The sequence below is a fragment of the Anaeromassilibacillus sp. SJQ-1 genome, from assembly GCF_046693725.1.
Classification (GTDB): Bacteria; Bacillota; Clostridia; order Oscillospirales; family Acutalibacteraceae; genus Anaeromassilibacillus.
On sequence record NZ_JBKEIV010000009.1, the window covers coordinates 105,172 to 162,842 of the forward strand.

The 57,671-nt window shown below is 49.1% G+C and carries 52 protein-coding genes and 5 pseudogenes (2 of these 57 only partly in view); 15 read left to right on the forward strand and 42 right to left on the reverse strand.

Annotated features, from left to right (window positions below; genetic code table 11):
* The 9 genes and pseudogenes from ACGCCZ_RS02250 to ACGCCZ_RS02290 all read right to left on the reverse strand — a co-directional run.
* A protein-coding gene (locus tag ACGCCZ_RS02250; protein ID WP_411655177.1) for an MGMT family protein crosses the window boundary here: on the reverse strand, nt 1-5 show its start. Its footprint begins 175 nt before the window's first position; the window shows 5 of its 180 coding nt (coding positions 1-5); its start codon is at nt 3-5; its stop codon lies beyond the left edge, outside the window.
* A gap of 53 nt (nt 6-58) precedes the next feature.
* A pseudogene (locus tag ACGCCZ_RS02255) lies at nt 59-148 on the reverse strand (MGMT family protein); the annotation flags it as partial.
* Between the two features lie 20 nt (nt 149-168).
* A complete protein-coding gene (gene argB / locus ACGCCZ_RS02260) occupies nt 169-1,029 on the reverse strand; it encodes an acetylglutamate kinase (protein ID WP_085534649.1) in 861 nt (286 codons plus the stop codon).
* Between the two features lie 87 nt (nt 1,030-1,116).
* On the reverse strand, nt 1,117-2,337 hold the full coding sequence (gene argJ, locus ACGCCZ_RS02265) for a bifunctional glutamate N-acetyltransferase/amino-acid acetyltransferase ArgJ (protein ID WP_085533971.1): 1,221 nt from the start codon (nt 2,335-2,337) through the stop codon (nt 1,117-1,119).
* 33 nt (nt 2,338-2,370) lie between these two features.
* Nucleotides 2,371-3,410: pseudogene (argC, locus tag ACGCCZ_RS02270) on the reverse strand (N-acetyl-gamma-glutamyl-phosphate reductase).
* Between the two features lie 35 nt (nt 3,411-3,445).
* A complete protein-coding gene (locus ACGCCZ_RS02275; protein ID WP_054323198.1) occupies nt 3,446-3,709 on the reverse strand; it encodes a hypothetical protein in 264 nt (87 codons plus the stop codon).
* Nucleotides 3,706-5,115, reverse strand: a pseudogene (gene argH, locus ACGCCZ_RS02280) (argininosuccinate lyase). The gene ACGCCZ_RS02275 and the pseudogene argH overlap by 4 nt, the downstream one beginning before the upstream one ends.
* Before the next feature lie 250 nt (nt 5,116-5,365).
* Nucleotides 5,366-6,616, reverse strand: a complete 1,251-nt coding sequence (locus ACGCCZ_RS02285) for an argininosuccinate synthase (RefSeq protein WP_411655178.1) — start codon at nt 6,614-6,616, stop codon at nt 5,366-5,368.
* A gap of 170 nt (nt 6,617-6,786) precedes the next feature.
* Complete coding sequence (locus ACGCCZ_RS02290) at nt 6,787-7,398, reverse strand: hypothetical protein (protein ID WP_411655179.1); 612 nt, start codon at nt 7,396-7,398, stop codon at nt 6,787-6,789.
* 170 nt (nt 7,399-7,568) lie between these two features.
* On the opposite strand from ACGCCZ_RS02290, the gene ACGCCZ_RS02295 reads away from it, so the two are divergent.
* A complete protein-coding gene (locus ACGCCZ_RS02295) occupies nt 7,569-8,078 on the forward strand; it encodes a flavin reductase family protein (protein ID WP_054323201.1) in 510 nt (169 codons plus the stop codon).
* 190 nt (nt 8,079-8,268) lie between these two features.
* Here the strand turns inward: ACGCCZ_RS02295 and hflX are convergent, their stop codons facing one another.
* From hflX to ACGCCZ_RS02375, 16 genes are all read right to left on the reverse strand, one after another.
* On the reverse strand, nt 8,269-9,528 hold the full coding sequence (gene hflX / locus ACGCCZ_RS02300) for a GTPase HflX (protein ID WP_411655180.1): 1,260 nt from the start codon (nt 9,526-9,528) through the stop codon (nt 8,269-8,271).
* A 62-nt stretch (nt 9,529-9,590) separates the two neighbouring features.
* Nucleotides 9,591-10,055, reverse strand: a complete 465-nt coding sequence (locus ACGCCZ_RS02305) for a hypothetical protein (protein WP_411655181.1) — start codon at nt 10,053-10,055, stop codon at nt 9,591-9,593.
* A gap of 9 nt (nt 10,056-10,064) precedes the next feature.
* Nucleotides 10,065-10,643 (reverse strand): DUF2313 domain-containing protein, encoded by a 579-nt coding sequence (locus ACGCCZ_RS02310; protein ID WP_054323204.1) that lies wholly within the window; start codon nt 10,641-10,643, stop codon nt 10,065-10,067.
* Nucleotides 10,640-11,707: a baseplate J/gp47 family protein gene (locus ACGCCZ_RS02315; RefSeq protein ID WP_054323205.1), complete on the reverse strand. Its 1,068-nt coding sequence runs from the start codon at nt 11,705-11,707 to the stop codon at nt 10,640-10,642. The genes ACGCCZ_RS02310 and ACGCCZ_RS02315 overlap by 4 nt, the downstream gene beginning before the upstream one ends.
* A complete protein-coding gene (locus tag ACGCCZ_RS02320; RefSeq protein WP_054323206.1) occupies nt 11,694-12,044 on the reverse strand; it encodes a hypothetical protein in 351 nt (116 codons plus the stop codon). The genes ACGCCZ_RS02315 and ACGCCZ_RS02320 overlap by 14 nt, the downstream gene beginning before the upstream one ends.
* Nucleotides 12,045-12,320 carry a hypothetical protein gene (locus ACGCCZ_RS02325; protein WP_161803644.1) on the reverse strand — a complete coding sequence of 92 codons (276 nt, stop codon included), beginning with the start codon at nt 12,318-12,320 and terminating at the stop codon, nt 12,045-12,047. It abuts the gene before it with no gap.
* Nucleotides 12,317-13,285 (reverse strand): hypothetical protein, encoded by a 969-nt coding sequence (locus tag ACGCCZ_RS02330; RefSeq protein WP_054323208.1) that lies wholly within the window; start codon nt 13,283-13,285, stop codon nt 12,317-12,319. The genes ACGCCZ_RS02325 and ACGCCZ_RS02330 overlap by 4 nt, the downstream gene beginning before the upstream one ends.
* Nucleotides 13,282-13,812, reverse strand: coding sequence for a LysM peptidoglycan-binding domain-containing protein (locus tag ACGCCZ_RS02335; protein WP_054323209.1), 531 nt, complete (start codon nt 13,810-13,812; stop codon nt 13,282-13,284). Before ACGCCZ_RS02335 ends, ACGCCZ_RS02330 begins: the two co-directional genes overlap by 4 nt.
* A gap of 94 nt (nt 13,813-13,906) precedes the next feature.
* Entirely contained in the window at nt 13,907-14,212 is a 306-nt protein-coding gene (locus ACGCCZ_RS02340) for a hypothetical protein (RefSeq protein WP_411655182.1), read from the reverse strand.
* 12 nt (nt 14,213-14,224) lie between these two features.
* Nucleotides 14,225-14,584: a hypothetical protein gene (locus ACGCCZ_RS02345; RefSeq protein WP_242967321.1), complete on the reverse strand. Its 360-nt coding sequence runs from the start codon at nt 14,582-14,584 to the stop codon at nt 14,225-14,227.
* Nucleotides 14,581-15,600, reverse strand: a complete 1,020-nt coding sequence (locus tag ACGCCZ_RS02350; RefSeq protein WP_411655183.1) for a phage major capsid protein — start codon at nt 15,598-15,600, stop codon at nt 14,581-14,583. Before ACGCCZ_RS02350 ends, ACGCCZ_RS02345 begins: the two co-directional genes overlap by 4 nt.
* A 25-nt stretch (nt 15,601-15,625) precedes the next feature.
* The gene (locus ACGCCZ_RS02355; protein ID WP_054323212.1) at nt 15,626-15,970 is read right to left on the reverse strand and encodes a hypothetical protein; all 345 of its coding nucleotides are present in this window, start codon (nt 15,968-15,970) and stop codon (nt 15,626-15,628) included.
* Between the two features lie 12 nt (nt 15,971-15,982).
* Nucleotides 15,983-16,951, reverse strand: coding sequence for a hypothetical protein (locus ACGCCZ_RS02360; RefSeq protein ID WP_411655184.1), 969 nt, complete (start codon nt 16,949-16,951; stop codon nt 15,983-15,985).
* Nucleotides 16,951-17,517 (reverse strand): hypothetical protein, encoded by a 567-nt coding sequence (locus ACGCCZ_RS02365; RefSeq protein ID WP_411655185.1) that lies wholly within the window; start codon nt 17,515-17,517, stop codon nt 16,951-16,953. Before ACGCCZ_RS02365 ends, ACGCCZ_RS02360 begins: the two co-directional genes overlap by 1 nt.
* Nucleotides 17,447-19,357, reverse strand: coding sequence for a PBSX family phage terminase large subunit (locus tag ACGCCZ_RS02370; protein WP_411655186.1), 1,911 nt, complete (start codon nt 19,355-19,357; stop codon nt 17,447-17,449). The genes ACGCCZ_RS02365 and ACGCCZ_RS02370 overlap by 71 nt, the downstream gene beginning before the upstream one ends.
* Nucleotides 19,347-19,673, reverse strand: a complete 327-nt coding sequence (locus ACGCCZ_RS02375; protein ID WP_054323215.1) for a hypothetical protein — start codon at nt 19,671-19,673, stop codon at nt 19,347-19,349. The genes ACGCCZ_RS02370 and ACGCCZ_RS02375 overlap by 11 nt, the downstream gene beginning before the upstream one ends.
* Before the next feature lie 288 nt (nt 19,674-19,961).
* On the opposite strand from ACGCCZ_RS02375, the gene ACGCCZ_RS02380 reads away from it, so the two are divergent.
* The gene (locus ACGCCZ_RS02380; protein WP_054323216.1) at nt 19,962-20,837 is read left to right on the forward strand and encodes a DegV family protein; all 876 of its coding nucleotides are present in this window, start codon (nt 19,962-19,964) and stop codon (nt 20,835-20,837) included.
* 368 nt (nt 20,838-21,205) lie between these two features.
* Here the strand turns inward: ACGCCZ_RS02380 and ACGCCZ_RS02385 are convergent, their stop codons facing one another.
* Complete coding sequence (locus ACGCCZ_RS02385; RefSeq protein WP_054323217.1) at nt 21,206-22,555, reverse strand: MATE family efflux transporter; 1,350 nt, start codon at nt 22,553-22,555, stop codon at nt 21,206-21,208.
* Nucleotides 22,556-22,709: 154 nt separating this feature from the next.
* Between ACGCCZ_RS02385 and ACGCCZ_RS02390 the strand changes: the two genes are divergently transcribed.
* The 12 genes from ACGCCZ_RS02390 to ACGCCZ_RS02445 all read left to right on the forward strand — a co-directional run bounded on the left by ACGCCZ_RS02390 (nt 22,710) and on the right by ACGCCZ_RS02445 (nt 35,101).
* Nucleotides 22,710-23,168, forward strand: coding sequence for an Lrp/AsnC family transcriptional regulator (locus ACGCCZ_RS02390; RefSeq protein WP_054323218.1), 459 nt, complete (start codon nt 22,710-22,712; stop codon nt 23,166-23,168).
* 461 nt (nt 23,169-23,629) lie between these two features.
* A complete protein-coding gene (locus ACGCCZ_RS02395; RefSeq protein ID WP_054323219.1) occupies nt 23,630-24,331 on the forward strand; it encodes a sugar transferase in 702 nt (233 codons plus the stop codon).
* A gap of 422 nt (nt 24,332-24,753) precedes the next feature.
* Complete coding sequence (locus ACGCCZ_RS02400; RefSeq protein ID WP_161803645.1) at nt 24,754-25,938, forward strand: CDP-glycerol glycerophosphotransferase family protein; 1,185 nt, start codon at nt 24,754-24,756, stop codon at nt 25,936-25,938.
* Nucleotides 25,939-25,991: 53 nt separating this feature from the next.
* Entirely contained in the window at nt 25,992-27,011 is a 1,020-nt protein-coding gene (locus ACGCCZ_RS02405; protein ID WP_411655187.1) for a glycosyltransferase family 2 protein, read from the forward strand.
* 99 nt (nt 27,012-27,110) lie between these two features.
* Nucleotides 27,111-28,121 (forward strand): glycosyltransferase family 2 protein, encoded by a 1,011-nt coding sequence (locus ACGCCZ_RS02410; RefSeq protein ID WP_411655188.1) that lies wholly within the window; start codon nt 27,111-27,113, stop codon nt 28,119-28,121.
* A 16-nt stretch (nt 28,122-28,137) separates the two neighbouring features.
* The gene (locus ACGCCZ_RS02415) at nt 28,138-28,668 is read left to right on the forward strand and encodes a hypothetical protein (RefSeq protein WP_411655189.1); all 531 of its coding nucleotides are present in this window, start codon (nt 28,138-28,140) and stop codon (nt 28,666-28,668) included.
* A gap of 137 nt (nt 28,669-28,805) precedes the next feature.
* Nucleotides 28,806-29,696, forward strand: a complete 891-nt coding sequence (locus ACGCCZ_RS02420) for a lipopolysaccharide biosynthesis protein (protein WP_411655190.1) — start codon at nt 28,806-28,808, stop codon at nt 29,694-29,696.
* 64 nt (nt 29,697-29,760) lie between these two features.
* Nucleotides 29,761-30,996, forward strand: coding sequence for an O-antigen ligase family protein (locus ACGCCZ_RS02425; RefSeq protein ID WP_411655191.1), 1,236 nt, complete (start codon nt 29,761-29,763; stop codon nt 30,994-30,996).
* On the forward strand, nt 30,962-31,777 hold the full coding sequence (locus tag ACGCCZ_RS02430) for a glycosyltransferase family 2 protein (RefSeq protein ID WP_411655192.1): 816 nt from the start codon (nt 30,962-30,964) through the stop codon (nt 31,775-31,777). The genes ACGCCZ_RS02425 and ACGCCZ_RS02430 overlap by 35 nt, the downstream gene beginning before the upstream one ends.
* A 13-nt stretch (nt 31,778-31,790) precedes the next feature.
* The gene (locus tag ACGCCZ_RS02435; RefSeq protein ID WP_085534026.1) at nt 31,791-32,624 is read left to right on the forward strand and encodes a glycosyltransferase family A protein; all 834 of its coding nucleotides are present in this window, start codon (nt 31,791-31,793) and stop codon (nt 32,622-32,624) included.
* Nucleotides 32,593-33,777 carry a glycosyltransferase gene (locus tag ACGCCZ_RS02440; RefSeq protein ID WP_411655193.1) on the forward strand — a complete coding sequence of 395 codons (1,185 nt, stop codon included), beginning with the start codon at nt 32,593-32,595 and terminating at the stop codon, nt 33,775-33,777. The genes ACGCCZ_RS02435 and ACGCCZ_RS02440 overlap by 32 nt, the downstream gene beginning before the upstream one ends.
* A 13-nt stretch (nt 33,778-33,790) precedes the next feature.
* Nucleotides 33,791-35,101, forward strand: coding sequence for a UDP-glucose dehydrogenase family protein (locus tag ACGCCZ_RS02445; protein ID WP_085534030.1), 1,311 nt, complete (start codon nt 33,791-33,793; stop codon nt 35,099-35,101).
* A 704-nt stretch (nt 35,102-35,805) separates the two neighbouring features.
* On the opposite strand, the gene ACGCCZ_RS02450 is transcribed toward ACGCCZ_RS02445, so the two are convergent.
* The 5 genes from ACGCCZ_RS02450 to ACGCCZ_RS02470 form a co-directional block, all read right to left on the reverse strand.
* Nucleotides 35,806-38,007 (reverse strand): S1C family serine protease, encoded by a 2,202-nt coding sequence (locus ACGCCZ_RS02450; protein WP_411655194.1) that lies wholly within the window; start codon nt 38,005-38,007, stop codon nt 35,806-35,808.
* On the reverse strand, nt 38,004-39,515 hold the full coding sequence (locus tag ACGCCZ_RS02455) for a sensor histidine kinase (RefSeq protein ID WP_054323232.1): 1,512 nt from the start codon (nt 39,513-39,515) through the stop codon (nt 38,004-38,006). The genes ACGCCZ_RS02450 and ACGCCZ_RS02455 overlap by 4 nt, the downstream gene beginning before the upstream one ends.
* A gap of 36 nt (nt 39,516-39,551) precedes the next feature.
* Nucleotides 39,552-40,247, reverse strand: a complete 696-nt coding sequence (locus tag ACGCCZ_RS02460; protein WP_085534035.1) for a response regulator transcription factor — start codon at nt 40,245-40,247, stop codon at nt 39,552-39,554.
* Nucleotides 40,248-40,580: 333 nt separating this feature from the next.
* Complete coding sequence (locus ACGCCZ_RS02465; RefSeq protein WP_411655258.1) at nt 40,581-41,636, reverse strand: condensation domain-containing protein; 1,056 nt, start codon at nt 41,634-41,636, stop codon at nt 40,581-40,583.
* Nucleotides 41,621-41,965 (reverse strand): hypothetical protein, encoded by a 345-nt coding sequence (locus ACGCCZ_RS02470; protein WP_411655195.1) that lies wholly within the window; start codon nt 41,963-41,965, stop codon nt 41,621-41,623. The genes ACGCCZ_RS02465 and ACGCCZ_RS02470 overlap by 16 nt, the downstream gene beginning before the upstream one ends.
* A 1,343-nt stretch (nt 41,966-43,308) precedes the next feature.
* Between ACGCCZ_RS02470 and ACGCCZ_RS02475 the strand changes: the two genes are divergently transcribed.
* Entirely contained in the window at nt 43,309-45,066 is a 1,758-nt protein-coding gene (locus ACGCCZ_RS02475) for a site-specific DNA-methyltransferase (RefSeq protein ID WP_411655196.1), read from the forward strand.
* Nucleotides 45,067-45,358: 292 nt separating this feature from the next.
* Here the strand turns inward: ACGCCZ_RS02475 and leuD are convergent, their stop codons facing one another.
* The 11 genes and pseudogenes from leuD to ACGCCZ_RS02530 all read right to left on the reverse strand — a co-directional run.
* Entirely contained in the window at nt 45,359-45,844 is a 486-nt protein-coding gene (leuD, locus tag ACGCCZ_RS02480) for a 3-isopropylmalate dehydratase small subunit (protein WP_054323235.1), read from the reverse strand.
* Between the two features lie 13 nt (nt 45,845-45,857).
* Nucleotides 45,858-47,126, reverse strand: coding sequence for a 3-isopropylmalate dehydratase large subunit (leuC, locus tag ACGCCZ_RS02485; protein ID WP_054323236.1), 1,269 nt, complete (start codon nt 47,124-47,126; stop codon nt 45,858-45,860).
* Between the two features lie 431 nt (nt 47,127-47,557).
* Nucleotides 47,558-47,782 (reverse strand): hypothetical protein, encoded by a 225-nt coding sequence (locus ACGCCZ_RS02490; RefSeq protein WP_411655197.1) that lies wholly within the window; start codon nt 47,780-47,782, stop codon nt 47,558-47,560.
* A gap of 179 nt (nt 47,783-47,961) precedes the next feature.
* Nucleotides 47,962-48,741: a Cof-type HAD-IIB family hydrolase gene (locus ACGCCZ_RS02495; RefSeq protein ID WP_411655198.1), complete on the reverse strand. Its 780-nt coding sequence runs from the start codon at nt 48,739-48,741 to the stop codon at nt 47,962-47,964.
* An 880-nt stretch (nt 48,742-49,621) separates the two neighbouring features.
* A pseudogene (ilvD, locus tag ACGCCZ_RS02500) lies at nt 49,622-51,276 on the reverse strand (dihydroxy-acid dehydratase).
* Nucleotides 51,277-51,360: 84 nt separating this feature from the next.
* On the reverse strand, nt 51,361-52,869 hold the full coding sequence (gene lysS, locus ACGCCZ_RS02505) for a lysine--tRNA ligase (protein WP_411655199.1): 1,509 nt from the start codon (nt 52,867-52,869) through the stop codon (nt 51,361-51,363).
* Nucleotides 52,870-52,983: 114 nt separating this feature from the next.
* On the reverse strand, nt 52,984-53,472 hold the full coding sequence (gene greA / locus ACGCCZ_RS02510; protein ID WP_085534049.1) for a transcription elongation factor GreA: 489 nt from the start codon (nt 53,470-53,472) through the stop codon (nt 52,984-52,986).
* 270 nt (nt 53,473-53,742) lie between these two features.
* Nucleotides 53,743-54,891, reverse strand: coding sequence for an FRG domain-containing protein (locus tag ACGCCZ_RS02515; protein WP_411655200.1), 1,149 nt, complete (start codon nt 54,889-54,891; stop codon nt 53,743-53,745).
* Nucleotides 54,892-55,490: 599 nt separating this feature from the next.
* Complete coding sequence (locus tag ACGCCZ_RS02520; protein ID WP_054323299.1) at nt 55,491-56,156, reverse strand: manganese catalase family protein; 666 nt, start codon at nt 56,154-56,156, stop codon at nt 55,491-55,493.
* A 301-nt stretch (nt 56,157-56,457) separates the two neighbouring features.
* Nucleotides 56,458-56,916 (reverse strand): annotated as a pseudogene (gene tnpA, locus ACGCCZ_RS02525) (IS200/IS605 family transposase).
* Between the two features lie 371 nt (nt 56,917-57,287).
* A protein-coding gene (locus ACGCCZ_RS02530; RefSeq protein WP_411655201.1) for a hypothetical protein crosses the window boundary here: on the reverse strand, nt 57,288-57,671 show its 3' portion. It continues 42 nt past the right edge of the window; only the last 384 of its 426 coding nucleotides appear in the window; the start codon falls outside the window, past its right edge; the stop codon is at nt 57,288-57,290.

A 57,671-nucleotide genomic window follows, 5' to 3' on the forward strand; every position in this document is an offset into this window, starting at 1 on the left:
CCCACGGATATGGATTGCGGTGCAACGCCCAACCGACCGCCCGGGCGCCTCTGGGGCTGCCGGCCAAAAAGGCCACCTGCCCATAAGAGATCACCTTGCCCTTCGGCACGCGCCGCACAATATCATAAACTCGATCGTTAAAATTCATTGCGGTTCCTTCAAATATTTTCAATACAACATCGTTCCGATGCCTTCATCGGAAAACAGCTCAATCAGAATCGAATGTGGAATACGTCCATCCAAGATATGCGCACGATTCACGCCGCGCCGGACTGCCTCCACACAGCAATCAATTTTCGGGATCATCCCCCCGCTGATGATGCCTTGGTTTTTGAGGCTGGGTACCTCGCTTACATTGATAACCGGGATCAACGTATTTTCATCGTCCTTATCACGCAGTAAGCCGCGTATATCCGTCATCAAAATCAATTTGATCGCATCCAACTTTGCCGCAATGCGGGCCGCTGCTACATCGGCGTTTATGTTGAACACTTCCCCGTTCGCGCCGCCCGCCACCGTGGATATGATCGGTACATAGCCATTGCGCGCAGCGTCCATAATGATGCCTGTGTTTACGTCCACAATCCGCCCCACATACCCGAGATCCCCCTCGTTGGAGCGCAACTTCTCCGCCGTCAACATACCGCCGTCCAATCCACACAGCCCAACTGCCCGGCCACCGTGGTGCTCCAAAAGCTGCACCAAATCTTTGTTGACCTTTCCAGCGAGGACCATCTGCACAATGTCGATCGTCTCCTCATCCGTGACGCGCATCCCGCCGACAAATTGACTTTCCTTGCCGATTTTTTTCAGCATGGAACTGATCTCCGGCCCGCCGCCGTGCACCAACACCACATTGATGCCCACGAGCTGCATCAAAACGATGTCGCTCATCACGGCGTCCTTCAAGTCGTCGTTTATCATCGCGTTCCCACCATATTTGACGACCACGGTCTTTCCCGCGTATTTTTGGATATAAGGCAATGCCTGCACGAGCACCTTTGCCCGCTCGGCGGTCGATATTCTCATAGTCGATGTCTCCTCCATACTGGTATGCATCCGGTTAAAAACCATGCAATACCGGGGTTCTGTCTGACCTAGTTTTCCTCCTCAGGGTCAGGTGCGGTAATCTCCGTTGATCTTCACGTAATCATACGTCAGATCACAGCCAAAAGCCGAAGCGCCTGCATCTCCGTCGTGCAGCGTAACAAGGATGTCAATTTCATCCTCGCTCAGGACCTTCTTTGCCATCTCCTCGTCAAAGGGAATGCCCGCGCCATTTACGCATACATCGATTCTCCCCGCCTTGGAAGCAAAACCGACGTCCACCCGGTGAATGTCCACCGGCGCGCCGGAATAGCCGATAGCGCAGAGAACACGCCCCCAATTGGCATCCGCACCAAACATGGCCGCCTTCAACAGACTGGAACAGATCACGCCCTTGGCCACTGTACGTGCATCTGCATCCGAAGCGGCGCCAGTCACATTGCAGACCAGGAGCTTCGTTGCGCCTTCGCCGTCCTTTGCCACCATGCGCGCTAAACGGACGCACATCTCGCGCAATGTCTCTGTAAAGACTGCAAACGCTTCCGTATCCTCTTCAATCGGGTCGTTCCCCGCCAGGCCATTGGCCAAAATCGCTGTCATGTCATTGGTCGAGGTATCCCCATCAATACTGACCATGTTGAAACTATCCTTCACCGCCAAACGCAGTGCCTGATCCAAAACGGCCGGAGCGATGTTTGCGTCCGTCGTCAGGAAGCACAGCATGGTCGCCATATTGGGATGAATCATACCGGACCCTTTCGCAATCCCGCCCATACGGATTTTCTTACCATGGATGACAACCTCTGCCGCCACCTCTTTGACCACCGTATCCGTCGTCATAATTGCCTTGGCCGCTGCTGCGGAGCCATCCTCCGAGAGCATTTCTGCCAGCTTTGGCGCGGCTTCCAAGATCGGTTCGATCGGCAGCACTTGGCCGATCACGCCCGTGGATGCGACCACCACATCCTCGGGCTGTAAATGCAACACCTTTGCAGCAGCCTCACACATCATCTGCGCCTTCTGCTCGCCGTCCGCATTGCAGGTATTGGCGTTTCCGGAGTTGCAGATCACCGCCTGGGCGATGCCGTCCGCAATGTTGCGGCGCGTCACTTGAATCGGCGCCCCTTTGACCAGATTCTGCGTGTATACTGCAGCAGCAGCACATGGAACCTTGGAATAGATCAACGCCAGATCGGGCTTACTTTTATTTTTACGGATTCCACAGTACATGCCGGATGCCAGGAACCCCTGTGCGGCGGTCACACCGCCTTCAATGGAAATCGCTTGCATGATTCATTCGCTCCTAAAAATGGATTGCCGCCCTTAAAATGCCGGCGGTATCAGCATCAGGCCGCTGGTTTCATCCAGTCCAAACGCCAGATTCATATTCTGGATAGCCTGTCCCGCAGCGCCCTTCACCATATTATCGATGGCTGAAATGGCAATAAAGGTGTTGGTACGCTGATCCAAGTGCAGGGAGATGTCGCAGTAATTGGAATAGCGCACATTTTTAATATCTGCCACACGCCCCTCAGGCAACAAACGGATAAATGTTTCCCCGCTGTATTGTTCCTCGTACGCCTCCCGGATCTCTTTTAAAGAACTCTCTGTTTGAAGCTTTGCATAACAGGTGGCCAGGATTCCACGGTTGACGGGGAGCAAGTGCGGCACAAACGTCAACTTGACCGGCGTCCCGCCCGCCACATGGGATAGGCTCTGCTCCATCTCCGGCGTATGCCGGTGTGCCGCCACCTTATAAGCGGAGAAGCCCTCGTTCAGCTCTGGATAATGCGTATTCTGGGTCAACTTACGCCCGGCGCCCGTAACGCCGGATTTACGATCCGCAAGGATTCCCTCCGTAGAAATGTACCCTTTGCGCAGAGCCGGCGCCAGCGCCAACGGAACCGCCGTCGTATAACAACCGGGATTTGCGATAATCTTTTTCCCTCGGATTTGGTCGCGAAAGAGTTCTGGCAGTGCATACACTGCCTGTTCGTGCAATTCCGGGTAGAGATAATCCCCCCATACCACTCTTTATAGTCCTTTTCGTTTTCCAGGCGAAAATCCGCCCCCAGATCGATAAAGACCTTTCCCGAATCATAACATACTTTTGCCAATTCCTGAGAAAGTCCGTGCGGAAGCGCGGCAAAGACCACATCGCTCTTCTCTACGACTTCCTCCTGCGTACCACATACCTGATCGCAAATATGGTAATACGCCGGATAAATTTCACTGAGCGCCTGCCCCGTAAAACTCACAGAGCTAATCGCCGCCAGCTCTGCCTGCGGGTGCCCGGTCAATAGCCGGACCAGTTCCGCACCGGCATAGCCGGTTGCCCCCACAACGCCTGCTTTGATCCTCATTGTTGTCACCTTCTATTGAATGTCCAAAACGGACCTTACTTTTTTTCTTTACCGGCACCGGTTTCCTCCTTTGGTTTTGAAGGAACGCCGCCTTTTTTTACAAATCGGGCCATGCGGATCTTATAGACCGCTTCGTCTATGATCACACCCACACAGAGGCCTCCCACCGGCCCCATCACATATTGCTGTATGTATGCGCCCACAACAAACCCCAAGAAAATGCAGACGATCATCCAGAAATAACCCTTTTTCGGTTCGACCGGCTGTAAGCGCTTGGCTGCTTTCTCCACTTTGCTCACACTGTTTCGCCCCCTCCATCATAGGGCCATACCGCCTTCTGCATCAGGGCTAACACCCTCTGGGCCTCTCTTTCCACATTCTCCGGCGCCGGTCCACCCGGCACTTTACGGCCATTCACACAGGTGCTCCAGGGAGATCGCCTGGTAAACATCCTCTCCAAATCGTTCGTGGAACTGCTGGTAGTCCTCCAAGGGCAGGGTCTCCAAGGTCAAGTCGCAATCGATACAGTGCGCCACAATCGCACCGGTCGCCTTGTAGGCATCGCGGAACGGCAGTCCCTTGCCCACCAAATAGTCCGCGCAATCGGTTGCGTTGATAAATCCTTTCGCCGCTGCCTTGCGCATATTTTCGGGAAGCACCTTCATTGTATCCACCATCGGTACAAAAGCCGTCAGGCACATATGCAGGGTATCGACTGCATCAAATACAGCCTCCTTATCCTCCTGCATATCCTTATTGTATGCCAAAGGCAAACTCTTCATCATGCTCAACAACGTGGTCAGATCGCCGATGGCGCGCCCCGCCTTCCCGCGGACCAACTCCGCAATATCCGGATTCTTTTTCTGAGGCATGATGCTGGACCCAGTGGAAAAAGCGTCATCCAGCTCAATAAACTTAAATTCCCAAGAACACCACAGAATAATCTCCTCCGAAAAGCGGGAGAGGTGTACCATTGCAATGGCGATGGCCGCCGCAATCTCCATGCAGAAATCGCGGTCAGACACGCCGTCGAGACTGTTGTGAGAATAGCCGTCGAATCCGAGAAGACGCGCACTCATCGCACGATCGAGCGGATAAGTGGTGCCAGCCAACGCGCCCGAGCCGAGAGGACAGATGTTCATCCGCTGGACTGCATCCTTAAGCCGCCCCAGGTCGCGCTGGAACATCTCCGCGTATGCCATCAGATGATGTCCAAAGGTGATGGGCTGTGCACGCTGCAAATGGGTATACCCTGGCATCACTGCCCCTTTATATTGCAATGCCTTATTACACAATACTTCGATCAATTCCTTCATCTGTGCATCAGAGCACCCCACACTGTTTGCGCAAATAGAGCCGGTCGTCCAGCGCCACCTGGTCGTTCCGGCTGCGGGCAGTGTGCAGCCGCTTCCCGGCGTCCCCCAACCGCGCCGTCAGTTCCGCTTCCACAAAGGTGTGGATGTCCTCTGCCTCCGGATCGATCTCCAACGTTCCAGATTCCAGATCCGCCAATATCCCCTCAAGGCCCGCACAAATCCGCTCCGATTCCTTTTGGTCAATGACGCCACACGCCCCCAACATGGTTGCATGGGCAATGCTTCCTTCGATGTCTTCCTTTGCCATACGGCTGTCAAACCGAATGGAAGAGTTAAAGTCGTTTGTTTTTATCGAGTTCCTTGTGGAACCGTCCTGTCCAAAGTTTCATATTCTGCACTCCCAACTGATTGATGGGCGCATCGCGCCACAGTATATTCTATTATAGCGCGCCCGATCCCGACAGAACAGCCGCTCCCCCGCCAAACCGGCCATGTCAACCGCCGCCCTCTGGCGCTTTGAAACGGAACACATCGAAATCCGCATCAAATGTAGGAGGCCAGAATTTCTGTCCCATTTTCTGGCAGAAATTCTGGCGCTCTCTTCTGAATTCTACGCGACGAATCGCTAAAATCCGCCGCTTATTTTTCCACAGGCCAGTTTTTCTTCGCCATGGCGCGCACTTTGATCGGCAGCCCGAACAAATTGATGAATCCTGCGGAATCGGCCTGATCGTAAACCTCGTCCTCATCAAAGGTTGCCATATCCGAATTGTACAGGCTGTATGGAGAGGTTACGCCTGCGTCGATAATGTTGCCCTTGTAGAGCTTGAGCTTTACTTCACCAGTCACGGTTTGCTGGGTGCTGTCTACAAAAGCGGAGAGCGCTTCCCGCAATGGGGTGAACCACTCGCCATCATACACCAGCTCTGCAAACTTATTGGCGACGCTCTGCTTGTAATGATAGGTCGCCTTATCCAGGCAGATTTCTTCCAACTTATTGTGCGCATGATACAGGATTGCTCCGCCGGGGGTTTCATACACACCGCGGGACTTCATACCCACAAGACGGTTCTCCACGATGTCTGCGATGCCGATGCCGTTCGCACCGCCTACCTCATTGAGTTTTGCAACAAGGTCAACCGCACAGAGCTTCTGGCCATCGAGTGCGACCGGAATCCCCTTTTCAAAGGTCAGAGTGACGTACGTCGGCTTATCGGGCGCTTGTTCCGGGGAAACCCCCAGCTCCAAGAACCCTTCCTTATTGTACTGCGGCTCATTTGCCGGGTCCTCCAGATCGAGGCCCTCATGGGAAAGATGCCACAGATTTTTATCCTTCGAATAATTGGTCTCACGGGTGATCTTCAGCGGGATGTTGTGCGCTTCCGCATATTCGATCTCATCCTCGCGGGACTTCAAATCCCAAATTCTCCACGGCGCAATGATCTTCATCTCCGGCGCAAATGCCTTAATCGCCAGTTCAAAACGCACCTGGTCATTGCCTTTGCCCGTACAGCCATGGCAAATGGCATCTGCGCCCTCTGCCTGTGCAATCTCCACAAGGCGTTTGGCAATGATGGGACGCGCAAAGGAAGTCCCCAGAAGATATTTATTTTCATACACCGCTCCCGCCTTGACTGTCGGGAAAATATAGTCTTCGACAAACTGTTTTTTCAAGTCTGCAATATACAACTTGGAAGCCCCTGTCTTCTTGGCTTTTTCCTCCAATCCTTCCAACTCACTGCCCTGGCCCACGTCGGCAGAAACAGCAATTACCTCGCAGTTATTGTAGTTTTCCTTCAACCACGGGATGATGATCGAAGTATCCAAGCCGCCGGAATACGCCAGAACGACCTTTTTAATATTGGTATTATCTATCGCTTGCTTTGCCATTTTCATAGCCCCCATTTCTTCGTTGTGTTTTATTATACACCGTTTATGCAAAAAATCAAGCGTTTAATGTATAAATATTCACGTTATCTGTATTTCATAAATTCCAATTACCAAGCTTTCATTCTCTTGTGAAAGTGCACAAGGTCGTCGCCGGATTCCAATTTATCTTCCTATACAGAAATAGAGAAAGCCGAAGGCCCCTCTGTAATCTCTGGAACGGGTTCCAGTTCATCCGTCCCTTCGTTAAAACAATCGGGTCTATCCACAGCCCATCGCACTTCTCCTGCTTCCGCACCGTCGCAAACCAATAGAAGGCGATTTCTTCCTTTGGGAAATGTCCAAACCACTTCGTCCCGTGCGTCTTCTGCATCCACTTCAGCCAATGGAAATACAGAACCCTCCTCCGACACGAAAACGAGTTTCATGCGCCCTTTTTGTAACTTTAATTCATAGGTGATGCGGCACAATTCTTCATCTTCTGTATTCACAACAAAACATTGTTGTTTTCCATGGAACTTTGCAAAACGAATCTCCACCGCACTTTTCTTGGAATCGGAACAATTTTGTACCATGAACTCCTCAGCGTAGAGATTTTCCGACTCATCTGCAATCTTTTCGTCGTCATCATACACGCCTTTTCCGGCATCGCCACTCTGATACAAACCGGCATACGAGCCGGAAAAGCCCCGAGGCAGATCCGAAAATCCGCCGGTAAGCGGCACAAGTCCGCATCCTGTACACAAAATACACAGCAATAGGGCGACAGCGATCCATCGTTTCATCCTCAAACACTTCCTTTCTGGCCTATTATAGCACTATTTTCCCGAAAAGCAATTGTACGAACCACTCGGCTTTCCTCTGGAAAGGGCAATTCCTTCCACAATTCGCCGCCTGCCTCTTGCATGTTATGGTATAATAAGGATAATTTGAAAATGATGTGGAGGCGTTTACAATGAACGGTTTCAAACAAGTAGAAATTCAGGACCTACAGTTCAATCCTTTTACCTTGATTGATAAAGAATGGATGCTGATTACTGCGGGAAACGAACAGAAATGTAATACCATGACCGCCAGTTGGGGAGGCTTGGGGGAACTTTGGAAGCACTATGTGTCCTTTATCTTCGTACGTCCACAGCGTTACACCTTGGAATTCATTGAGAAAGAAGACTATTACTCTCTTTGTTTCTTTGATGAATCCTATCGTAAAGCGCTGTCCTTCTGCGGCAGCCATTCCGGCCGTGACTACGACAAATGTAAGGAGACCGGCCTGACCCCGCTATTCGATGAAGCCGCCCCCTATTTTGCAGAGGCGAAGATGGTTTTGATCTGCAGGAAGCTTCATAAGCAGCCAATCGACCCAGCCGGCTTTATCGATGCAACCGTCGATGCAACGTGTTATCCAGAAAAAGATTATCATGAAATGTTTGTAGGCAGCATCGAGAAGGTCTTGGTCAAAGCATAATCTCCTATAAAAGCGTCACCTCCTATAACAATAAACGCCCTGCATCGCAGCTAGCAGCCGGATGCAGGGCGTTTTATTCGACTTTTATGTGGCGCTTGCCAATATACGCTGGACCCTCTCTTAAGCAATACCTTTTTACCAATCCCCTTTGCCAGTCTGCCGCATGCTAGGCTGGCAAAGGGGATTTTTATTATACCTCAGGAAAAATAACATATTCCTGAACCAAGTGGAGCAACGTTGGGTCAACCTGTGCCGTAAGTTTTAATCCGTTCTCTGTATACTCCTCCTCCAGCACACTCCCATCTTTCCGCAGCCTTGCCGCAAGCCCGCTCTGTGCAAAAGGAAGCAACAATTCCACCCTTGTGGTTTTCACTGGAAGATTCTCTTCAATGCTTTCCAAAAGAGCGTCCAATCCTCGGCCTGTCTCGGCGCTGATCCGTACAGCATTGCCGATCATCGGAAGCTCATGCAGCGTCGGAACCAAATCGCACTTGTTCAAAACAGGGATGATTGGCCTTCCTCCACAGCCCAGTTCCGCCAACAAAGAACGCGTTACTTCCAAATGAATCTGCGCTTCACTACTGGAAGCATCACACACGTTTAGGATAATATCCGCTGTAGCCGCCTGTTCCAATGTCGAATGGAAGGCCTCGATCAGGTGATGAGGAAGCCTCCGAACCAATCCAACGGTGTCAATCAGCATGACAGTCTTTCCACAGGGCAGCTTTAACGCGCGGGCGGTCGGATCAAGCGTAGCAAACAGCATGTCCTTTGCTAGCACTCCTGCCTGCGTTAAGGCATTCATTAAGGTACTTTTCCCTGCATTTGTATACCCAACCAACGCCACTGTGATTACGCCATCTTTCTGACGGCGGCGATGCATTTGCCCACGGCGTTTCTCTACCTCTTCCAACTGCTCCTTGAGTTTGGAAATCCGCCTGCGGATATGGCGGCGGTCCGTCTCCAATTTTGTTTCGCCCGGGCCACGCGTACCGATGCCGCCGCCCAATCGGGAAAGCGTGGTTCCTTTTCCTCCCAAGCGTGGTAGCATGTATTTCAACTGTGCAAGCTCCACTTGCAGCTTTCCCTCGCTGCTTTTCGCCCGCGAAGCAAAAATATCGAGAATCAACATAGTACGGTCAATTGTCCGCACGCCGCTGATGGATTCAATATTCCGTATCTGGGTTGGAGATAGCTCGCAATCGAACACCAGCAGATCGATCTCGTACGTTTTGCAAAACGATGCGATCTCCTCCATCATCCCGGAACCAACGCAAGTGGCCGTGTCGGGGGAGGGCCTTTTTTGTGTCATTGCCCCGCATGGTTCCGCTCCAGCACTGCGCACCAACTCATACAATTCCGCCAAAGATGCCTCTACATCGTATTCCCCCGTATCAACCGCTGCCAAAAGTGCGCGTTCCGGCTGCTTGACATTTTCAATCCGCTCCAAAGGTACCTCCCCCTTTCTTGTCTTATCTTACAATATTGGATAAAAGCTTGTCAAATCAGCGCTTATCGAAACAGAAAATATCCATAGCCGCCGCCTGCCTGATTCAGATTGTTCGCCATGCTATTCGCTGCAGGCGATCCTTGCGCTTGTTGTACGGTCAGTGTTGTCCCAGACAGCGCAGCCCCCTGTGAACCTCCTTCTTCTGTCACAAAGGCAAAGTTTACCCGATAATACCCTGAACGATACTCGGTAGGCGGTATATCCATCTGAAAAACCAGTGCCGCTTTTGGAGCAAACGGCAGTGTGATGTTACGGCTTGCCGCTCCATTTCCGTTGTAGCTTCCCACTTCTGTCCCATTTCCAAGCAACAGGCGATCTTCTGCGGACAAATGCGCCTGTGTATCTCCAAAATGTTCTGTCAGTAGGGCATCCAGCGTCTCATTATCCGCAACAAAATCACTGCGCGCCGGTTTATCTGTTCCCTGCCACCGATTTAACCCAAGGCTTGTCTTTTGTTCCGTCGGCATAAATCCTCCTTATATCTCAAACAGCGCTTCCCCAATGAGATCCAACTGATCCCATGTACAACCTTTTGCATCCCATTCGTCAAAGGTCTGCGCCGCACGGTCAATAGTATTCCAGGAAAGCTCCCGGAAATCCAACAGCACCTTCAAATGTGCGGGTAAAAAACGTTGGATATAGGCCACCGCATCGGCTCGTTCTTCCGGATCATCCAATCCAGTGCAGGAAAAACAGAGCTCTTGTCCCACTGGGTCCTCTAGAATCGTGGCTTCCACCCCGATGGATTGGAACAGCTCTAAGAAAGCGCTTCGAGTGTTCGAAGTATTTTGTACCGCGCCACATTGCAGCAATACCTCCCGCCGCTCTTCTAAGGACCCATGCGCTTTCAACCCGAAGAGCGCTTCCCAACGCAAGAGTCCTGTTTCGCTAGCCGTACCGATAAAACTGTCCTGTTTACAAACCTCGAGCCGTTCATACAAAGTATCCAGCGCCGCACAGTAGGCCAACAGTTCCTGGTCTACCAATGTTTTCCCATTTAGAGTATACAGGCCTGTAGAACGCAGAGCGGAGGCCATCGTGTCCCGCGCCGTCATGAATCTGTCTCCTGAACTTGAATGCTCTGTAAGACCGCCAGTTGGTTTGCCTTCACCGGGCGGTCAACCGCCGCGCTTCCTGTTAAAACGCAATTCTCCACAGTGCCTGTGGCAAATATCTCGGCATATAGCGCGGCTGTGCGAACAGGCTCGCCCACGCCCAGTCCTGCAAAATATTTTTGTACAGCGCTTTCCACCTGACTGGAGACCATTTCAAAGGAAAAGCCTGCCCGTGGCGCTACGTTTACTGTCACCGGACAGGCCACTGCTTCCGCCGCGGCCACCGTGACCAACACGTTGATCTCCCGCAATGCTTGAAGTGATTGCTGTACCCGCTGAACCGTATCGCTGTCTGCCGGAGCCCCATTTGCCCCCAAATAAATGCCAACGGTCCCCAAACCCTTTTCCTTCGGAATTACATTTGCGGAAAAGACTCCCTCATCCTTGAGGGCCTGCTCCCGATAGAACGCCGCGTTTGTTCCATTGGAAAGGGCCGTATAGCTTTGCGTCAGGCGAGATCGCAGGGACTCGTCGCCCTCCTCATCCATTCCACCTGTAAACGCTTTTGGATTGGTCACCTGTTCAATGCCAGGAGGAACCGTAACCAATGTTGTGACCGCGCCCACCGCCGCATTTCCGTGTTTTCCCGGTTTCTCCGCCTTTGCTGGAACGGTCACCGATGTGTCGCCGACCGCCAGTATCGCCTCTTCTGTGGTTACGTAGCGTTCTCCATCCTCCCCCGGTACTGCGCACACGGTCCCTTTGTCGATCACGGCTCGATACCAGAGCGGTTTTGCACGGGAAAACAGCAAGACTCCCGAGGCCGCCTGTGCTGCACGGCGTTTGATTCCACGCTCCTGCGCGCGCAGATCCAGCAATTCCCCCTGTGCGGTCTGAGCAAAAAGTTGTTGTTCCAGCCAGTTCATGGAAGCCGTCAGAGAATAAATTTCCCCCGCTAACACTCGCAAGCGGATACCGATGTCGGATGCCTCATCCGCCGGGTATCCTGCCAATTCTGCAAACTTCTCCTGCATACGGCTTAAGATCTCTTCATATGTCTCCATCACAGATCACCTCGACTTCCGCTCCGCCATCCTCCCAGACGAGTTGTATCTGCACCACCATGGGTACAGTACCACTGCATGAAACCCCTTTCACCTGCACCTGCGGCATCTCCCGCAGGGCTTCCTGCGCCATGGCAAGTGCGTTGGCTTCCTTGTCCACGGTATCCGGCCGCAGGGTATGTATTCGGCTTCCCAGCTCCGGTTGATAGGCAAACACTCCCTGGGGGACTCGTAAACGAATGGTTGCACGCTGCAAAAGTTCCTCTTGTCCGGAAACCCTCCTTGGAAATCCCGTAGGTCCCAATAAAAAATCTCCATTTGCAAGGGCCGTATCCATTCATTCTCCCCCCTCAGCAGCGAATACTTGGCCGTTGATGACCACCTCTCCGGTATTTTTCAGGTAGATTCTCGCCCCTCCTTGGGAGAACAGCAAGAGCTCTCCCGGTTCCAAATCCATCCCCTCCATCATAGCGCCTGTGCAGACCATGCCCTCCGTGCTGTTTACCAGTACCGCCTTTGCGGCAGCTGGCGGCTGATAGGCGATCCCCCACGGTGCTACAAAAGCAAAATCCCGATATTCCCCGCTTCCCTGTGCGGTAGAACTCCCCGTCATTTGAGCCACCTCAACCGTTGGAGCCGGCTTTGTACGTCCGCCCATTTTTTCTGAAAGCCACATCCGTTCCCCTCCCTTCTCCGCAATGTGATATAACAACGTTCTCCGCTGCTGTCGAGCTGATAATCCCATGCCGCAATGTAGAGATTTTCCCCATAAGGCGTCTGCGCCGGACTGCCCAATGGGGGACACATCTCCCCCGGGTAGCAAACCTGTATGGAAAATGCGTTTCGACGCGCTTTCTGCAACAATTCTTGTGCGTGCTCGGCATCCGAACCGTTTAAATAGCGTTTGCGCTGTACACCGCGAGCCACCGCCTCCGATTCCCGCAACACTGCATCGTATTGGGCTGTATCTCCCGTGCGCATCTGCAACTCCGAAATCCGGTTCACATCTTTCCAGGTTACCTTCCATTCCATTGCCTCCCGATGAGCCAAAAAATCCACTTCCTCCTGCAGGCTTTGGCCAGAAGCATCCAGAACAGTCCCCCGAACGACTAACTCCGTTTTTAAAAAGTTCTTACAGAATCCTGCCAATACCTGCCATTCGCTCATTCCCTTTTCCACAGTGAGAGCGCCTCCAAACACCTCATCCCGTCCAATATACCCGGTAAAGCCGTACGGGACGGCATGACGCTCAAACAGCAGTTTTAGAGATGGCATGTAATAGATCTGTGGCTGTGCTTCATTATCGAGCAGCAATCCGGCGCGGCTTCTGGCAGAAAGTTCCGCTGTCGCCCCGGAACGGTTCTCCAAAAGTACCTGCTCATCCACCATTCCCTCAAAAATGACCCGGCCGTTTTCACTAGTACATTGGATGCCACAGAGATCCCCAATGTCTTCCCACGCGGGAAACCGTGCTTCCAAACTGTCTGCGGGAGCATCTTCATCGCTGCGCAGCCGTAACCGTACCGGCCTGGGAAGGCGAAGGAGTGTGCCATCCGGTTTCCATCCCACACAATTCATGGCAGCTGTACCTCCATCCCCTCCGGCAGGCGGTTTGGCCATTGTATTTGCGGATTGCATTGCCGCAATCGATCTACTGTGGTTGAAAATCGGTTGGCCACATGCCACAAGGTGTCCCCCTCGACACAAAGGTAGCTTTCCGGCCTTAAAATCCCATCATCCTCTACCGCCTCTTCGTCCTCCAAGAAGAGGAACCGGTATACAACCGCATTGGGACGCGCTTCACCAAGCATTTGCAGGGACACAAAAACGGCCCGGAATGGCGCCACTTCCGGTATACACAGAACCTGGCTTGCCCCCTCACGAAATACTGCCGCCAGCCGCTCAAAGGTGGCGGCGGCCCCCTTTCCCAGGAAGCTTCCCTTGCCACTGACAGTGCGTCTTTGGCAGCCAATGTCCTGCAGAGCCTCGCCCACATGTGGAAGGGTCAAACGCTTGACGTTCCGTTCGTATGTAACTTGTAGTGTCTCTGGATTCCTATCCCATACGAATTCGCCAAAACGCATCGCCCGCCCTTCCAGACTCATGACTGGCCCTCCTTAAATTCCTGGGGATAACGCCGCACGTCACGTTCCAATTGTTCGGATAGTTTGTCCAACAGTTCGTGGTTTTCCTCCGGATTCATACATCCACCTCCGTACAAAACGCCGTTTCCTTTTCCCTGCATAACACAGCCCATACATAGAGGCTTTCGCCTGCAAAGGATTCCAACCCTGTGCGAGTCGCCCGGAAGACTTCCGTGTCCGTTTGGATAAGATCGCCTATTAGGAGTTTCCAATCCAGTGTTCCCGTGTAAAGATAACACTGTGGCGCCTCGCCGCTCTGTTTCCGCAGGGGACGGATGACTGCCCAGGCCTCCTGTCCACCCACGGTGACCTTCTGTCCATATGTTGTTAGCAGGTATTGTACCAATTTTTTTCTAGTCATCGTTCAGGCCCCCTATACCTGCTGGAACAGAAATGCTGTGTCGCATAGATATGGTGCCGCAGCGGCCTCCGATTCCCTCCAGAGTTTCCGAGCTGTCTCCACATCCATTGCGCTCTTGTCCACTCGAACATCTCCGACTGTGAAGGCATTCTCTGCCCCTGCCGCAGCCCGCAATAGTACCCAACGGTAAAAAGCCAATGCCGCCGCAGCGCTGCACAGCGCCATATCACCTGTCATTCCGACGTTTGGCTTTGCAATGCCCAACACCTGTGCCCTAGCATTTTCACACAAAGGGCGGTACTGCCCGGCCTGCCGTTCGTCAAGCCCTGTCAACATGGCGAATTGCTCCAAAATTGCCTGTGTCTCCATCATTCCTGTTCCTGGTAGCAGAGCGTTTTCACCGCTCCATCGAAAATTTTGGCGAACCCTGCGATCGTACTGATCGCCGCACGCTCCAACTGGCGGTCGATCAGCTTGTCATAATCGGTTGTCACACCGCCTGCTTGGACCATTTCCAGTGCGCAGGTCTTGTCCAGACCAATCACGCCTTTTGCTGTCAAAGATGGTACATGTAGAAGCGTCGCCCCCAACGGCGTGACCATCTTACCCGTTCCTTGAAAGTTCAATCCGGCCTGTGCATCGCACATTTCGCTGAGGGCCAAAATCTGTTGCATGGTCGCAGTGGAGGCCATCATGGTGTTGAGTTGATACGGTGCCAGGCCACCCCAGAGGGATACCAGCCCCGTATAGTCCACTTCATCCCCCGCCGTTCCAATATTTGTTGCAGAACCGCTGTCTTCATCGCCATTCACCAACACATCGATGGCGTCGTTCAGTTGTGCCCGCGCAATATAAGCCCCAATCTGCCGAAGCGTTACGGTAAACAGATCCAACTTTTGAAACCGGAGTGCCTCATAGGACGCCACCAACATTCTTCCCCGCTTATGGAGGTGCACCAAATGGTCCTTCGTCGTAACCGTCGTTTGTGGAATCGCCGCTCCTTCCGCCACCGGCTTCAAGGCTTTATCCTCATCCGATGGCTCGGAGGTCAAGGTTCGGTAATCCATGCCGGTGATATTTGTCACAGTAGCCACCACATTTGGCAATACGTCTGCCTGTTCCATCCCCTGACGTACTGCGCGGGTGACATATTCCGGAAAAAGCGCCGCAGAGTCACTCGTCTGAAAAAATTTTTCTACCGGATCAGAGCCGGGCCCGCTAACGTGGATCTGGAAGCGCTTTAGCTGTCTCTGATAGGCATCCAGCCCTTCTAAAGGCGTCCCACGATAATTTTCCGAGGAGTCCAGTTCCTCTAGAGTCTGTGTGAAACTCTTTCCCGGAGCGCTGTACATACCCTTTTCCAATTTCAGCGTTTCATAAAAAGCCATCAATACAATCCTCCTTTTCTCCGGCTTACGCCAGTACCAAGCCGCAGGTTCCTTCCGGCTCATCCACATCTGTAATTAACAGCAGGCGCCCAGTGGTTTCTACCTGTACCTTTCCTGTCCCATCCGCGTTGACCGTCTGGTATCCCACCGTGGGTTTTGTACCGGCATAGGAAACCTTTATGTATCCCGTCATCTGTACTGCTGCATAGCCGTTGTGCACAGACAGTACCAGGCCGCAGAATTTGTCCTTGGCCGCACATGGTGCCACCGTGCCATTGGCGCTGATTTTCACCGGCATCCCAGATTTTACTTCACCAGAAACGGCAAACGTTGCCACATTTTCCCCAAATCCATTCAAAGAAATATCCATACAAATTCCTCCTTAAATCTGAAAGTCGCGGTATTCCTCCACATCACGCTTTTCCATGGGAGCCAGTTGAGGCGTTAATGGGAGCACCTGTTCGGCGCGCTTGTGAAACGCCTTCTCAAATTCCCGCAGGTCCTCCAAACCCATCGTCCGTGCTGTGCGTTCCATCACCTCCATCGGAACTTCCGGCGATACAATCCCGCACAACCGCACCAAGCTTTTTTCAAGCTCCTTGCGGTACTGCCGGCCACACGCCGCTTGTTCCCGCAAATCGGCAAACTCTTTGGCAAGCTGCCGGCGTTCTTCCGGGTTCAGCAATAGTTCCCCCTCGCCCGAAAGACTTTTCCAGACTTCCTCCATATTCCAATCCTCCTTCTCTGAAAAATTTTTGATAACCCCTGCTTCCCGCTGAGCAGGAACCGCTACAAACGACCACTCATAGGCGTCGGTCGGTTCTTCCAAAACCGTGCAGCACAGTACGCCATGGTAGGTACGTCCTTTTACATGGTCGCAGCCGCCCGTCCGGCGATCTGCCCCACAGATAGAACAGCTTCTCTTCGCAACGGAACAACCGACACTGACTTCTTTTTTAATCCCGCTGTCCAGTTCCAGAATGAATGTCTCATTTTTTTGAGAACGCGGTAAATATGCGCGTGCAACCAGACGATGGTACGCCTCCCCTGTTTTGGTAACACGTCCGGGCAATTGCTCCACTTGGCAGGCATAGATGCGTGCGGCCTGGTTTTGTACCTGTGGATTGTGGTCAAAAATTCCGGTCTTTCCCAAAAAGAGCTCTCCCAGCCGATGCAATGCCTCAATGGTGAAGCGTTCTCCATCGCGATCAACCTCATTGTCACATAGGACAACTGAAAACGTGTAGAGTTCCCCTTCCTGGAAAGGGCGCCGCGTGTATTGGTTGATCTGTTCCAACTCTTCGGTCGTCAATGATGCCTTTTTTCGGAGAATATAACCAGCTCCCTTCATTAGACAGCCTCCTTCTGTTTGCAGGTTTCTTCGATCTGAGCCGCCTGGGCATTCATCAGGCGGGCGTCCGCCAAATCCACCGCATCCTGTAATGTAATCGTATCCCATTCAATGGTAAATTTGGGTTCCAACCCATGTAGCCGCATCCAAAGCGTACAGATCTTCTCAATCACCGGATTCAGTAACCGTCGGTAGGCCTCCAACTCACTGGTGAGAATGTCGGCCTGTTGACTGGACATTCTCTCCGTAGATGACCACGATAATCCCAGTAAAAACGGCGGGATTCCCATCTTGGCCACAATTTCCTCCAACATTTGGCGCACCGGAACATTGCTATCCAAAATTTGGTTGTCCGCACCGATGGCTTTAATCGTTACATCTCCCACCGCAACAAAGTCACTCACACAATCTTTGCGCATGGCGCGACTCCATTCCTGTGCAATTTGTTTCGCCCGGTCCTTGGCAAACGCGCGGTCCGTCGCGTCATTCGACGGCTTATAGGTTACTGCAAAGCGCACATCCCCCAATCGTTCCCAATTGGTTCCAATGGTCCGGTAAATCTGCATCAGGTACGCCACTCACAAATGGCAGCCCATGCAGCAAGGAAACGCCTTTGGCACAGCCGGGCGGGGGATTTAAGGCGGAGGCAACGACCAGCTCTGGATACCGCACCGGTACGCTTTGACCCGCCTCCCGGCGGCAAACGGTCAGGGACAGTGGCGCACACTCCCTCAGTTCCACATCATCCAAAGATGCGTTATAAAGCGCGCCAATCTCCCCGGAAGTGGTCAATACAATCTCTCCGATTGCATTTCCAAAGGTCAACAATTGGGAAAGGTAACTGTTTAAAAAACTTTGAATTCCACATTCCAATGCATTTACTTTTACATTTTGTAGAAACTGATTGATTTGATACGAATTATTTTTATCCTTACAAAGGATTTCAAAACTTCCAACTAAACGGAGAATCTTGTCGATTGCCGCATCAATGATGGGAATATTTTCCCGCAACGCCGCGTATAACCGCCGTTCTCCCGTCCCTGCTGGTGCACAGCTGGAAAAGTGGGCAAAAGGTTCCTCCCACGCTGTCTGTACCGCCAGGACTTCCGGTTTTTGGGCCTGTTTTTCGCCTTTTTTTCTCCACTTCATGGCTTTTACTCCTCCCGGCGCTCTACACTGACGGCGCAAAAATCGTCCGTATCTCGACATAGAGATGACACAAAATAGCGGATATCGTCCATCGCACTGGTCGTTTTCCTTGAGTGGTATATCCTTACCCACCGTATCCGCCCAACGATAGAGTCCGAACTCTCGAATGGTGTCCGCACAATTCATACAAATTTTGATGTCCCCCTGTTTGAGCGCCACACTGACGCGCCGTATTCCATCCAAGACCTCATTTTCTGCGGGAATGATCCGGTACTTTCCGTGCCTTCGAACGGTTTCCATAAAACTGGCTGCTGAAGGATCAACCACCACGCTTTCAATTCGCCGTTCCCCACATAGTTTTGTGAGCGCTATGTAATGCTCTTCATCTGTGCGCTGTAAACCTTCTCGGCGGGAATCGTAATAATACTCGTCAATGCGATACCACACGCCGTGGGATCTCCCCCATAATCCAAAAGAGGCTGGATTTACAGTCCCATAGTCGCAGGAAACCCGGAATTCTTCTAGTTCTGCCGGTACATCACAGAGCATTGCTCTGGTCAAAAATGGATACACCAGTCCTTGTGCCGCCACCCATCGTCCTTGGATAAACCGTTCATAAAACGCTCCAGAGTAGAGCTGTTCATACCGTGCGATGATCTCCGGTTGAAGTGCCGGATTATCCGACATGGTGAAGTGCAGATACAGGGCGTTCTTCTGTTTCGCCTTGAGAATCCATTCCAAATAGAACCAATGCTGCGGATTCTCCGGGTTGCAGTTAAACCAAAACTTCGAGCCTTTCGTTGAGCAGCGGGCCAACGCCTGTTCCACAAAGGAGCGCGGCATCAATGCCACTTCATCCAATAGGACTCCGGCAAGTGTCATTCCTTGGATCAACGCCGCAGAGCTCTCATCCTTTCCACCAAAAAAGTAAAATCGGTTCTTATGACCGGCATAGGAGAGTTCCATCCAATTTTCGCTTCGGCAGACTGAACAGCCAAAACCGGCCTGTTGTAAAGCGGGCAATAGTGTAGCAAGCAGATTCCTCTTGAGAGAGCGGATGGTTCTGCCGCAAAAGGCAAAGGCCTGTCCATGAAAAGACCGGCTCGCCCAAGCCGCAAAGCCGATTCCCAAACAGAGGGTCTTTCCGCTGCGCACTGCTCCATCGCAAATGATGGCATCCCGTCCCGCATCCGGGCTTCCAGGGTACCACCAGCACATTGCATGCAACTGTTTTGGCGAAAATGGCTCAAGTTTCATCGGATTCCTCCTTTTTGAGCGCCCGCGCACCGGCTTCTAACGCTTCAAATAGGCTTGGTTGGCCTGTTTCTGCTTCCAAGCGCTCCAGGCACTCCAAAGCTTTGATACGGTCGAAAAACTTGATCTCCATTCCGCCGCCTCTCGGCCTGCGGATTTCCGCCACATTGTAGAGGTCGAGCCCTTCCAGATCTTCGGGTTTGGGGTCTTCCGAGAAAAGGAGCCGCACGGCGTCTTCTATTCCACCAAACGCCAATGTTTCATAACCTTTTTTGACCCGTCGGGTCCGATTCCGTCGGGTTTTCGTTTTATGTTCCAAGGCAAACCTCCTTTCATATATCCTGGAAAGTCTCCTTTGATTTTGCCTGAAGAAGCAAATTAATCCGAAAAATAGTTCGAACAAACAAGCAGGACAAATCTTTTCACGGATTTGTCCTGCTTGTTACGTCTCATATTTTCATCTAAATGGATCTCATATAGTTTTAAATATTATTATATGTCATATTTAATACAAAATCTCTTTTTATTTCTTAAGAATATTTTTATATTTTATTTTCTATGGTAAACTAAAAAAGACGATTGCCAACCCACATAAGGAGGCTCTTCAATGAACACATTTGCCATTGTAACCGATTCTTCCTGCGATCTTCCCGAGTCGCTCGCTCGAGAGATCGATCTCACGGTTCTTCCCCTCGCTTTTGTGATGAATGGAAGAGAATATTACAACTATCTGGATGAACGAGAAATTTTGCTGCATGATTTCTATGAGGCACTACGTGCTGGGCAGCCCTGTACCACCTCCGCGGTCAATGTGGATGCCTTTGTTTCCGCAATGGAGCCACTCCTCAAGCAGGGAAGAGATGTCCTTTGTATCGCCTTCTCTTCCGGCCTCAGTAACACTTATAACGCTGCTGCACTAGCCGTAGAAGAACTGGCGCAAAAGTATCCGGAACGTAAGATCTACGCAGTGGATTCGCTTTGTGCCTCGCTGGGCCAGGGACTATTGATCTATCTGGCAGCGCAGGAGCGCTCCAAAGGAAAACCCATTGAAGAGGTGCGCGATTGGGTAGAAAAGGAAAAATATCATCTCTGTCATTGGTTCACCGTAGAAGACTTGCAATTTCTAAAGCGAGGCGGCCGGGTATCCGCCGCTACCGCATTGGTCGGCACCATGCTGAGTATCAAGCCTGTGATGCATATGGATAACGCCGGCCATCTCATAAACATCAGTAAAGCGCGCGGAAGGAAGGCTTCTTTGCGTGCACTCGTCGATCGCATGGAACAACTGGCAATTCAGCCAGAGGAACAGACCGTCTTTATCAGCCATGGCGATTCTTTGGAAGACGCTCAGTTTGTGGCGAACGAGGTTCAAAGCCGCTTAGGTGTCCAAAAACCTATCACAATCAACTATGTCGGCCCTGTCATCGGTGCACATTCTGGTCCGGGGACAATTGCACTGTTTTTCCTCGGCAAAGAGCGCTGACCGGGCATCCCACTGCCGTCGTTTTTGAACAGGATTCTCCCTTCATCCATCTATTAAAAAGCCGCCTGCAAATTTAGCAGGCGGCTTTTTAAATCTCTCAGGATCTATCCTCTATGACAATTCATTCCCGTTTTAATTCTCCTGGTCATTTCGCTTTTGATTTGTCTCTTTTTGCGTATCGGTCTGCACAACGCAGCAGATTCCATATGAACCCCTCAAAAATAACCTCATGCCATAACAAAGCGTTTACGATTCTTTGAGGCCCACCGGAATAAAAACAACGTTTTCTTCCATTCAGTCAGGCAACAAGAAAACATCGTTTTGATGCGATTCCATGGGATGGGACGGCCGCACTGGTTCGCTTCTTCTTACAGACATTGTGGGGTTCTCAGCGGCAGATTGCGCATCTTTCGATAAACCGCAATTCCTACGAGATCCGCCAACAGCCAGCCGATAGGCACAGAAATCCAAATCCCTGTCACGCCGATCCACGGAATACTGGACAACCAGTATGCCAGTGCCACCCTCGTCCCAAGCGAAATCACGGTCAGGATGACCGACATCCCCGGCCGATTCATGGCACGATAAAATCCATACAGTAGGAAGAGCAAACCGATGCCAAAATAAAAAGAGGCCTCAATACGCAGGTATTCAACACCCACCCGGATGATCTCTGTCTCCGATGGATGGATAAACAACTCCATCAACGGGCGGGCAAAAACACATACCAATGTACTTACAAGTACGCAAAAAGCAAAGGCAGAAAACACCGCGCTCTTGATTCCCTTGCGGATACGTTCCTGTTGGTTTGCACCATAATTTTGTGCAACAAAGGTAGAAAATGCGTTGCCAAAATCTTGGACCGGCATATACGCAAAGGAGTCAATTTTGACTGCTGCTGCAAATGCAGCCATCACCACTGTTCCAAAACGGTTAATCAATCCCTGAACCATCAGGATTCCAAAATTCATGATGGATTGTTGGATACAGGTCAGCAGAGAAAGGCTGGTAATTTCCTTTAGAATCCCAGCATCCCACCGCATGTGCCGTCTTGCAATCCGCAGACTCGGAAAACGTTTCCATGTATAAATCAAAATCCCTATTCCTGAGACAAATTGGGAAAAAACGGTGGCAATGGCTGCCCCACGTACACCCCAGTGGAAAAACAGGACAAATGCCAAATCCAGGACAATATTCAAAATCGCTGAAATTCCCAAAAAGACCAACGGCACTACGGAGTTTCCAACCGCACGAAGAAGGTTCGCAAAATAATTGTAGAGAAAGGTTGCCGCAATCCCCCAGAAGATCACCCACAGGTACTCTTTCATCAGGCCCGTGATTTCTCGAGGAACCTGAAGAATCCAAACAATCCCGTCCAATCCCCAAAATACAGCGATATTTAAAATCAACGTAATCCCCGCGATTAGTCCAAAGGATAAAAACATACTGCATTTTAAGTGTTCAAAATCTTTTTTCCCATATTGGATGGAAAAAGCTGCGCCACTTCCCATACAAAGTCCCAATAGGATGGAAGTGAGAAAAACCATCAAAGTATAGGAAGACCCAACAGCAGCTAATGCGTCCGCTCCCAGGAATTGTCCGACAATCCAGGTGTCCGCCACATTGTAAAACTGCTGTAAAAGGTTGCCGACCATCAGTGGAAATGCAAACTTTAATAGGTTTCCCGTGATGTTTCCCGTTGTCAAATCCCGCTGCATGTTTCTCTCCCCTGTTACGTTACGAAATATAAACACATCTTTTTGTAATATATATTAACAAAATAATTTCTATTCGTCAACGAACACTTTCTATTTGATGTGCAAAAAAAGTGTGTTATAATCTCTTTAATCACATAGCAAAGGGATGAATGATATGTTTCTCGACGGTTTAGATCTCTTGGACCAAAAGATACTGGCTTTGCTCATTCAAAATGCGCGTTACTCCTATTCTGAACTTGGCGAAAAAGTGGGTCTTTCCCGTGTGGCTGTGAGAACGCGCATAGAAGCGCTTGAAAAGCGTGGCGTGATCGAAGAATACACTACGATTATCAACCCGCAAAAAATCAACGGTGCAGTTTCTTGCTATTTTGAGATTGAAACAGAGCCATCGCACCTTCCGGAAGTGGTCAACCGGCTTTATCAAAGCGATACCGTGACGCAAATTTACCGCATGACCGGCAACAGCAGCCTACACGTCCATGCGGTTGCCCCTTCCCAAGAGGCCTTGGAAACCTTTATTCGGGAGGAGCTTGACTGTCTTCCCGGCATTCGACAGATCAACAGCCATGTCATCCTCTCCCGCATCAAGGATGTAAAAGGCCTTCGTCTATGACCCCGGCCAAAAAGTCCGGTAGAAAGGGCGGCTCTGCCGCCATTCTTTTCAATAGGATCGAATCCCACGGCGGGATTGTTATTTCGAAAAAGGACACGACCCAATGGTTTTAAAAGCCATGGAACGTGTCCTTTTGATATAACCATCAACAAAGTGAATTTCGTAATCTCTCTTGATATAGAGGCAATAAAGCCGGACCACCAATGAAAACGAAAAATCCTCCCCGTTCCAATATTTATAAGACCATCCTCATTCAGTCATATGAAAAGGGGAACCGCTTCAAAAATCTCAAAATAGCAGGTGAAAGATTCTGAATTTTTTTTATTTTTTATCTGTAGCTACAGTAAAATAAAGGTAATCGACAAATAATTTTCCTTTTCGATTCCGTTGTTTCGATGGAATCCAAGTCATGGGAAATCTATAAAAGGATACCATAATGGATACGGGGAGGCCCACATGCGATGGTAAGTGTGAACAAGACAGCACCTCATTCCATGCGTACAAAAACAGATCGGCGGGCAGACTGTTTTCCCATCGAAGAGCCTCCATCCCTTCATACCCTCACCTCAATATGGTTGGATACGTTTTCTCCATCCCGCTGGACCATGTTTGTTAAACGCTCTGCGGACATCTTCTTTTCCCTGTTTGGATTGATCCTCTGTGCACCCGTGTTATTGCTTTGTGCGGTCGTCATTCGTTTGGACTCCCCTGGGCCGGTTTTTTACCGTCAAGAGCGGTTGACACGCAATGAACAACCCTTTCAGATCTATAAATTTCGGACAATGATCCATGAGGCGGAAAAGGATACCGGTTGCATTTTGGCATCTGTAGACGACCCTCGTATCACCCATGCGGGGAAACTTCTGCGTGCAGTACATTTGGACGAGCTTCCACAGTTGTTCAATGTTTTAAAGGGGGAGATGTCCCTTGTAGGCCCCCGTCCGGAAAGGCCCCATTTTGTAAAGGAATACAAAAAAACTGTGAATCAATATCAGAGGCGGTTTTCCGTGCGAGCTGGAATGACCGGTGTTGCCCAGGTATATGGCCATTACTACACAAACGCGGCCGATAAGACCTTTTACGATTTATGGTACTTGAATCATTTCTCCATATGGCAGGACATTGCACTGATTGGGATGACGGCCAAACATTTATTGGGATAGCATGGATCATTCCACCCATTTTAAAAATTGCCGCGCGTGTGTTCTCTTTCTTTGGAGGGACACAAGACGGCATCTATTCTCGTCTTTAAAAACATCGATGCCGTCGCAGGTTGTTCGCATCCCTCGTATGAAAAAAGTCCGCAACCAAGCCTCATCTTTTTCGCTACTGATGGAATCGATTGGGCAACATAAGCTCTCCGCCCTCTGGTAGGGGGCTCAACTTGTCAAAATCAAATGCTGCAACGAGGGATGAGAGCACGACGGACCGTCTTCCTGGCGAATCTATAAGCCCAAAGGAATAAAGGCCAAGCAGTGCCATTCTGATGATCGTTTCGTCTTGCCATGAAGAGAAAACCGGACTGGCTGCCGTTTTTCTGTCCAAATTTTTTGTGAGATGGCCCGCTGGGAAGGATGGTTTTTATTTGTTGAGACGTTTGTTCCGATGGCTCGGCTATGCCGGCTATCTCCTCTGCTGTATTCTGGCGTTCTGCCTCTATCCGCTTGTGCGCCATTTGCCCCCTTACAAGGGGCTCTGGCTCTTCGCAGAGCGCGGAAACGACGCGCAAGACAATGCCTTCCATCTTTTTCAATTTGTCCGAAAAACTGCGCCTTATTTATCAGCCGCCTATCTCATAGATCGAAAGTCCCCTGACTTTGTACGTGTAGCCAGGCTGGGGCGAACCATTCAACCGGGGAGCTTCTCCCATTATCTCGCATTTGTCTGTGCAGACGTAAAAATAAGTACCCATATTATGGGCTATTCCCCCAATCCTTACTTGTTCACAAAGCTCAAATTTGACCGTATGTTGCCTGGCAAAAAAGTGTTTTTGCAACACGGAATCCTTTATAATTCCATTTCATCTCTAAGCGCAGAACGTATCCACGTAGATCTGTTTGTTTGCAGCGTTCCAAAGGAATATCATGAACTCTTAACGCTCTATCATCACCCGAAAAGAGTTGTTCAACCACTCGGCCTGTGCCGCTATGACCGGTTATTTCAAGCGCATTCCGAAAAGAGACAGATTCTAGTCATGCCGACTTGGCGCCTTTTCTTGCGCAATTGTTCCAACCGTACCTTCCAAGATAGCGGCTATTTTCAAAGTTTCCATTGTTTGCTCTGTCATCGAAAACTTCATGCGCTGTTAGAACAATACGATTATGAACTCGTATTCCAATTGCATCCGGAGATGCAGCATTTCACACCCTGTTTTACAAACAGTCACCCGCGAATACATATCTCGACTGCCCCACCGGATACGCAGTCTCTCCTAATGGAATCAAAACTTCTGATTACCGATTATTCCAGTGTGTTTTTTGACTTCTCGTATCTGAAAAAGCCACTGATCTACTTTCAATTTGATTCGGAGGATTTTTTCTCCGCACAGTACCGTCCGGGATATTTTGAATTTGAAAAAGACGGATTTGGACCAGTCTGCCGGAAGGTGGATGAAGTTTTAAATGCCCTGCAAACGTATCTGGCAGGGAACATGCAGCTCCCCAGCCTGTACAAAAAGCGCGTGGATACCTTTTTCCCTCCCCCGCGCACGGACCACTGTGCGCAGACCTTTTCAGCCATACAGGACCTTCTTTCAGATTCTGGCAAATGATAAACCGCACCGCGAACCGAGGCCGATTGTAAAGTGCAAAGGAGATGCATTTCATGTCTCCATCGATCAGCATAGGGGTGGCTGTGTACAATGTAAAAGCGTACCTATCCGCCTGTCTTGACAGTATCCTGCGGCATACATCGGAGGAAATCGAAGTGCTCGTCGTAGACGACGCCTCTTGTGATGGCTCTGGCGGTCTTTGCGACAGCTATGCAAAAAGATCCCCTTTTATCCGCGTCATACATTTTCCATATAATTGTGGAATTTGTGCGGTGCGCAATACGATTCTCCGGGAGGCAACTGGGAAATGGTTGTTTTTCGTCGATGGCGACGACCTTCTGCCGGAGGAATTTTCTGCCGTTGCAAAGTCTCTTCTTCATCTCCCCTACGATCTGATCTTTTTTGATTACATAAGTTGTCAGGAACAGGTCTTTCGGCACACCGCCTCCATCGGGCAGCCCGTCATCGAGCTCTCCCCACAGGTTTTAGAGGCCTATTGTATCTCTTGCGCCACCGGCGCCCCTTGCCGACTGGCAGACGCCCGCCTCCATTCGGTACGCTACACATCTGTCTGGGCCAAAGCCTACCGCCGAGCTTTCCTGCTGGAACAAAACCTGTGGTTTCCGGAGAAACAGGAAAAGTCGCAGGATGTCCTTTTTAATACACTTGTTTACTACGCCTGCCGTTCCGCCGCATATATCCCTGTTGTCATGTACGGTTACCGCAAACATCCAAACTCGGTCTGCAACCGGTATCATTCGGATTTCCTTCCGGGAATGGAGCAACTGATGGAGCGCAATCTTGCGCACATTACCGAATTCTTTCCAGGGCGAGAAGACCTTTTGGACGACTTTCTCCACTACCGTGTAGCTGGAATCCTGCTGGATACAATGCGGCTCTCTATCTTTCACCCTGACAACCCCATGAAGTATCACCAACGCCGCCAAGCGTTCCACGCGCTGCTGGAATATCCGCGTTTTTCCGAATGCCTTGCAAACTTGGATTTGACATGTTATTGGTTGGAACGTCAGTTTCTTTTAAACTGTGCGCGGAAAAGAAGATTTTTCTCTTGACGCTTGCTTATCGGTATCCGTGGATTTTAAAAGGATATGGTGGGATCATGCACCGAAAAAAGTATTGGAAAGCAAAATGGATGTGGGGATACCATGCAAATGAAACTGGTCAGTATTATCGTCCCCATCTATAACATGGAGACATTCGTTTCCCGCGGAGTACAATGCCTGAAAGCGCAAACCTATCCAAACTTGGAAATTCTTCTGATCGACGACGGCTCGACCGATGGAAGCGGTATCGCCTGCGACCAGGAGGCACAGATGGACCGGCGTATTCGGGTATACCATACGGCGAACCGCGGGGCCGGACCGGCCCGCAACCTTGGAATTCAACAGGCGACCGGAACATACCTCCATTTTTTCGATGTGGACGATTTCCTTTATCCAAACGCCATCACGCTTCTTGTGGAAGCCGCGGAAAAAACCGGGGTTGACTTGGTGGTGGGCGGATTTTCTGTGGACGATCACAACCGGAATCAACGTTGGGTCCCCAAAGCAGACCACCAGTATCGGACCGGCGAACAAGTTCGCCGCCATTTTTATCCGTATATGTGGATGTTTGGGGAATGGGGAATCCTCCAGTCGGTATGTTTTAAACTTTTTCGTACCGCGACTGTCCGAAAACACGCTGTATCCTTTCCCGATCTCCGCCGCAACCAGGACGAGGTTTTTCTGGTAGAATTCGTTCACATCATGAAGGACGTGTATTTCATCCCCGATATTTTATACCGTTATTTTGCCAACGACCATGCGCGTCTTTTTCGTAAGGTCCCATACGATTATTTTCCCATCGTCCAACAGGCCACACGGCGAATCATGGAATTGGTCCTAAGCTGGAATCCGAAAAACCGTGCGGTGCGGGACAAGCTTCTACAGGACTATTACTATAAAACGTTTCAGAGCATCTGGTTTCTTTTCAATCCATATAGAAAACGTTCCCACCGGCAACGTTATCGGAGGATGGTCGAAATCGTAGAGTCCTTCCTCGCGGCTCTTCCCGACCGCAGTTTTGGCGAAAACGCGGCGGTCTACCGGTACATGTGTAACCGCCAGTACCTCCGCCTTTATCTGCGGATGTGGTATTTCACCTGGAAACACCGAAACGACTGAAAAGGGAGGGGGACACTTGCGCACAAGGGCTACTGCCAAGAATGTTCTGTGGGGCCTTTTCCAACAGGCGGTTCTGTGTTTCCTGGGTTTTTTCTCACGCCGCGTGATGCTGAACACCATTGGAACCACAGGGGTCGGTCTGAACGCCCTGTTGACAAACGTTTTATCTGCCCTCACCCTTGCGGAGATGGGGATTGGGACCGTGATTGTTTATCACCTGTACCGGCCGTTGGCTCAAGGAGACAAACGGGAAGTCTGCCGCCTGATACAATTTTACCGAACGACTTATCGCAAAGTCGCTGGTGCGATCACTGGACTTGGATTATTAGCAATTCCATTTCTACCGTCCCTCACGAAGGGGGTATCCTATAGCCGGCTCTATGTAGCAGCGGTGTTTCTGCTCTTTCTTGCACAGATGGTTTGTTCGTATTTCTTTTCTTACCAGCGTTCCCTGTTGTCTGCGGATCAAAAGCAGTATATTGTCTCCATCGTGGATCTACTTTTCCGGGGTGCTCCACCATCGGCGGAGTCCTTGTATTGCTCCTGACGCATGAATTGCTTGTTTATCTCGTTTTTCGGTTCTTCACAAGCCTTTTCAACCATCTGGCCCTTTCCAAACAAGTAAACCGGCTGTATCCTTACCTAAAACAAGCAAAAGAGCCGCTTTCTCCCGAAAGGAAAAAATTGCTCTTTCTCGATGTGCGCGACCGGTTCGCCGGCAAACTTTCCTGGACACTCACCAGTTGTATGGATAACCTTTTCATATCGCTTTTGGTAGGGACTGTCCAAGTCGGCCTATATTCCAACTATACTATCGTTTTCCGTACTCTGACTAATGGCGTGAACCAAATTTCCGCTGCCATGAGCGGCAGCATTGGAAACCTGTTGGCGACCAGCAGCAAAGAACAGGTGGATTCTACCTTACAGAAGCTTTTATTCGCGATGTATTGGATTGCCACCTTTTGCAGTACCTGCCTGTTTTGCTTGATCGATCCATTTATCTCTTTTCTCTTCGGGCCTGCGATGGTCCTAGACCGGCCCATCGTGGAGGTTTGCATCCTCAACTTCTTTTTGATGACCATGCGGATTCCCCTTTGGAATATGGTCGGCGCCTCGGGGCTCTTCAAAAAGGATAAGTATATTTCCCTCTTTGGGGCATTCGTCAACCTCATCGTGTCGTTTATACTCGGAATCCACTTTGGCATGTTAGGAATTTTCATCGGCACCACTTGTACCTACGCCACTCAGTTTCTTTTAAAGACCATTTTATTCTACCATTGTTTTCTTCAAAGGTCCTGTGCAACATTTCTTAAAAAAATTGGACTTTATCTCTTTCTTTCACTGGCAATTGCCGGGACTGCACACAGAATCTGCATATGGATTTCTACAGGAACAGCGCTCCTGGACTTTGTTCTTCAGGGATTGGCCTCTGCTGCCTTCCCTCTGGCCATCAACACTGTGCTGTTTTTTCACACAGACTCCTTTCATTCGCTTTGCCAGTCCTTTGTGAAACTCCTACATCATACAAATCACTCCGGTCAAAAGGGCGGTGAACCATCTGAATCCATCATCTAAACAGCCCTATAGGGAACCATCCAATCCACCAATCAAACCGGAACAAATTCGTTTTGACGCCTGGTTGATCTGCTTTTATTATCTTTGCATGCCGCTCACCTTTATCACGGTTGTCCCAGGCATATCTGCGCTAAAGGTTGTGACTGTCCCACTCTCCGCATTTTTTCTGTTCAGCCTGTTCTTCTCAAAGGAACGGGCGATTTCTTTCAATAGCGGACATCTGTGTTACGCACTTCATCTTCTCTATATGACCAGCACGCTGTTTTTCTACCGCGATTTAGAGAGTATTACCGTGGTCAGGGATGTCGCGTTTGCTCTGTTTTTCACCCTCTTGGCAACTTGCCGCGTGTACAACCGACTGGAGCGCCGCCTCCTATCCCACACATGGCTGCTCGTGGGGCTGATCTGCATGTTCCTCTGTTTTTTTAGTAAGCAGACCCTTTACGAAGGCCGGACCGCTATTGTCATTTTTGACTCAGAGGAAGATCCCAATTTCTTTTGTATGTATTTTATCTTTCCTATGTTGTTCGCCCTAGAGGCATGGATGCAAGGCCGCCACCGCCTCCATTGGCCGCTCCTGTACTGTATCCTGCTCTTCTATGCCGTTCTTCGGACTGGTTCACGGGGCGGCCTCGTCGCACTCGTATCCGGTGTATTTGCCTATATTTTTCTAGCCGTCCGGAAATCCCCTGTAAAGCGAAACATTCTCCCCGCTGTGCTCTTGGTGGGGATCGTGGTATGGACCATTTCTATATGGTTTCTTCCAGAAGCACTACGCAGCCGCTATCATTGGGCGCAGATTCTAGCGGATCAAGGGAGCGGCCGTTTTCCCATCTGGTCGTATCTTCTCGGCCAGATTTGCACCAATGCGTCTGCCTTGGTCCATGGCTTTGGAATTTGTTCCACGGCCGGACAATTGACTGCCGCAGGATTTCTAAATACTTACGCCCACAACCAATGGATTCAAACCTTATTTGACCAGGGACTGCTCGGCCTATTCTTCTATGCGGCTTTAATGGGCGCCTGTCTGTTCCGAAATGTTCGAAAGCAACCCTTGTTTGCCTGTGGGCTGATTGCCACGCTTGTATGTTCGTTTTCCCTCAGTTTTTATACAAACAAGCCGTATTTAAATGTTTTTATGATGTGCTGCATGACCTTTTCGGAAACCTCACCCATGCGGGCCAACAAAACCACATGCCCGCCTCATCTAAAACATATGCATCCGAATTCCAGACCATCCGGTTTTCAGCGGGAGGAAAGCAATCATGAAAAAGGTCTCCATCATTGTCCCCGTATATAATGAAGAGGCTACGATCGTCCGATGTATCGATAGCTTGTTGGCGCAAACATACTCTCTTCTGGAAATCCTTGTCATTGACGACGGTTCCTGTGACAAAACGCGTATCCTTCTGGAACAATATGGCGGGCAGATCGTGCTTCTCTCCCAGCAACATCGCGGTGTTGCATCCGCCCGAAATGCGGGCTTGTTGCGAGCAACGGGCGACTTTATACTGTTCGTCGATGGGGATGACTATTTAGAACAAAACTGCGTGGAACAGGTCCTTCAAAAGCAGCAAAAAAGTGGTGCGGACATCGTCCGGTTCTCTTACCGCCTGCTTTATCCAGATGGACACATCGAAGAACCCCTCTCTTATTTTCAGGAAGAACAACTCCTTTTAAAAGGCGCATTCTGCAAAAACATTTATCCGTATTTCTTGTCATCCATTCGGTTCAACTCGGTTTGGGCAACTCTATACAAGCGGGAACTGCTTGCTGGGGTGGTTTTCCCCGTACATATGAGGACCGCAGAGGATGCCGCTTTTTCTTTAGAGGCGTACACGCGGGCGCAAAGCGTCTTACTGGTCACAGACATTCACTATTTTTATATGCAGACTCTCACCGGGCTGACCAAACAGGGACTCCATTTGTTCGAAAAAGTTTGGTGCAACCTGTGGCTTCTAAAATATATTTTGAACAAGCTGGACGCTTGGGGAATGGACTCGCTTTTCAACCGTCTAAAAGTCTATATTCGTCCGTTATGGCTTCTCTTTTCCAAATGTAAGTCCAGACGGCGCAGATGAAATGGAGGAATCTATGCGGCTACAGGTTCTTGTTGTAACGCGCGGCCAAAACGATCATCGTTTGGTCTCCCAAATGAATCTTCAATGCGACGCCATTTTTGGAAATCAATGTGACCGCCATACATCCGAAATATTTTGCTACAATGGATACACCATCCGCTATGAATCCCGGGCCGAGTGCGGCGTTGGATTCAACCGAAACACGGTCTGGATGTACGCGGATGCGGACATCTGCCTATTTGCCGACGACGACGTCCGCTATTGGAATGGATATACAGAACGGGTTCTGGCAGAGTTTGTCCGTCATCCAGAGGCGGATGTCATTCTATTTAATTTTTACAGCACCAATCCAAAGCGGCAGGAATACCAGATTCCAAAATGGACGCGCGTCCACTGGTACAATGCCCTCCGCTATGGCACATACCGCATCGCTGTCCGCACGGCTCGTGTCCAACAAGTGCACCTTGCGTTCTCCCTTTTGTTCGGTGGAGGCGCCCGCTATGGCTCCGGGGAAGATACGATTTTTTTACACGACTGTTGCAAGCGCGGACTGCGGATTTATGCAAGTCCCCTCTTTCTCGGCGAAGTCTCCCATTTGACTTCCACATGGTTTGAAGGCTATACCCCTAAGTTCTTTCACGACAAAGGCGCGCTTCTTGCACACCTGTTTCCACGCCTGGCAAAGCCGTTCGGTTTCCTTCTTTTACTACGGCATCCAGAATTTCTAAGCAACGGCCTTGGCTTTCAAAAGGCTTACCAGTATCTGAATGAGGGCATTCAGGAATATCTTGGAAGGCCCTTAAAAGAGGTTTCCCATGAAAAAACGGCTGATCTTCGTCAACAATAATCTTCATAGCGGCGGTATTCAGCGGAGTCTATTGAATCTGCTCGCCAATCTCCAGGGACAGTGCCAGATCACTTTGTTGCTCATGTCCGACACGGGAGAATATCGAGAACAACTTCCTCCGGAAATTCAAGTATTGCACTGTCCTCCATTATTGCGTATACTTGGTATGAGCCAACGGGAACTCTGGCCTAAAGCAAAGGGACTCTACTTTCTGCGTTCCTTCTTGGTTGTTCTATGCCGGATCATTGGCAATTCTCTTCCGCTTCGCGTTTTGTCTTTCTTTCAAAAACAATTGGGGCCTTACGACATCGCCATATCCTGTATGCAAAGCGAGCGGCCTTCGATTTTATACGGTGGCGCCAATGAAATTGTCTTGTACCGTATTCAAGCGGAGAAAAAAATCGCCATGGTACATGCAGATATTTTACATTGTGGAAGCAATACTCCGGCGGTTCGAAAATTGTACGGCCAGTTCGATTCCATCCTCACCTGCTCCAAAGGATGCAGGGACCACTTCCTTTGTGCTTTTCCGGAACTGCGGGACCTCGTCCGTGTTGTACCAAACTTTCACGATTTTGTGGGAATCTCGTATTTTTCCAACCAGAATCCAGTGGTATACCCCAGGGACAAAATCCATGTAATTACGGTCGCGCGGTTAAGCGGAGAGAAGGGGCTCGAGCGGGCACTCGAGGCTGTACAGGCATGTGTGGCGGCGGGTATCCTTATTTCCTATCAGATTGTTGGGGATGGACCCAAGCGGGCTGCTCTGCAAAAATATGCCGTAAAACTCGGCGTATCTGCATGCGTGGCTTTCCATGGATTCCAGGAAAACCCTTACCGGTTTATGCGAAATGCAGATCTCTTTTTACTCCCCTCCTACCACGAAGCAGCCCCTCTTGTTTTTACGGAGGCAAAATATCTGGGACTTCCTATCTTGGCCACCCATACGTCGTCCGTGCGGGAATTGATACTGGAGGACCATGCAGGATGGGTCTGTGAAAATACCACGCAAGACATTGTCCATTGTTTAAAACAGGTTTGCAGCAATCCCAAGGTACTCAAAGAAAAGCGGGACTGGTTGTCCCGCCGGATGTACACCAACGAAGAAGCGGCAAAACAATGGAACAATTTACTCAACAATCAGGAACCTTGAAAGGCGGGATACGATGAAAATTGCAGTTGCCGGAACCGGTTATGTCGGTTTGGTGACCGGTGTTTGCCTAGCTGAGCACGGCCATACGGTTACGTGCGTCGATGTGGATGAACAGAAAATCGCCCAGATGCAGCGCGATATTTCTCCCATTTATGAAGATGGGCTTTCCGAACTGATGAAAAAGAACCATGACCGGCTTTTCTATACAACTGATTATAGAGCCGCCTATGCGGATAAAGATGTCATTATCATCGGTGTTGGCACACCGGAAAAAAAGGATGGCAGCGCCAATCTCTCCTATGTGTATGCAGTCGCAGGACAAATTGCAGAGAGCGTCACACAGGACTGTGTTGTTGTGGTAAAATCCACCGTCCCCATCGGAACAAACGATAAGGTAGAGGCCATCTTGAATGCCAAGAGCAAATCCTCCATCCGCATTCGTGTGGCATCCAATCCAGAATTTTTGGCCCAGGGAACTGCGGTGCACGACACATTGCACGCTTCGCGGATTGTCATTGGTGTGGAAGAGCGCGAAACCGGCGAACTCTTAAAAAAGATGTATCAGGACTTCGACGCCCCTATTCTGGTGACCAACCGCAAAAGCGCAGAAATGATTAAATATGCCTCCAACGATTTTTTAGCCTTAAAGATTTCCTACATCAATGAGATTGCACTTCTCTGTGAACTGGTAGGCGCCGACATTGACGATGTTACACGAGGAATGGGATTCGATCCCCGTATTGGAAATAAATTTTTACAGGCGGGTATTGGATACGGCGGCAGCTGTTTCCCAAAGGATACCAAAGCCCTGCATTGGCTTGCCAATTTTCATGACTACGAAATCAAGACCATCAAGGCGGCAATCGAAGTCAATGAAAATCAAAAGCTGAAGCCTATCAAGATTGCCCGAAAGTATTTTGACAGCTTAGAGGGTTTGACCATTGCCGTTTTGGGATTGACCTTCAAGCCGGGTACGGACGACCTTCGGGAAGCGCCGTCCCTTGTAAACATCCCGATTATGCTGGACGATGGGGCACATGTAAAGGCTTGGGACCCTGTTGGGACAGAAAATTTCAAAAAACGTTCTCTGGGCGACATCAAATATTGCGATACCATCGAGGAAACCTTGGATGGAGCAGACCTGTGTTTTATTTTCACAGAATGGCCTGAAGTAAAAAATTTGGACATCTCCTTGTTTTCCAAGAAAATGCGACAAGCGATTATCATCGATGGGCGCAATTGCTACGCACTTGACCGCATGGAGCAGCAGCCCGTAATTTATCACAGCATTGGCCGTAGAACCATTGTCAATCTTGAGCCATGATCCATAAAGCAATCCCATTGTGTCCGAAAGAAAGGCCTTTGTAGAGAGCTTGTATACTGTCCCGACCGGTTAGCTTCGCATGTATAGATCCCTTAACTGGCGGGTCCGCTTTGCCGGCAATGGAAACATTCAATGAGTGCATCGATACAAATGAAGCTTAGCATATTCGCGATAGGGATTCCCTACCTTTTCGGAGATTATCCTTATTAAAAATATTCATTTGTTTGATGATGAATATTTTTAGATTTTCTTTTAGGAAGATTGCTTTGATAAGCGCAAAATGCAGCGTTGAATATGTTTATCCTATTATGGAATATTCATAGAAACAACATGTTGTTTGTTTCCCTCGTCCAGAGAAGCATATTACCCAGAGTGGAAAACATCTAAGAATCGTATGCGAACGCTTTAAAAGGTGGAGCAACAGCAAACGAAGTGGCAAAATGTATACAGGTTTGTTTCAGATTGATTCCTGTTTACCATTTTGTATGGATTCTTCAAAACGGTCAGTCTTTAACGATTGGCCGTTTTTTTATGCAGAAAAGCCATTTTCCCCGTTCCAGCTCTTACATCCTCCACAGGATAAAGTAAAGGAACGCCTCCCCCGCCCGTAGAGCGGTTGAAAAGCGTTCCCTTATCATTTTATTTCGTTTCAAAAATTCGATTGCCGCGGCCGCATACTCAAAAAGCTCTTTCCCTGTACCTTCTTACGGTGCCGCCGGTTGGCTCACGGTCTGCTGGGTTTCCCCTTTGTCCTCTAAGAGAGTGATGTTCACATCCCGGCTCTGTCCATTGCCCCCGTTCTGAGATGGCTGGTACAGCGTCACCGTAATCTCTTCTCCGGGTTTATGGCGGCCTAAAACAGCATACAGATCTTCCATATTCTCAATCGTATCGCCGTCTGCCTTCGTGATAATATCTCCCACAGCAGCTCCTACTGTCGCAAAACTGCTCTCTGGGTCAATCGCAATGATTCGGACACCACTGGGCAAACCAGCCAGCTGCGCTTGCATCCCCGCAACATTTCCAGCTGTAATGCCCAGACGCGCGCGGCCACTGACATAGCCACGGGAAATCAGGTCATCAATGATGGACTTCGCATGACTGACCGGTATTGCAAACCCCATGCCTTCATAACCAGTGGAAATAATTTTGTTGGAATTGATACCAATCACCTGGCCATACATATTGACCAGCGGGCCTCCGGAATTGCCGGGATTGATTGCCGCGTCTGTCTGAATATACGTCATGCCATTGTCACTGTTGGACTTCAGCGTGCGGTTCAAAGCGGAAATATACCCACCTGTCAGTGTACTGGCGAAATCCAAACCGCCTGGATTTCCAATTGCCAGCACCTCATCGCCAATTTCCATCTGATCAACATCACCAAATACTGCAGGTTTTAGACCATCCGCTTCAATTTTTAAGATGGCTAGATCGGAAGTTTTATCATACCCCACGACCACCGCATCATATTCCGTCTCATCCTCATGCAGAATGACCGAAACATTGTAATCTTTGGAATATTCCACCACATGCGCATTGGTAATGATATAACCACTCTTTGTCGCAACAATCCCAGAACCTTGGCTGAGCAGACCGGTCCCGTCGTCCGCAGAGGTTTCTACGCCGACTACACTCTCTACAACCTGGCGATAGACCTCTTTCGCGCTCATCCCGTCTCCTTCTGGGCGGGGCTCAATCACCATGCCAGCATTGTCCGGATCTGTCGCATCGTTCTGCGGTGGAGTATTCTCGCCTCCCTCTGGGGAGGTTCCCTCCTCTGGCACAGGTTGACTATAAGATGGGCTTTCACTTTCTGCCGTTCCTCCCTGCTCCATCTGGCGCACCGCTGTATTAATACTCACTACGCAAAAAGCCACTAAAAAAAGACCTGTTAAAATGCCGAGAAACCACAGGAACGCTTTTAATCCACCACTCATCTTACGACGCGGTTCCTCGGGGTTCGATCCCGGCTGTCCTTCCTGGGGCGGCTGTGGCGGCATGGCCCCACCAACTGGCGGTTGGCCTGGCTGCTGATGATAGTTCCAGTATGCTGGTTGTTGTGGATATGGCGGTTGGTACGGCGCCTGCGGATTCGGGTAGGAACCGTAGTAGGGTTGGGGTTGTCCATAGGGGGCATTGGGCGCTACATAGGGGTTTTGGTACTGCCCGTATTGCTGATAGGGATTTGCATACGGCGGCATGGGATGTCCTTGCTGTGGGGGAACACCCGCCGGCCCTTGGTGCGAGCCAGCCGGCGCCTGTACCGGTTCATACGAATTCGGTGCGTCCTTGGAACGATCTCCCTCTTTTTCCAAATGAATTTTTGGCGGTATTTCCGTCCCATTGGAGGACTGTTCCTGTATCTTTTCCCGATCGGACGGTTCTTCCGGATTCATGGCAGGCGCGGAATCGTTCTTCCTGCTTGCCTGCGATTCTACCGTTTTGGTTTCATCGCGTCCCGTTTCTTCCCCCTGGAAAAGCGAAGAATCCTTTCCCATTGTCTGCCCGTCCGGAATTTCTTCCCCGAAATCTCTGGAATCTGTTCCGAATGCCGCTGCTTGGATCTCCGATTTATCGGAAAAACCCGCAGGCAAATCCTCTACCGGGGCTATGTTTTGAGAAAAACGTTCCGGAATGGGCGTGTCCGAAACCGGCTCTTCCACCATTCCCTTTTCATCTGCCGGTGCTCCACTGTCTGGCAGCAGATCGGAGGAGGTTGTCTCTCGTGGCGTTTGGGCTATGTCCTCCCCAGATTGCTGAGCAGTTATTGCGGCAGGCTCTTCCCCTGAAAATTCCTTTGTTTTCATCGCTGGTTCTTCGGAGGTAGGGGATGGCACAGGAACCTCTGACGTGGGAGGCTCAACACCCATTCCAGATTCCCGGTTCCAATCGGTATCGCTCATAATTTCTCCTCCTTTTTGTCCTTTGCAAGATCCTTTTCCTTTTTACCGGCTTTTAGCTTTGGCTCTTCATGCTTTGGAATCCAAAACTCAAATTGGCAGTATTCATTTTCAACGCTCTGCACAGTGATCTCTCCGCCGTGCAACTTAATAATCGTCCGCACAATATAAAGCCCCAATCCCATGCCATTTTTATCCTGGCTGCGGGATTTATCGGTTTTATAGAAGCGGTCAAAAATCAGCGCAATCTCATCCGCTGGGATGCCAGCGCCGCTGTTCTTAATTGCAACAGAGGTTCTATCCGGCAGGTCTTGAATCGTCAACTGAATATATCCGCCCTCATTGGTAAACTTTACGGCATTTTCAATTAAATTATATACAACCTGATGCAACATATCCGGATCGCCATCTACATAGAGGCTTTCCGCATTTTCCAATCCCAATACCTGTATCCTTTTTTGTTCGATGCTTTTTTCGAAGGAGAGCAACGCCACAAAAATAGTGTTGGTCAGGTCAAAACGAGCCATATGCAGCCGCAACTCGCCGCTGTCAATCCGCGAAAGATCCAGCATAGTGCGCACCAAACGGGATAGTCGCTTGACCTCCTGGGAGACAATTTGTAAATAATGCGATTGTTTCTCAGGCGGGATCGTTCCATCCAAAATACCGTCGATAAAACCAGCGATCGTGGTCATGGGCGTTTTCAGCTCGTGGGAAACATTCGCAATAAAATTCCGGCGGACACTTTCGCTGCTGGCCAATGACGAAGCCATATTGTTGAAAGCCAGCGCCAGCTGGCCGACCTCATCCTGACTGGTCACCGGTACACGCACGCTAAAATTTCCCTCTCCAAAGCTTCTGGCTGCCAACGCCATATCGCGCAGGGGACGTACAAGTTTATAAGAAAACATCCAACTGATGCAAAACGCCACCAAAAAAGCGGCAACCGCTGCCAAAAGGAACATCTTCATCAGTTCGTTGCGGTATTCGTTAAAGGAACGGGCGCTACATGCTGTAAAAACCGCTCCAATGGTTGTACGCGTTCCATCCAAATTGGAAATCCGGATCGGTACCCCCACCACATAGTACGGCGAGTTATAAATACCATCCACGGTTCCTTGGCCACTGTAGGGACCCATCAAGGCTTTATCCATCGTTTTTCGGGTAAACGTCGTCTCGTTTACAGTACCGCCGCTGCCAAATGCGCTCAACACCCATTCCCCGGCCCGATTGGTTACGTAAATATCCGCATCCATATTCTCAGAAAATGCATTCATAAAGGACTGCATTCGTTCCGTATCCAAAAGGATATAATTATCCCCCTGCACGGGGGTCGCACTTGCAGCGGCAATCCCCGCTATGCTCTCTGCATTGCGCCGGAGCAGGTCCTGTTTTTCATCCTGCCAATAGGATTTGATAAATACCAACATCACCAAACCCAACAGGAAGAAGCTAATCAGGATGATCGCCAGCGTGACCCGCAAATATTTTTTAAACAGCGTTTTCTGCATGCTTCTTCGCTCCAAGTTCTTTCAGGGAACCCACCCTTAATTTGGATCTTTGACCTCAAATTTGTAACCTACGCCCCAGACGGTCTTGAGCGCCCACTGGTCAGAAACCCCCTCCAACTTTTCGCGCAGGCGTTTGACATGGACGTCCACCGTGCGGCTATCGCCATAATAGTCAAATCCCCACACCTCGTCCAAAAGCTGGTCGCGTGTAAATACACGGTTGGGGTTGCTCGCCAGGTGATAGATCAATTCCATCTCCTTCGGAGGCGTATCGATCACCTTTCCATTGACTTTCAATTCATAATTGGTCAAATTGATGCTGAGTTTATCATATTTAACCTCTTTAATCTGATTTTCATCGCTCTTTCCAAAGCGGCGCAACACCGCCTTGATGCGAGCGACCACTTCCTTTGCCTCAAACGGCTTGACTACATAGTCGTCTGCGCCAAGTTCCAAGCCCAGCACCTTGTCAAAGACCTCGCCTTTTGCAGTCAACATAATGATTGGACATTGCGATTTCTTTCGAATCTCCCGGCACACCTGCCAGCCATCCAATTCCGGCAGCATGATGTCCAGCATAATGAGATCCGGATTTTCTTGGTCGAACATCTCTAAGGCTTTCCGCCCATCATTTGCGATCACCACGTCAAAGCCTTCCTTTTCGATATAAAGGCGCAGTAATTCGCAGATATTTTGATCGTCATCCACCACTAGGATTTTTCCCGATGCCATCAATAACGCCCTCCTTTAGTCACAATGATCCGCAGCCTGTCCATTTCTCTACCGCTCTCGTTTCCCTTTTCCAACCGACCGCCAGGCTGTACACTAAGAAACATTTTCATAGATTTCTAGTCTATTATAGGATACTCCCCTCTAAAAGTCATGAATATTTTATAAATTCCCGATTGGTCCATAGAATCTACACAACGGATACGCCAGAACGTACTTCTTCCGCTTTACTACCATTTTTCTCTATGGATATCCATTTCTTTCTCAGAAAAAATCCATAAAAATAGGGGACCGCGCATCCTCTATGGGTGCGCGGCCACGCCATCTCCATATCTCTTACACAGTGCGCAAAATTTCATCGATCGTCATATCGGGGTTTTCCACGCCCATAAAGAGGATCTTCATCAGATAATAATACATCAGCTCCACATCGTGCGGCGACAATTCCGCCATTTGATATTTGAAGTAGAACTGCAACCCCAAATCGCTGGCACTGTGCATGACGGTCAGATACACCTTTTGAATGGCTGTCCCATTGGTAAGCCACTCGGTTTTAAATGGAATCCCGTGCAACTGTTCGTTCTGTAGACGCAGTGGCAGAGGTTGGTAGGTCAATGCCACCGAATCATAGGTCGTATTCTTCGGCGGATGATAACACGCCTGAAACATTCGGTTGACCTCCAACGGGTCAAAGTCGACATGCCGGTAGATGCTGTTCTGCAGGTCTTGAATCATGCGCACACCGTCTAAAAATTCCGTTTCGGGTTCCAGAATGGTCCGGCAGGGGAAACAGTGGGTCCGTGTCCCGCCGGATGTTTTATTGAGTAACGTGGAGCGCCTTGAGACATAATTTCGAATGGTAACATCTTTTTCTCCGTCATTCATTTTGGACAGATAGGTCCGCAATCCCATCAGCAGCAGATTGGTCATCGAAATTTCATTTTCCATACAGTAATCCATCAGGCGGCGTGTCGGCTCTGGTTCCAGGTGGTAAATCGCCCGGCCTACGCGCAGGTCGTCCATCTCCCGATCCGCAGCGCGCAACAGTGGATTTCCATACTTTTTCCGGCAGGCTTCTAGCTTCCAACGCCCCGTGACGTCCGTATAGATCGGTTCTCCGATGGCCACTTGCTCTTCCCAGAAGGCCCGGTCTTTCGCCGTTCGGGATGCGTTGTCCTCTTTGGCAAGGTCCTTTTCCAAAGCCAGGTGATACAGCGGCGGGTCCTCCGGCATGGGAGCGCCATAGGCAAAGTGGCAATATAACCCCATAATGTCGTTAATCATCAGGATCATTCCGGTGGAATCTGTCAGGCGATGATCAATTCGCAGATAAATTCCATTGTACCCATCCGGCATTGCCACCATAATAAATTCGTTCATCGGTGAATCCACCTGCTCAAAAGGTTGACTGGACCATTCCTCCAACGTTGCGTTGATTTCCTCCTCCGTTTTTCCCGGAAGTCCACCAAACGGATGTCGCGTGGGTCATAGGAAGCAAAGTATTGGAATACCTTTCCATGTTCATCTCGGGCGGTAAAACGGATACGTAGGGATTCCTGCCGCGCATATTCCATCTGGATACAGTGTTTCAATAAGCCAAAATCCACCCCGGCCCGAATGGTCATGCAGACACAAATGTTTACCTCCTGCGGACGGTTATACTCCAGGATCTTATGGTCTTGTAACCTCTCGGCTGCACATAACGGATAAAAGTGTTTCATAACGATTCCTCTTTTCTTTGCCTTTCAAATGTCTTCCCCAACTTTTTACAATGAATGTTTCCCATATTTGGAAACCTGTTATTTCTATTTTACCACATAAATATCAAAAAGCCAATGCGCATGTTTCCCATGAAAAAGGCGAATTTTCGGATATTTTCTCGAACTACAAGAAGCTCAACCAACTTATATTCACTCTGAGATAAGGAAAACGCTATCTCGGAGTTTTATACACGTCCGCCTTAGAATCAGTAAAACCGTTTTCTTTGCTGCTCCTGGTAGCCCTGCGACGTGCTGTAGAACCATCCCGTTTCATTCCTATCAGCCTAAGCCTATTCCCACTCAATAAACAACTTGATTGAACGTCTTTCTCTCTGCTTTGTTTTAGATTTGCAACGATTTCATAAAAGCGGCTTCACTTCCCCTTTGTCAACCTATTGCTCGGAGTTTTATACACGTCCGCCTTAGAATCAGTAAAACCGTTTTCTTTGCTACTCCCGGTAACCCTGCGACGTACTGTAGAACCAGCCCATTTCATCCCTATCAGCCTAAGCCTATTCCAACTAAATGAGCAACTCGTTTGAAAGCCTTTCTCTCTGTTTTGTTTTAGATTTGCAACGATTCCATGAAAACGGGTTCACCTCCCTTTCATCAACCTATTGCTACGGATACGACTATAGGGACATTGTAAAATCTTATTCCAAGTCTTGTTTCAGATTTACAATCATTCGATAAAAACCGGTATAGTCGTTTGCCGGATTTTTCTGTATTCGATATAGGAAAATCTGGCAATCCACATTACAAAACCGGCGTTGAAAATACGCTTGTCCGCGCTTTTTCACCATTTTGCAGGTAAGTTTGATTGTTTTTGACGAACCAGATGAAATCCACTTCGCCGAACAACCGACCGCGTAAAAAGACATGTCCAGATAGCTAGCGCCGCAAATGAAACGATGTGTTCCTGTTCCTTTTCTAACGAGCTGAAAACGCTCCTTTCACGATATGGATTTCTGATTTAGGAACATCTGGCTCCACCGAAAATCAAACAGCAATCTTTTGAAGTTTAAAACCTTGGTTGATGGCAAATTCCAAGGCTGGTATAATAGGACCGATAGACAAGTGCAAACAAAGGAACACCCGGACAGTATACCGGGACGCGCTGTCCGAAATCGCTGTCTCATCGGCAAGAAACTCTTCGCTGATACCGGAATGCGCTGTCCGAAACAGTCATCAAGAGGTCTGAAAACGGCAAAACAGGTTCTCCCCTTGGGGGACAGACTTTGAGAATGCTGCCTGAAAGATGCACGAGCAGGTTGAACAGATACCCTATCTTCGGAGGAAAGATAATGCCAACACTGGAATGGATCGGAAAAGAAAAAGTGGTAAACCACCACCAGGAAGTGCCGTATCGGGTACTGGAACGCCAGTACAGCTACGATGAAGCTGGACAGCACGCCGAGGACAACGGCAGTGAAAACATGATTATCCACGGCGATAATTTGGAGGCGTTAAAGGCCCTGCTGCCTCGGTACGAGGGCAAGGTAAAGTGCATCTACATTGATCCTCCCTATAACACCGGCAACGAGTGCTGGGTATACAACGACAACGTCAACGACCCCAAGATCAAAAAGTGGTTGGGCGAAGTGGTGGGCAAAGAGGGCGAGGACCTCTCCCGCCATGACAAATGGCTGTGCATGATGTATCCCCGCTTGAAGCTGCTGCAAAAGCTGTTGGCAGAGGACGGAACTATTTTTATCAGCATTGACGATACCGAATACGCGAATTTAAAGCTGATTTGTGATGAAATCTTTGGAAACAACTGCTTTGTTTCGAATATTTCATGGCAGCGGACTTATTCAACCCGAAACGATTCCAAAGGGATTGTAAACGAAGTGGAACATCTGCTTGTGTACAGCAAACAGCCGGGCTGGAATCCGAACAAACTGCCCCGTACAGAGGAAATGGATTCCATTTATAAAAATCCCGATAACGATAGGACTTCATGGGCAAGTGATAACCCATTCGCACCAGGTGCAGCAACACATCAGGGAATGGTATACGCCATTCAGCACCCTTTTACTGGAAAGATGCTGTATCCCACCAATAGCCGGTGTTGGACATTTGGACAAGAACAGATGCTGGAAATTATGCGTGGTTGGTGTGATTACGAACTGCGAGATATAAACGATGCAAAGGAGCGCGCCGCCGTCTGTGGCGTACCAGAATCGGAAGTGCGCGAAGGGGTTCAGGCGATCGTCCTGTCAAAATCCTTGGAAGAATCTGCCGCGCAAGCGAAAGAGGTATACCAGCGCGGACAGTGGCCACGATTCTTCTTCACCAAAGGTGGAAAAGGTGGTATTCGTCGAAAAACATACCTCAAAAATGTCGGTGGAAAAGTACCTACGAATCTTTGGCCTTATAGCGAAACGGGCCACACGGATGAAGCAAAAAAAGAAATACTGGCAATTTTCAATGGGAAAGCCACATTCGATACCCCCAAACCGTCTCGGTTCATTGAGCGGATTCTCCAAATTGCATCCACCCCAGATTCCCTCATTCTCGACTCCTTTGCCGGTTCCGGCACTACCGCCCACGCCGTGCTCAACATGAACAGGGCCGACGGCGGCCACCGCAAATTTATTCTGGTGGAAATGATGGACTACGCCGGCAGCATCACCGCCGAGCGGGTCAAAAGAGTAATCGACGGCTATGGAGAGGATAAAAAGGCCGTGGAGGGCACCGGCGGCCATTTCAGCTATTACGAGCTTGGGCCTGTGCTTTTGCTGCCGGACGGCAATCTCAACGAAGAAGTGGGCGCGCAGGAAATCCGGGAATATGTCTACTATATGGAGGCCAAAGAGCCTATGCCCATCGAACAGCCGAAGGACGAGCCCTATTTCATGGGCCTATGCCGCAACACCGCCTATTACTTCTATTACGAGCGGGAAAGCATCACCACGTTGGACTACGCCTTTTTATCTACAATCCAGACCAAGGCCGAAGGCTATATCATTTATGCCGATCTATGCGCTATCCCTCTGGGAACACTGCGCAACCACAACATCCTATTTAAAAAAATCCCTCGGGATATTGCACGACTGTAAAGGAGTATACAGACAGGGGGCGGATGATGTACCGCGATAAACGGAAGCTTGCCCTATCTGACCGCCGGTCTCCTGTTCGGCTAGAATATCCCTTATGATTGCGGGGATATCCATTTTGAAAACCTGCGCTGCCCGATCACTTACTTTCGAGCATGCAGAATACCATCTGGTAGTCAAACAAGACATTCCGTAGAACCGTTAAAATCCATATCAGCCCATAAAAAAGGGGAAGCATGTGCCCATGCTTCCCCTTTTTCTTTGATGAAGGTATTTTCCTCTCGTCCAAATACCCTTATTTTTCTGTAATGCTCTTGAGTAAACCGCCCTTTTCGATGATGTTCTGAATGAACGGTGGAAACGGCTGCGCTTCATAGGTCTTGCCTGTTGTTACATCGGTGATGACTCCCGTATCAAAATCCACTTCCACCTCATCGCCAGCCTGAATCTCCTTCGCCGCAGCATCACATTCCAAGATTGGCAGTCCAATATTGATCGCATTGCGGTAAAAAATGCGAGCAAATGTGGATGCAATCACACAGGAGATCCCGCTTGCTTTGATTGCAATCGGCGCATGTTCTCTCGATGAACCACATCCAAAGTTTTTGTTTGCTACCATGATGTCGCCGGACTTTACATTCTTCACAAAATCCTTGTCGATATCCTCCATGCAATGCGAGGCCAGTTCCGCGTGGGACGCAGTATTCAAATAACGCGCCGGAATGATGACGTCCGTATCGACATTATCCCCATATTTATGGACCAAACCATGTGCCTTCATGTTCCGTACCTCCTCAAATCTTATCCGGGTCTGTGATATAGCCCGCCACCGCGCTAGCCGCCGCAACCGCTGGGCTCGCAAGGTAGACCTCGGATTCTACATGGCCCATCCGGCCGACAAAGTTGCGGTTTGTGGTGGAAATCGCACGCTCTCCTTTTGCAAGAACGCCCATGTGGCCACCCAAGCAAGGCCCACAGGTCGGCGTACTGAAAATTGCGCCGGCCTTAATAAAGACCTCGGCAATCCCCTCTTTGATCGCCTGCAGATAAATATCCTGCGTGCCCGGAATCACAATACAACGCACACCCTTTGCAACCTTACGTCCTGCCAGGATCTTTGCCGCGGCGCGCAAATCCTCAATCCGCCCATTTGTACAGGAGCCGATTACACACTGCTGAATTGCAATCGGCTCCATCTGCGCAATCTCGTCCACCGTCTTGGTATTCTCCGGAAGATGCGGGAATGCAACCGTCGGGCGCAGCGCAGACAAGTCAATCGTCACCGTGGAATCATACTCTGCATCTGCGTCCGCGCTGAAAACGACTGGCTCACGTTGGAAGCGCCCTTCGCAGTATTCCAGGGTTACGCCGTCCACTGGGAAAATACCATTCTTTGCTCCGGCCTCAATCGCCATATTTGCAATACACAGGCGGTCGTCCATACTCAGGTGTTCGACTCCCATACCGGTAAATTCCAGGGACTTATAAAGCGCGCCGTCCACACCAATCTCGCCGATCAAGTGTAGGATGACGTCCTTGCCGCTCACCCAACGGCCCGGCTTTCCCGTGAGTACCACCTTGATGGCGGACGGGACTTTAAACCAGGCCTTCCCGGTAATCATTCCCGCAGCCATATCTGTAGAACCTACCCCAGTAGAGAAGGCGCCCAATGCGCCATAAGTACAAGTGTGGGAATCCGCGCCGATCACACAGTCGCCGGGGCCTACAATGCCCTTTTCCGGGAGCAATGCGTGTTCAATTCCCATCTGACCGACGTCAAAGAAATTTTTGATGTCATATTTATTTGCAAAATTCCGCGTCTGTAGGCACTGTTCTGCCGCTTTGATGTCCTTATTCGGCGTAAAGTGGTCCAATACCAGCGCGATGCGCGTATTGTCAAACACCGCATCGGCACCACATTTTTCAAATTCATTGATTGCAACCGGTGCAGTAATATCATTTGCCAATACCACATCCAGCTTTGCTTCGATCAGCTGTCCCGCCACCACATGGTCCAAACCCGCATGTGCTGCCAGGATCTTCTGGGTCATGGTCATTCCCATCGGATTTTCCTCCTTAAAGTGTCTTTTCAGTATTTTTATTGTAACACGGTTTTCCGATTCTAAATGTAAACCGCACTACAATTCGTTCGTTTTTATCCACTGCATCCTGTTCACATCCAGACAAGGGTACGGATGCCCGACAAAACAGGTTTCTAAAAGCTTATCACATGCGCCCTTCACATGGAAAGTTTCGGTTTTCCATCCATACAGACAAAACGCCACCTGTTGGAAAAAAGCGTTCCATCTCATTTACATTTTTCGGTCAACCGGTTGGAATGCCGAGACACCTTTTTCAAATACACGCCCAAAGATAGCATCTGTTGGGAAGTATCTTTGAAAAATATTCCCCTTTGGGTGGATTGGTTCGAAGCTTATCGAATCCCTTTCTCACCCTACGTACGCAAGAGCAAGCCTCTCTAAAAAGAAACGTGCTAGTCGATACGATCAAATTCCCCATATGAGCAAAAGGTAGCTCCTTTCATTCCCTGTGCGCTCCACCTAACCCTACACAGAAGTGTGCCAACCGCGCACGAGCCGATCATCGGAAAACGCTCTTCCAAAGGTACGTCTACAAACAATTTTAAGAGAAGCACTGTGTGCTTGTCCCCTGGAAAAACAAGTCCCTGGAACATTTTGAAACGTATCTCAACAATCATCCACTGCTGGCTATTCCTTGCACCCGCCTGTTCCTTCCCTCTATTCGGACAGCGACACATGCGCTTTGCCTTTCCTCACTTTCCAGTCCATCGGCCGGCTGGCAGGACTCCCTCTGTAATCCCAAACAACCGCCCAACCCTCTATCTTTCGAAGCGGCATTTGCTGTTTCTCACAAAAATTATATCAACTTATGTTCTTTACAATAAGAGTAAATCCCATCATTCGCTACATCATCACAAATATGGTTAGCAACCGCTTTTAATTCCGAGGAAGCATTCTGCATGGCAACTCCTGTACCAACTGCCTGTAACATTTCAATATCGTTATTTCCATCACCAAATGCCATTGCTTCTTCTTTGGATAACTGATAATATTCTAACATTTTGGCAATCGCGGTTCCTTTACCCCCATTTAGTGGAATAATATCTACCGCACGATCCCACCATGCTGTAATTTGAGCCTCCTTAACATTTTGCATAATGGTTTTATAATCATTTTTTCGACAACCTAACATGATTTGATAAATTTCTTCTTTATCCGCCACTACATCAAAATCAGTAGCAGCTTTCAGTTTAAGTCCGCCAAATCCATAATACTCACTTAAATCATTGTCTTTCCCGTTAGCCACAAGCCTGCTTTTTGTAGCTAAGGATAATGGCCGTCTTATTGCATGAGCGTTTTTTATAATGGTGTAGACATCTTCTTTTTTTAAGGGATTACTAAGTATAGTCTGATCCTTAGTAAAACAATAGGAACCATTATAAGTCAAAAAAGCGTCAAACTCCACATTTGGAAAACACGGTACTTGCATTGGCGATCTTCCCGTAGCAATGCAAATCTTAATTCCATTATTTTTGAGTTTTAATAATGTTTCCAATACCTTTTCTGAAATTTCCTTTTTTCTCATATCAATCAGCGTTCCGTCAATATCAAAGAAAATTATCTTTATTTTTTTCACAATCAATCCTCCTTAATTTGCATGATATTTTTTATAAGCAATAACCAGCTGACTTCCCCGGCTGCCCCATACATTCAATTGTTGCATTTTTATATTTTTTGTAGTTCATCCTGCATCTACGTCTCATGCCTTAAAATGCCTTTCCTAAATTCACTGTATCTAATACATACTTTTTATTCTCATTCCAATTTTATAAATCTCAAATTGATTTAGATAAAACTAGGTATCTTTTTTACTATCGAAAGTATTTTTTCTTTTGTTGCCCTCTGTTAATTTTAAAAATGCATCAAATGACAAAGCAACTGGCTCTTAATACAAACCATTCAGCCTTTTTATATCATAAAATTTTAATATTGTCATTTCTTTTCTGCTTCTAAAGAAGCTACTTAGCAGCCTATGATTTGTAAAAGGTACTAAAGTATTTCTTACGTGACACCCCCTTGACAAACCATACGCTAATAAGTTTCTAGCAATCAAGCAGAAATGAAACACTATGTTGTTTCACAGTATAGAAAAAGGTACTCTATTTCAAGTACCATTCTCCCATATCTTTACATAGGGCTCTTTCATTTGTTGTAATTTCGTCGTAAATTTTTTGCTTTTTTCTTTAGTTGCTTTGCTAATAAGCGCTCTATTCGCGCAGATATTCTTGATTTTTTTACCGTTTTTATATCGAAAAACGCCCTGAATCGGGGGCCTTCGTCCGGATTCAGAGCGTCTTTTTGGTTTTGCACAGGCATCTTTGCAAAAACGGAAACGGCTTTTCTATTGTAGAATACGCCCCTGGATTTCCTTCACCCGGCTCTATACGAAATAGTTTTCTCCTCCACAATCCTTCTTCTGAGAGAGAACTCCATCCCGGTTCATCAAACCGAAAAACTTAGTCTACAAATACAGCGCCCTTGGAGCCAGAGGTCACAAGGCTTGCATAACGCTTAATATAACCCGTCAAATGCTGTTCCGGCGCCTTCCAGGCCGCACGGCGTTTTGCCAGTTCTTCCTCGCTCACACGAACATTCAGCTGACGGCCTGTGATGTCCACATCGATGATATCTCCATCCTGAATCAGTGCGATATTGCCGCCTGCGGCTGCTTCGGGGAAACATGGCCAATCGCTGCACCGCGCGTTGCACCGGAGAAACGGCCATCGGTAATCAGCGCTACGCTCGATCCCAGGCCCATTCCGGTCAGTGCGGAGGTCGGCGTCAACATCTCCCGCATACCGGGGCCGCCCTTCGGTCCCTCATAGCGGATAACCACCACATCGCCCTCTTTGATCTTACCGCTCAAGATCGCCTCAGAGGCATCTTCCTCGCAATCAAAGCAACGGGCCGGACCCACATGCTGCATCATCTCGGGTGCAACAGCCCCCTGCTTCACCACCGAGCCCTCCGGGCAGATATTGCCTTTGAGCACCGCGATACCGCCGTCCGCACGGAACGGATTCTCCATCTTGCGAATGATCTCGCCATCCGCATCCGGCGCAGCTTCTACACGGTCGCGCACAGTACCGTAGACGGTTTGCAAATCCAGATGGATCAGGCCCTTGCGGGAGAGTTCTTTCATCACAGCGGGAATTCCTCCAACCTGGTTCAGGTCCGTGATAAATACCTGGCTAGCTGGGTTCAGCTTACAGATCTGCGGCGTCGTACGGCCCAATTCATCGATCTTGTCAATATCCAGCGGGACCCCCGCCTCATGGGCAATCGCCGTCAGATGCAGCACCGAGTTCGTAGAGCAGCCCAATGCCATCTCTCCGCGCAGCGCATTTTCAAAAGCCTGTGAAGTCAAGATGTCGCGCGGACGCAGGTCTTGTTCCAAAAGTTTCATCACTTGCATTCCAGCTCGCTTCGCAAGGGCAATGCGCTCGGAATAAACGGCCGGGATACTGCCGTTGCCGGGCAGCGCCATTCCGATTGCTTCAGTCAGGCAGTTCATCGAGTTCGCCGTGTACATTCCAGAGCAGGAACCGCAGGTCGGACAAGCCGATTTCTCCAATGCCAAAAGCTCGTCCGCATCGATCTTTCCGGAGGCATAACTGCCCACTGCTTCGAACATCTCCGATAGGCCAAACTTGGTGCCGTTATGCTCGCCGGGAAGCATGGGGCCGCCGCTCACAAAGATGCTCGGCAGGTTCATGCGGCAGGCAGCCAGCATCATGCCGGGAACAATCTTGTCGCAATTGGGAATAAAGACTGCTGCATCCAACGGATGCGCCGTCAACATCACTTCAATGGAATCTGCAATCAGTTCACGAGAACAAAGGGAATACTTCATCCCCTTGTGGTTCATGGAGAGGCCGTCGCATACACCGATGGTCTCAAACTGAAATGGGACGCCGCCTGCGTTGCGAATCCCCGCTTTTACTGCCTCAGAAATGTCCTTTAAGTGCCGGTGTCCCGGTATGTAATCGCTGGCAGCACTGACAACCGCCACAAAAGGGCGCTTCATTTCATCATCGGTTAGGCCCAATGCGCGCAGAAGGGAACGGTGTGGCGCACGGGTAGAGCCTTCTTTCATCAGATCGCTTCTCATGATGACCTCTCCTTTTTGATTAAAATTGCGCGCGGATTCCCCGCCAAAGGGAACCCGCGCTTCGTAAACTCCAAATTTTTCGTCTTAGTCGCGCGGCTTCATCGTGGGGAACAGCAGAACGTCGCGGATGGATGCTGCATTGGTCAACAACATCACCAGACGGTCCACACCAATTCCCAACCCGCCCGTGGGCGGCAGGCCATACTCCAACGCGGTCAGGAAATCCTCATCCACGTCGCATGCCTCTTCGTCGCCCGCTGCCTTCAGGGCAGCCTGCGCCTCAAAGCGCTGCCTTTGATCGATCGGGTCGTTCAGCTCAGAGAACGCATTTGCATGCTCACGTCCAACGATAAACAGCTCAAAGCGCTCGGTATAGGCCGGATTTCCCGGCATCTTCTTCGCCAGAGGAGAAATCTCCACCGGATGATTCATCAGGAAGGTGGGCTGAATGAGCTTCTCTTCACAGTACTCGTCAAAGAACAGGTTGAGAATGTCGCCCTTCTTATAGCGCTCTTCATACGGGATGTGACGTTCCTTTGCCAAAGCCTTTGCCTCTTCATCGGTGGCAATGGCATCGAAGTCAACACCTGCATACTTTTTCACTGCATCCACCATAGAGATGCGTTCAAATGGTTTACCGAGGTCAATTTCTACGTCGCCATAGGTGATAACGGTTGTACCCAACACCTTTTGAGCGACTGTCCGAATCAGCTCTTCGGTAATATCCATCATGCCATTGTAATCGGTGTACGCCTGATAGAGCTCTAGCATGGTAAATTCCGGGTTGTGGCGGGTATCCATACCCTCGTTGCGGAAACAGCGGCCCAGTTCGTACACCTTATCAAAGCCGCCCACGATCAATCGCTTAAGGTACAACTCCAGTGCAATGCGCAGATACATATCCATATCCAACGTATTGTGATGCGTGATAAACGGCCTCGCAGAAGCACCGCCCGCGATGGTGTGCAACACAGGGGTCTCTACCTCCAAGAAGCCCTTTTCGTTGAGAAAGTTTCGGATCTCTGTGACAATCTGGGAACGGCGCACAAAAGTATCCTTGACCTCCGGATTGACGATCAGGTCCACATAGCGTTGACGATACCGCAGATCGGTATCCTTGAGGCCGTGGAATTTTTCCGGCAGCGGCAGTAGGGATTTGCTGAGCAGCTTGATCTCCTTTGCATGGACCGAGATCTCTCCCCGCCTTGTTTTAAAAACAAAGCCGCCAACGCTGATGATGTCCCCCAAGTCCCAGCTGGCCTTCATCTCCTTGTAGGACTCTTCGCCGACCTCGTCAATCTTGACATACACCTGCATGCGGCCTGTCTTGTCATGTACATCCAAGAAGCTGGCTTTTCCCATATCGCGCCAGCTCATCAGGCGCCCTGCAATACATACATCCTGATTTTCCAGTGTCTCAAACTGGTCGCGAATCTCCTGCGCATAATGGTCACGCGGGCAGGTCGTAATCGCAAATGGATCTTTCCCTGCCTCCTGCAGCTTCGCGAGCTTATCCCTCCGGATCTGCAAAAGTTCGTTCAATTCCTGTTCCGCCTGCACAGCCTGCGGCTGTTCATTCTTATTTTCACTCATGTTCAGCTCTCCCTACTATTTTACCCGGCATATCCGGGCTTCCTGATATTGCACAATCATAAAGCAAAAAGCGGCTGGGACGCGCTTCACCGCTGTCCACACGCCGCTTCCTTCTTATTTGGAGATGGCCAGTACCTCGTATTCCATCACCCCTGCCGGGACCTCCACTTCGATTATGTCGCCAATACTATGGCCCAGCAGCGCCTTGCCAACGGCAGATTCATCGGAGATGTTGCCGGAAAGCGGGTCCGCCTCGTTGGAACCGACAATTTTATAATTGTAAATGTCCGTCTTGCCTGTGCGCGGGTTATTGACGCGCACCTCCACCTTTGAACCAATGTGAATATTCTCGTTGCTAAGCTCGCTTTCATCAATCACTTTCACATTTTTCAATGTGACCTCAATGTCTGCGATGCGTGCTTCCATAATGGCCTGTTCGTTTTTTGCCTCATCGTATTCGCTGTTCTCGGACAGGTCGCCGAAGGACAGGGCCACTTTAATTTTTTCCGCAATCTCTTTTCGTTTGACACTTTTGAGCTCTTCCAGCTCCTGCTCCAGCTTTTCCAGGCCTTCCTGGGTCAAGATCACCTGTTTTCCTGCCATATCACTCTTACCACCTTTTATGATCGTCGCACCCGCGGTGCAGCATTTTGAAAAATGCGTACATTTCTTTTAATTATAATGAAACCGCCGCCCCATGTCAACACTTGCTGAAGCAGACAAAGGGAAACGGTTGTCGATTCCTGGCAAAAATGAAATTTCTTTTCACAAAATATGTTTCAGATAAAAGGATACGCTTTTGCATACATACTCCGCCTCTGTGGATATTCCAATTTTCAAGCAACCATCCCCCTATGTTGGACGCGCTGCTTCTCAATAGAAGTGTTTTTTCACCCGCTTTGCAATGTGTTCGACGTCCGGATAGATATACGCTTCATCGATCCCAATATATTGCAGTTCCATCAAGAGCTTCCGTTTCTTTTTAGCTGGTATTAATATACTGGCAAAATTGAACCAAATATCCTTCAACTCCAACGGCTCAATGTCGTCCTCCAGGACAAACCGGCTGGCAACCGCGCGATCAAACTTCTGTGAAAAAGATTCCCCTTCCTCCCAGTTGCTCTTGGCCCGATAAAAATCGGCCAACCTTTCAAACGACATCTTGTCCACAACAAAGCACGGGCTCGAACCAAACGATAGAGTAGGCGCTTGTATCTGCTCTTTGTAAATTTCTTCTAGATCTTCGCTCAAATGGGCCAAGTTCTTTTCCCCTTTCCCTCCATAGTGGTAATACTTTATATCCGCCGTATCCCGAATATAATTGTGAAAAAGTAAAAATACTGACTTCTGCGCTTCCATCCTTCGGTCCAAATAAATCGGTTTCACAAAGAGCGGCGAGGTATCATGCAAGTCTGTATATACCTTAAAGAGATAATCACTGACGGAAAGATTGGACTTTTCCAACCAACCATCCAGAGGCATGTTTAATAAATATGGGATGAGGAAAAGAGAGGATATACATTCTACAATAGGCTCATCAAAATGGCTCAACCAGCTTCGGGTAAAGACAACGCGCCCCTGCTTTGAGGGATGTTCTGCACAGACAAAATACAACGCTACCAATGGGTTCTGCGTAAAGTCTAATAGGCGCGTAGGGATTCCAAAGTGTTGCATTTTGGACAGCTTTTCAAAGTTATGGTTCGTATTGCTGAATAAGTCCGGCATTTCTGAAAGAAAACTGACCGCCAAGTCATGTTCCAAAGCATACGTCTTCCGATTCTTGCCCGAGTTCCTCAAAATGGAAGGCAACAGCCACCATTGGCTGTCCGCCATCCCTCGATATAATAAATCCCCTCCAGGATTTTTTGAAAACGAAAAGGAAAGAGTCTCCACCAATTGAATATAATCACTCAAAGACTCTATTTTAAAGGTTGTATGGTCATAGTACCGATCGGTGGAGGCCACTGAAAAAGATTTTAAACTACCCTTTTTTATGATACTGTCCAAGTCAAATTCCAACATGATAAACACTCCTCTGCCAATCGCTGCCTTCTATACCGATATTATGACATCAAACGTCCAACCGGGCAATAGGCGCCCGGTACTCCGCGGGAATTTTTTGTAAAAATGCGCCTTATTCGCTTACGCCCTACAGAACGCCGGGTGTACTTGACTTGCATTGGCAGATGTGCGCTGCTAAGGACGCCGTTTAACGATACTATTTCCGGCCAGATCCCCCAAAAGCTCGAATGCAAACGTGTCAGATTCTCACACCGATGTTTTCCCGCGAAAAGTATCCGCCGTTCAATCGTCTTTGTCAGAAAGAGTCTGGACGCAATTTGCGTCCAGACTCTTTCTGACAAAGACGATTAAAACCGGTCTTCTCCCGATCATAAAAAAACCGCCCTCTGGGCGGTTGGAAACGGAGGAACAGCTGCGTAAGCGCGCCCCGGCTTGGAAAGGGCTGTTAAAATGGAATTTCAAGGTTTTTACTATCTAAGTTTCACAAAGATTTTATAAATTCTAGTACCTTTTTAAAGAGCCGCACTGTAATCGATTGGAGAATCGCCCAGGCCTATTTTTGATAAAAACATCCGCACATCTAAAGTTCTTCAGAATCTTTACTGCGTAAATTTGGGTGCAGTTACATTGTTGCCGGCAAAGGCGTTAGGACCCGGATTTGAGAGAGAGAAATACATCTTCGCCGCCTTGGTAGTGCCAAAGTCCTGGTTAGAACCACTCTCTTGCACTTCATTAAAGGCGTCCCGGAACATCTGGTTGTGTGCCTCCTCACGGTTCAGAAGAAAGTCGATGGTTTCTCTGACTTTTTTGTCCTCGATTTGGCGATACAGATATTCATACACTACTTTGGCTCGCTGCTCCGAAGCAATATTGCTGAGAAGATCTGCACAGAGATCGCCGGTGACGGTGACATAATCCGCTGTCCAAGAGTAGCCTGATGCATTGATCAACCCAGGATTTAGCCCCAGCAAGACATGGGTTTCAATCTCGCCAGCCTGAACTTTGTCTGCTTCCACATCGTGCCCGTTGAGCAAATGGATCGTTTGGGCTACCATCTCCATATGGCTTAGCTCCTCGGCCGCAATATCCATGAATAAGTCCTTGATTTTGGGGTCTTTAATACGGAAACTTTGAGACATATACTGCATAGCAGCCTTCAATTCCCCGTTACCACCGCCGAGCTGCTCTTGCAGCAGAGCTGCATACTGCGGGTTGGGACGTTCTATCTCTACAGGATGAAACAATTGCTTTTCGTGCTTAAACAAACACACCACCCCTTTCATTTCGTTATGAGTAGAGTCTCCTTAAAGCTATAAAATTATTCATAAAATGCTATCTGATTCTGTTTACCCAAGCCACCATAAAAAACGGGAGATACGTGGATTATGCCTTTGCGAAACACCATAAAATCAAACATATACTTCTCATTATGACTGCTTCCGGTAAAGCTATCATTCTAGTAAATATCCACCGGCGTAGCCGGTGGCTTCACAGAAGCGGGTGTAACCCGCTGTTACTGGCAGCCATTGCAATGGCATGGTACGGTCTGACACTTGCAAAAGTTTGTTACTTGCTACCCTTGAAAGGGTCTTCGTACTCTCTGAAAGTCAACTGATCCTGAAGTTTGTCTTCTTCAAGTTGATTTTGGATATACTCTGCGATCTTTTTGGTATTTTTACCTACTGTGTCTACGTAGTAACCTCGGCGCCAAAAAGATCGGTTGCCGTGCTTGTATTTCAGATTTGCATGCCTCTCATGTATGATCAGACTGCTTTTTCCTTTGAGAAATCCCATGAAACTTGATACACTCATCTTGGGTGGTATCTCTACCAGCATGTGGATATGATCAAGGCACACTTCTGCTTCTATAATCGTTACGCCTTTCCATCCGCATAATTCTCACAAGATTTTCCCGATTTCCGCCCGCTTTTCTCTATATAATACTTTTCGCCGGTACTTTGGTGCAAACACAATATGATATTTACAGTTCCAACTACTATGTGCTAAACTCTTATTGTCGTTCATTTTGAACGTCCTCCTTTTGGTGTCTCTTGCAGTTGCCAGACCGCAAGCTCATTCTACACCAAAAGGAGTTTTTTTGTCTCACTCATCGCTAAAGCTTTTTTCGCTCCACCGACACTGTCGGTGGTTGTTCTCACAAAATAAAAAGGAACCTGTTTTTGATTGCAATCAAAAACAGGTTCCTTTGCTGGGTTTACGTTACAAAAAAGCACCCGTCGTAAACGCGAACGCAAAGCTGTAATAAAGCAAACCCCGAACACGACTTGCGCGTTGAGGTTCTCGACTGGTCGGAGTGGAATGATAGGCCTTGGAAAAATCCAGTAAAACCAGGAGTTTATTGCCGGTAGATTAAGATGCTTTTCACCCAAGATAGCTTATTGTTTCTCTCCATAGGGACGTAAGCCGGATAGATGAACCGTTGGATAGTCATCGTTAATTTTTTTCGTTCCATATAAGTCTGCACGCATCGCCTTAATTAAGTTAGTAAGTATTTTATCGTGTTCCTCACTGCTTATTGGCTGCGCTGATTCCTTTATTGCGTCGTGAAACTGCATCAAAATACGGACGACCTCCGCACTGCCTACGAGTATCAGACGATTCTGAGCATCATCAAGTTCTCCGTCTTCACCTTTCATAAGCACATTATTACTAATCGCTTTTACATAATTTGTATAGTACTCTTCTTTGAGCTTACGCTCTTCAAATTTCAATTGACTTCTTTTCGTGAGATAATTTGTAATAACAGCAGTAAGTATCGC

What these genes read in the sequence shown, in the direction of transcription:
- argB (WP_085534649.1), bottom strand. Translation starts at nt 1,029, where the DNA reads ATGAGAATATCGACCGCCGAGCGGGCAAAGGTGCTCGTGCAGGCATTG.
- argJ (WP_085533971.1), bottom strand. Translation starts at nt 2,337, where the DNA reads ATGCAAGCGATTTCCATTGAAGGCGGTGTGACCGCCGCACAGGGGTTC.
- ACGCCZ_RS02285 (WP_411655178.1), bottom strand. Translation starts at nt 6,616, where the DNA reads ATGGCAAAGCAAGCGATAGATAATACCAATATTAAAAAGGTCGTTCTG.
- ACGCCZ_RS02290 (WP_411655179.1), bottom strand. Translation starts at nt 7,398, where the DNA reads ATGAAACGATGGATCGCTGTCGCCCTATTGCTGTGTATTTTGTGTACA.
- ACGCCZ_RS02295 (WP_054323201.1), top strand. Translation starts at nt 7,569, where the DNA reads ATGAACGGTTTCAAACAAGTAGAAATTCAGGACCTACAGTTCAATCCT.
- ACGCCZ_RS02305 (WP_411655181.1), bottom strand. Translation starts at nt 10,055, where the DNA reads ATGCCGACGGAACAAAAGACAAGCCTTGGGTTAAATCGGTGGCAGGGA.
- ACGCCZ_RS02310 (WP_054323204.1), bottom strand. Translation starts at nt 10,643, where the DNA reads ATGACGGCGCGGGACACGATGGCCTCCGCTCTGCGTTCTACAGGCCTG.
- ACGCCZ_RS02315 (WP_054323205.1), bottom strand. Translation starts at nt 11,707, where the DNA reads ATGGAGACATATGAAGAGATCTTAAGCCGTATGCAGGAGAAGTTTGCA.
- ACGCCZ_RS02320 (WP_054323206.1), bottom strand. Translation starts at nt 12,044, where the DNA reads ATGGATACGGCCCTTGCAAATGGAGATTTTTTATTGGGACCTACGGGA.
- ACGCCZ_RS02325 (WP_161803644.1), bottom strand. Translation starts at nt 12,320, where the DNA reads ATGACGGGGAGTTCTACCGCACAGGGAAGCGGGGAATATCGGGATTTT.
- ACGCCZ_RS02330 (WP_054323208.1), bottom strand. Translation starts at nt 13,285, where the DNA reads ATGAATTGTGTGGGATGGAAACCGGATGGCACACTCCTTCGCCTTCCC.
- ACGCCZ_RS02335 (WP_054323209.1), bottom strand. Translation starts at nt 13,812, where the DNA reads ATGAGTCTGGAAGGGCGGGCGATGCGTTTTGGCGAATTCGTATGGGAT.
- ACGCCZ_RS02340 (WP_411655182.1), bottom strand. Translation starts at nt 14,212, where the DNA reads ATGACTAGAAAAAAATTGGTACAATACCTGCTAACAACATATGGACAG.
- ACGCCZ_RS02345 (WP_242967321.1), bottom strand. Translation starts at nt 14,584, where the DNA reads ATGATGGAGACACAGGCAATTTTGGAGCAATTCGCCATGTTGACAGGG.
- ACGCCZ_RS02350 (WP_411655183.1), bottom strand. Translation starts at nt 15,600, where the DNA reads ATGGCTTTTTATGAAACGCTGAAATTGGAAAAGGGTATGTACAGCGCT.
- ACGCCZ_RS02355 (WP_054323212.1), bottom strand. Translation starts at nt 15,970, where the DNA reads ATGGATATTTCTTTGAATGGATTTGGGGAAAATGTGGCAACGTTTGCC.
- ACGCCZ_RS02360 (WP_411655184.1), bottom strand. Translation starts at nt 16,951, where the DNA reads ATGAAGGGAGCTGGTTATATTCTCCGAAAAAAGGCATCATTGACGACC.
- ACGCCZ_RS02365 (WP_411655185.1), bottom strand. Translation starts at nt 17,517, where the DNA reads ATGCAGATTTACCGGACCATTGGAACCAATTGGGAACGATTGGGGGAT.
- ACGCCZ_RS02370 (WP_411655186.1), bottom strand. Translation starts at nt 19,357, where the DNA reads ATGAAACTTGAGCCATTTTCGCCAAAACAGTTGCATGCAATGTGCTGG.
- ACGCCZ_RS02380 (WP_054323216.1), top strand. Translation starts at nt 19,962, where the DNA reads ATGAACACATTTGCCATTGTAACCGATTCTTCCTGCGATCTTCCCGAG.
- ACGCCZ_RS02385 (WP_054323217.1), bottom strand. Translation starts at nt 22,555, where the DNA reads ATGCAGCGGGATTTGACAACGGGAAACATCACGGGAAACCTATTAAAG.
- ACGCCZ_RS02390 (WP_054323218.1), top strand. Translation starts at nt 22,710, where the DNA reads ATGTTTCTCGACGGTTTAGATCTCTTGGACCAAAAGATACTGGCTTTG.
- ACGCCZ_RS02395 (WP_054323219.1), top strand. Translation starts at nt 23,630, where the DNA reads ATGGTAAGTGTGAACAAGACAGCACCTCATTCCATGCGTACAAAAACA.
- ACGCCZ_RS02405 (WP_411655187.1), top strand. Translation starts at nt 25,992, where the DNA reads ATGTCTCCATCGATCAGCATAGGGGTGGCTGTGTACAATGTAAAAGCG.
- ACGCCZ_RS02410 (WP_411655188.1), top strand. Translation starts at nt 27,111, where the DNA reads ATGAAACTGGTCAGTATTATCGTCCCCATCTATAACATGGAGACATTC.
- ACGCCZ_RS02430 (WP_411655192.1), top strand. Translation starts at nt 30,962, where the DNA reads ATGAAAAAGGTCTCCATCATTGTCCCCGTATATAATGAAGAGGCTACG.
- ACGCCZ_RS02435 (WP_085534026.1), top strand. Translation starts at nt 31,791, where the DNA reads ATGCGGCTACAGGTTCTTGTTGTAACGCGCGGCCAAAACGATCATCGT.
- ACGCCZ_RS02440 (WP_411655193.1), top strand. Translation starts at nt 32,593, where the DNA reads ATGAAAAAACGGCTGATCTTCGTCAACAATAATCTTCATAGCGGCGGT.
- ACGCCZ_RS02445 (WP_085534030.1), top strand. Translation starts at nt 33,791, where the DNA reads ATGAAAATTGCAGTTGCCGGAACCGGTTATGTCGGTTTGGTGACCGGT.
- ACGCCZ_RS02450 (WP_411655194.1), bottom strand. Translation starts at nt 38,007, where the DNA reads ATGAGCGATACCGATTGGAACCGGGAATCTGGAATGGGTGTTGAGCCT.
- ACGCCZ_RS02455 (WP_054323232.1), bottom strand. Translation starts at nt 39,515, where the DNA reads ATGCAGAAAACGCTGTTTAAAAAATATTTGCGGGTCACGCTGGCGATC.
- ACGCCZ_RS02460 (WP_085534035.1), bottom strand. Translation starts at nt 40,247, where the DNA reads ATGGCATCGGGAAAAATCCTAGTGGTGGATGACGATCAAAATATCTGC.
- ACGCCZ_RS02470 (WP_411655195.1), bottom strand. Translation starts at nt 41,965, where the DNA reads ATGAAACACTTTTATCCGTTATGTGCAGCCGAGAGGTTACAAGACCAT.
- ACGCCZ_RS02475 (WP_411655196.1), top strand. Translation starts at nt 43,309, where the DNA reads ATGCCAACACTGGAATGGATCGGAAAAGAAAAAGTGGTAAACCACCAC.
- leuD (WP_054323235.1), bottom strand. Translation starts at nt 45,844, where the DNA reads ATGAAGGCACATGGTTTGGTCCATAAATATGGGGATAATGTCGATACG.
- leuC (WP_054323236.1), bottom strand. Translation starts at nt 47,126, where the DNA reads ATGGGAATGACCATGACCCAGAAGATCCTGGCAGCACATGCGGGTTTG.
- ACGCCZ_RS02490 (WP_411655197.1), bottom strand. Translation starts at nt 47,782, where the DNA reads ATGATTGTTGAGATACGTTTCAAAATGTTCCAGGGACTTGTTTTTCCA.
- lysS (WP_411655199.1), bottom strand. Translation starts at nt 52,869, where the DNA reads ATGAGTGAAAATAAGAATGAACAGCCGCAGGCTGTGCAGGCGGAACAG.
- greA (WP_085534049.1), bottom strand. Translation starts at nt 53,472, where the DNA reads ATGGCAGGAAAACAGGTGATCTTGACCCAGGAAGGCCTGGAAAAGCTG.
- ACGCCZ_RS02515 (WP_411655200.1), bottom strand. Translation starts at nt 54,891, where the DNA reads ATGTTGGAATTTGACTTGGACAGTATCATAAAAAAGGGTAGTTTAAAA.